The sequence below is a fragment of the Planococcus chinensis genome (assembly GCF_020071995.1).
GTDB classification, from domain to species: domain Bacteria; phylum Bacillota; class Bacilli; order Bacillales_A; family Planococcaceae; genus Planococcus; species Planococcus chinensis_A.
The window spans coordinates 1-57,671 of the sequence record NZ_JABWTK010000012.1; the positions used below are offsets into that span (position 1 = coordinate 1).

The 57,671-nt window shown below is 46.8% G+C and carries 55 protein-coding genes, 2 rRNA genes and 2 riboswitches (1 of these 59 running past the window's edge); of the genes, 47 read left to right on the top strand and 10 right to left on the bottom strand.

All coding sequences use genetic code 11. The features are described 5' to 3' along the window. Together HU147_RS16175 and rrf are read left to right on the top strand one after the other, a co-directional pair. Window positions 1-176 (top strand): 23S ribosomal RNA (locus HU147_RS16175); the annotation flags it as partial. A 59-nt stretch (window positions 177-235) separates the two neighbouring features. Next, a 5S ribosomal RNA gene (gene rrf, locus HU147_RS16180) occupies window positions 236-351 on the top strand. Between the two features lie 49 nt (window positions 352-400). On the opposite strand, the gene HU147_RS16185 is transcribed toward rrf, so the two are convergent. Beyond that, complete coding sequence (locus HU147_RS16185; RefSeq protein ID WP_224077192.1) at window positions 401-961, bottom strand: isochorismatase family protein; 561 nt, start codon at window positions 959-961, stop codon at window positions 401-403. A gap of 221 nt (window positions 962-1,182) precedes the next feature. On the opposite strand from HU147_RS16185, the gene HU147_RS16190 reads away from it, so the two are divergent. The 27 genes from HU147_RS16190 (at window position 1,183) to HU147_RS16320 (ending at window position 30,935) form a co-directional block, all read left to right on the top strand. Continuing rightward, entirely contained in the window at window positions 1,183-1,704 is a 522-nt protein-coding gene (locus tag HU147_RS16190) for a DUF2179 domain-containing protein (RefSeq protein ID WP_263427902.1), read from the top strand. Then, window positions 1,701-1,886, top strand: a complete 186-nt coding sequence (locus tag HU147_RS16195; protein WP_224077194.1) for an NETI motif-containing protein — start codon at window positions 1,701-1,703, stop codon at window positions 1,884-1,886. The genes HU147_RS16190 and HU147_RS16195 overlap by 4 nt, the downstream gene beginning before the upstream one ends. Before the next feature lie 89 nt (window positions 1,887-1,975). Then, window positions 1,976-2,075: riboswitch (purine riboswitch) on the top strand. A gap of 140 nt (window positions 2,076-2,215) precedes the next feature. Next, entirely contained in the window at window positions 2,216-2,704 is a 489-nt protein-coding gene (gene purE / locus HU147_RS16200) for a 5-(carboxyamino)imidazole ribonucleotide mutase (protein ID WP_224077195.1), read from the top strand. Continuing rightward, complete coding sequence (gene purK / locus HU147_RS16205) at window positions 2,701-3,825, top strand: 5-(carboxyamino)imidazole ribonucleotide synthase (RefSeq protein ID WP_224077196.1); 1,125 nt, start codon at window positions 2,701-2,703, stop codon at window positions 3,823-3,825. The genes purE and purK overlap by 4 nt, the downstream gene beginning before the upstream one ends. A 17-nt stretch (window positions 3,826-3,842) precedes the next feature. Continuing rightward, window positions 3,843-5,138 (top strand): adenylosuccinate lyase, encoded by a 1,296-nt coding sequence (purB, locus tag HU147_RS16210; protein WP_224077197.1) that lies wholly within the window; start codon window positions 3,843-3,845, stop codon window positions 5,136-5,138. Between the two features lie 15 nt (window positions 5,139-5,153). After that, complete coding sequence (gene purC / locus HU147_RS16215; RefSeq protein WP_224077198.1) at window positions 5,154-5,870, top strand: phosphoribosylaminoimidazolesuccinocarboxamide synthase; 717 nt, start codon at window positions 5,154-5,156, stop codon at window positions 5,868-5,870. Beyond that, window positions 5,867-6,121 carry a phosphoribosylformylglycinamidine synthase subunit PurS gene (gene purS / locus HU147_RS16220; protein ID WP_053166960.1) on the top strand — a complete coding sequence of 85 codons (255 nt, stop codon included), beginning with the start codon at window positions 5,867-5,869 and terminating at the stop codon, window positions 6,119-6,121. The genes purC and purS overlap by 4 nt, the downstream gene beginning before the upstream one ends. After that, on the top strand, window positions 6,118-6,801 hold the full coding sequence (gene purQ, locus HU147_RS16225) for a phosphoribosylformylglycinamidine synthase subunit PurQ (RefSeq protein WP_053166959.1): 684 nt from the start codon (window positions 6,118-6,120) through the stop codon (window positions 6,799-6,801). The genes purS and purQ overlap by 4 nt, the downstream gene beginning before the upstream one ends. After that, window positions 6,785-9,013 (top strand): phosphoribosylformylglycinamidine synthase subunit PurL, encoded by a 2,229-nt coding sequence (gene purL, locus HU147_RS16230; protein ID WP_224077199.1) that lies wholly within the window; start codon window positions 6,785-6,787, stop codon window positions 9,011-9,013. Before purQ ends, purL begins: the two co-directional genes overlap by 17 nt. Continuing rightward, window positions 8,989-10,410, top strand: coding sequence for an amidophosphoribosyltransferase (gene purF / locus HU147_RS16235; protein WP_224077200.1), 1,422 nt, complete (start codon window positions 8,989-8,991; stop codon window positions 10,408-10,410). The genes purL and purF overlap by 25 nt, the downstream gene beginning before the upstream one ends. Window positions 10,411-10,422: 12 nt before the next feature. Further along, window positions 10,423-11,481 carry a phosphoribosylformylglycinamidine cyclo-ligase gene (gene purM, locus HU147_RS16240; protein WP_224077201.1) on the top strand — a complete coding sequence of 353 codons (1,059 nt, stop codon included), beginning with the start codon at window positions 10,423-10,425 and terminating at the stop codon, window positions 11,479-11,481. Then, window positions 11,474-12,046 carry a phosphoribosylglycinamide formyltransferase gene (gene purN, locus HU147_RS16245; RefSeq protein ID WP_224077202.1) on the top strand — a complete coding sequence of 191 codons (573 nt, stop codon included), beginning with the start codon at window positions 11,474-11,476 and terminating at the stop codon, window positions 12,044-12,046. The genes purM and purN overlap by 8 nt, the downstream gene beginning before the upstream one ends. A gap of 34 nt (window positions 12,047-12,080) precedes the next feature. Next, a complete protein-coding gene (purH, locus tag HU147_RS16250; RefSeq protein WP_224077203.1) occupies window positions 12,081-13,616 on the top strand; it encodes a bifunctional phosphoribosylaminoimidazolecarboxamide formyltransferase/IMP cyclohydrolase in 1,536 nt (511 codons plus the stop codon). Between the two features lie 15 nt (window positions 13,617-13,631). Then, window positions 13,632-14,882, top strand: a complete 1,251-nt coding sequence (gene purD / locus HU147_RS16255) for a phosphoribosylamine--glycine ligase (protein ID WP_224077204.1) — start codon at window positions 13,632-13,634, stop codon at window positions 14,880-14,882. 211 nt (window positions 14,883-15,093) lie between these two features. After that, window positions 15,094-15,684 (top strand): GNAT family N-acetyltransferase, encoded by a 591-nt coding sequence (locus HU147_RS16260; RefSeq protein WP_224077205.1) that lies wholly within the window; start codon window positions 15,094-15,096, stop codon window positions 15,682-15,684. Window positions 15,685-15,866: 182 nt separating this feature from the next. Beyond that, window positions 15,867-17,555 carry an adenine deaminase C-terminal domain-containing protein gene (locus tag HU147_RS16265; protein ID WP_440137308.1) on the top strand — a complete coding sequence of 563 codons (1,689 nt, stop codon included), beginning with the start codon at window positions 15,867-15,869 and terminating at the stop codon, window positions 17,553-17,555. Window positions 17,556-17,735: 180 nt separating this feature from the next. Further along, window positions 17,736-18,056: a YerC/YecD family TrpR-related protein gene (locus HU147_RS16270; RefSeq protein WP_036805966.1), complete on the top strand. Its 321-nt coding sequence runs from the start codon at window positions 17,736-17,738 to the stop codon at window positions 18,054-18,056. Between the two features lie 714 nt (window positions 18,057-18,770). After that, complete coding sequence (locus tag HU147_RS16275; RefSeq protein WP_224077207.1) at window positions 18,771-19,472, top strand: heptaprenylglyceryl phosphate synthase; 702 nt, start codon at window positions 18,771-18,773, stop codon at window positions 19,470-19,472. 31 nt (window positions 19,473-19,503) lie between these two features. Then, complete coding sequence (gene pcrA / locus HU147_RS16280; protein WP_224077208.1) at window positions 19,504-21,717, top strand: DNA helicase PcrA; 2,214 nt, start codon at window positions 19,504-19,506, stop codon at window positions 21,715-21,717. Between the two features lie 15 nt (window positions 21,718-21,732). Next, window positions 21,733-23,739: an NAD-dependent DNA ligase LigA gene (gene ligA, locus HU147_RS16285; RefSeq protein WP_224077209.1), complete on the top strand. Its 2,007-nt coding sequence runs from the start codon at window positions 21,733-21,735 to the stop codon at window positions 23,737-23,739. 13 nt (window positions 23,740-23,752) lie between these two features. Continuing rightward, on the top strand, window positions 23,753-24,883 hold the full coding sequence (locus HU147_RS16290) for a CamS family sex pheromone protein (RefSeq protein WP_224077210.1): 1,131 nt from the start codon (window positions 23,753-23,755) through the stop codon (window positions 24,881-24,883). A gap of 224 nt (window positions 24,884-25,107) precedes the next feature. Beyond that, on the top strand, window positions 25,108-25,398 hold the full coding sequence (gene gatC, locus HU147_RS16295) for an Asp-tRNA(Asn)/Glu-tRNA(Gln) amidotransferase subunit GatC (protein ID WP_036805930.1): 291 nt from the start codon (window positions 25,108-25,110) through the stop codon (window positions 25,396-25,398). 19 nt (window positions 25,399-25,417) lie between these two features. Further along, on the top strand, window positions 25,418-26,887 hold the full coding sequence (gene gatA / locus HU147_RS16300; protein WP_224077211.1) for an Asp-tRNA(Asn)/Glu-tRNA(Gln) amidotransferase subunit GatA: 1,470 nt from the start codon (window positions 25,418-25,420) through the stop codon (window positions 26,885-26,887). Beyond that, window positions 26,884-28,314: an Asp-tRNA(Asn)/Glu-tRNA(Gln) amidotransferase subunit GatB gene (gene gatB, locus HU147_RS16305; RefSeq protein WP_224077212.1), complete on the top strand. Its 1,431-nt coding sequence runs from the start codon at window positions 26,884-26,886 to the stop codon at window positions 28,312-28,314. The genes gatA and gatB overlap by 4 nt, the downstream gene beginning before the upstream one ends. A gap of 228 nt (window positions 28,315-28,542) precedes the next feature. Further along, a complete protein-coding gene (locus HU147_RS16310; RefSeq protein WP_224077213.1) occupies window positions 28,543-29,103 on the top strand; it encodes a thioredoxin family protein in 561 nt (186 codons plus the stop codon). 180 nt (window positions 29,104-29,283) lie between these two features. Next, entirely contained in the window at window positions 29,284-30,195 is a 912-nt protein-coding gene (locus HU147_RS16315; protein WP_224077214.1) for a diacylglycerol kinase, read from the top strand. Between the two features lie 92 nt (window positions 30,196-30,287). Further along, on the top strand, window positions 30,288-30,935 hold the full coding sequence (locus HU147_RS16320; protein WP_224077215.1) for a metallophosphoesterase family protein: 648 nt from the start codon (window positions 30,288-30,290) through the stop codon (window positions 30,933-30,935). An 84-nt stretch (window positions 30,936-31,019) separates the two neighbouring features. Here the strand turns inward: HU147_RS16320 and HU147_RS16325 are convergent, their stop codons facing one another. Next, entirely contained in the window at window positions 31,020-31,454 is a 435-nt protein-coding gene (locus tag HU147_RS16325; protein ID WP_224077216.1) for an NUDIX hydrolase, read from the bottom strand. 216 nt (window positions 31,455-31,670) lie between these two features. Between HU147_RS16325 and HU147_RS16330 the strand changes: the two genes are divergently transcribed. The 8 genes from HU147_RS16330 to HU147_RS16360 all read left to right on the top strand — a co-directional run bounded on the left by HU147_RS16330 (window position 31,671) and on the right by HU147_RS16360 (window position 39,515). Beyond that, window positions 31,671-33,017 (top strand): cytochrome ubiquinol oxidase subunit I, encoded by a 1,347-nt coding sequence (locus tag HU147_RS16330; RefSeq protein WP_224077217.1) that lies wholly within the window; start codon window positions 31,671-31,673, stop codon window positions 33,015-33,017. Window positions 33,018-33,019: 2 nt separating this feature from the next. Next, the gene (locus tag HU147_RS16335; RefSeq protein WP_224077264.1) at window positions 33,020-34,048 is read left to right on the top strand and encodes a cytochrome d ubiquinol oxidase subunit II; all 1,029 of its coding nucleotides are present in this window, start codon (window positions 33,020-33,022) and stop codon (window positions 34,046-34,048) included. Window positions 34,049-34,061: 13 nt separating this feature from the next. After that, complete coding sequence (cydS, locus tag HU147_RS19645; protein WP_440137309.1) at window positions 34,062-34,172, top strand: cytochrome bd oxidase small subunit CydS; 111 nt, start codon at window positions 34,062-34,064, stop codon at window positions 34,170-34,172. A gap of 164 nt (window positions 34,173-34,336) precedes the next feature. Next, a complete protein-coding gene (rlmD, locus tag HU147_RS16340) occupies window positions 34,337-35,701 on the top strand; it encodes a 23S rRNA (uracil(1939)-C(5))-methyltransferase RlmD (protein ID WP_224077218.1) in 1,365 nt (454 codons plus the stop codon). 144 nt (window positions 35,702-35,845) lie between these two features. Continuing rightward, complete coding sequence (locus HU147_RS16345) at window positions 35,846-36,838, top strand: tRNA dihydrouridine synthase (protein ID WP_224077219.1); 993 nt, start codon at window positions 35,846-35,848, stop codon at window positions 36,836-36,838. Between the two features lie 153 nt (window positions 36,839-36,991). Next, window positions 36,992-37,759 carry an ion channel gene (locus HU147_RS16350; RefSeq protein WP_224077220.1) on the top strand — a complete coding sequence of 256 codons (768 nt, stop codon included), beginning with the start codon at window positions 36,992-36,994 and terminating at the stop codon, window positions 37,757-37,759. Between the two features lie 79 nt (window positions 37,760-37,838). Continuing rightward, window positions 37,839-37,988, top strand: a complete 150-nt coding sequence (locus HU147_RS16355) for a Fur-regulated basic protein FbpA (protein WP_224077221.1) — start codon at window positions 37,839-37,841, stop codon at window positions 37,986-37,988. A 75-nt stretch (window positions 37,989-38,063) separates the two neighbouring features. Continuing rightward, window positions 38,064-39,515, top strand: a complete 1,452-nt coding sequence (locus HU147_RS16360; RefSeq protein WP_224077222.1) for an amidase family protein — start codon at window positions 38,064-38,066, stop codon at window positions 39,513-39,515. 37 nt (window positions 39,516-39,552) lie between these two features. Here the strand turns inward: HU147_RS16360 and HU147_RS16365 are convergent, their stop codons facing one another. Then, window positions 39,553-40,404: a TetR/AcrR family transcriptional regulator gene (locus HU147_RS16365; protein ID WP_224077223.1), complete on the bottom strand. Its 852-nt coding sequence runs from the start codon at window positions 40,402-40,404 to the stop codon at window positions 39,553-39,555. A 162-nt stretch (window positions 40,405-40,566) separates the two neighbouring features. On the opposite strand from HU147_RS16365, the gene HU147_RS16370 reads away from it, so the two are divergent. Then, window positions 40,567-42,036 carry a DHA2 family efflux MFS transporter permease subunit gene (locus tag HU147_RS16370; RefSeq protein ID WP_224077224.1) on the top strand — a complete coding sequence of 490 codons (1,470 nt, stop codon included), beginning with the start codon at window positions 40,567-40,569 and terminating at the stop codon, window positions 42,034-42,036. A gap of 55 nt (window positions 42,037-42,091) precedes the next feature. Here the strand turns inward: HU147_RS16370 and HU147_RS16375 are convergent, their stop codons facing one another. After that, window positions 42,092-42,361, bottom strand: coding sequence for a hypothetical protein (locus HU147_RS16375; protein ID WP_224077225.1), 270 nt, complete (start codon window positions 42,359-42,361; stop codon window positions 42,092-42,094). A 167-nt stretch (window positions 42,362-42,528) separates the two neighbouring features. On the opposite strand from HU147_RS16375, the gene HU147_RS16380 reads away from it, so the two are divergent. Genes HU147_RS16380 through HU147_RS16390 form a run of 3 tightly spaced genes read left to right on the top strand, consistent with a single transcriptional unit; the run spans window position 42,529 to window position 45,836 of the window. Next, window positions 42,529-43,689: a DEAD/DEAH box helicase gene (locus HU147_RS16380; RefSeq protein WP_224077226.1), complete on the top strand. Its 1,161-nt coding sequence runs from the start codon at window positions 42,529-42,531 to the stop codon at window positions 43,687-43,689. Then, window positions 43,686-44,915, top strand: coding sequence for an aminopeptidase (locus HU147_RS16385; RefSeq protein WP_224077227.1), 1,230 nt, complete (start codon window positions 43,686-43,688; stop codon window positions 44,913-44,915). The genes HU147_RS16380 and HU147_RS16385 overlap by 4 nt, the downstream gene beginning before the upstream one ends. Before the next feature lie 3 nt (window positions 44,916-44,918). Next, window positions 44,919-45,836 carry an SGNH/GDSL hydrolase family protein gene (locus HU147_RS16390; RefSeq protein ID WP_317985522.1) on the top strand — a complete coding sequence of 306 codons (918 nt, stop codon included), beginning with the start codon at window positions 44,919-44,921 and terminating at the stop codon, window positions 45,834-45,836. Between the two features lie 35 nt (window positions 45,837-45,871). Here the strand turns inward: HU147_RS16390 and HU147_RS16395 are convergent, their stop codons facing one another. Next, complete coding sequence (locus tag HU147_RS16395; protein WP_175557148.1) at window positions 45,872-46,009, bottom strand: hypothetical protein; 138 nt, start codon at window positions 46,007-46,009, stop codon at window positions 45,872-45,874. A 69-nt stretch (window positions 46,010-46,078) separates the two neighbouring features. Next, window positions 46,079-47,179: a M20 family metallopeptidase gene (locus HU147_RS16400; protein ID WP_317985523.1), complete on the bottom strand. Its 1,101-nt coding sequence runs from the start codon at window positions 47,177-47,179 to the stop codon at window positions 46,079-46,081. A 112-nt stretch (window positions 47,180-47,291) separates the two neighbouring features. Continuing rightward, window positions 47,292-47,391, top strand: a riboswitch (TPP riboswitch). Between the two features lie 94 nt (window positions 47,392-47,485). On the opposite strand from HU147_RS16400, the gene thiT reads away from it, so the two are divergent. Both thiT and map read left to right on the top strand, forming a co-directional pair. Continuing rightward, window positions 47,486-48,061 carry an energy-coupled thiamine transporter ThiT gene (thiT, locus tag HU147_RS16405; RefSeq protein WP_224077229.1) on the top strand — a complete coding sequence of 192 codons (576 nt, stop codon included), beginning with the start codon at window positions 47,486-47,488 and terminating at the stop codon, window positions 48,059-48,061. A 539-nt stretch (window positions 48,062-48,600) separates the two neighbouring features. Beyond that, window positions 48,601-49,350: a type I methionyl aminopeptidase gene (map, locus tag HU147_RS16410; RefSeq protein WP_074511556.1), complete on the top strand. Its 750-nt coding sequence runs from the start codon at window positions 48,601-48,603 to the stop codon at window positions 49,348-49,350. A gap of 21 nt (window positions 49,351-49,371) precedes the next feature. Here map and HU147_RS16415 read toward each other — a convergent pair whose 3' ends face one another. Then, window positions 49,372-50,091, bottom strand: a complete 720-nt coding sequence (locus HU147_RS16415) for a tryptophan-rich sensory protein (RefSeq protein WP_224077230.1) — start codon at window positions 50,089-50,091, stop codon at window positions 49,372-49,374. Between the two features lie 218 nt (window positions 50,092-50,309). Between HU147_RS16415 and HU147_RS16420 the strand changes: the two genes are divergently transcribed. From HU147_RS16420 to HU147_RS16430, 3 genes are all read left to right on the top strand, one after another. Then, window positions 50,310-52,109, top strand: a complete 1,800-nt coding sequence (locus tag HU147_RS16420; RefSeq protein WP_224077231.1) for a M3 family oligoendopeptidase — start codon at window positions 50,310-50,312, stop codon at window positions 52,107-52,109. Between the two features lie 4 nt (window positions 52,110-52,113). Further along, window positions 52,114-52,662 carry a GNAT family N-acetyltransferase gene (locus tag HU147_RS16425; protein ID WP_224077232.1) on the top strand — a complete coding sequence of 183 codons (549 nt, stop codon included), beginning with the start codon at window positions 52,114-52,116 and terminating at the stop codon, window positions 52,660-52,662. A gap of 79 nt (window positions 52,663-52,741) precedes the next feature. Beyond that, on the top strand, window positions 52,742-53,215 hold the full coding sequence (locus tag HU147_RS16430; protein WP_224077233.1) for a DinB family protein: 474 nt from the start codon (window positions 52,742-52,744) through the stop codon (window positions 53,213-53,215). A gap of 92 nt (window positions 53,216-53,307) precedes the next feature. Here HU147_RS16430 and HU147_RS16435 read toward each other — a convergent pair whose 3' ends face one another. The 3 genes from HU147_RS16435 to HU147_RS16445 form a co-directional block, all read right to left on the bottom strand. Beyond that, window positions 53,308-53,874, bottom strand: coding sequence for a beta-class carbonic anhydrase (locus HU147_RS16435; protein WP_053166936.1), 567 nt, complete (start codon window positions 53,872-53,874; stop codon window positions 53,308-53,310). Window positions 53,875-53,966: 92 nt separating this feature from the next. Continuing rightward, window positions 53,967-54,974, bottom strand: a complete 1,008-nt coding sequence (mreBH, locus tag HU147_RS16440; protein ID WP_224077234.1) for a rod-share determining protein MreBH — start codon at window positions 54,972-54,974, stop codon at window positions 53,967-53,969. 464 nt (window positions 54,975-55,438) lie between these two features. Then, window positions 55,439-56,671, bottom strand: coding sequence for an aminopeptidase (locus HU147_RS16445; RefSeq protein WP_224077235.1), 1,233 nt, complete (start codon window positions 56,669-56,671; stop codon window positions 55,439-55,441). Between the two features lie 294 nt (window positions 56,672-56,965). Between HU147_RS16445 and HU147_RS16450 the strand changes: the two genes are divergently transcribed. Next, window positions 56,966-57,671 carry the 5' portion of a carbohydrate kinase family protein gene (locus HU147_RS16450; protein ID WP_224077266.1) on the top strand. The gene runs 389 nt beyond the window's last position, so only the first 706 of its 1,095 coding nucleotides appear in the window; it begins with the start codon at window positions 56,966-56,968; the stop codon falls past the right edge of the window.

The following is a 57,671-nucleotide window of genomic DNA, read 5'->3' on the forward strand; positions in this document are numbered from 1 at the left end:
TATGTGTGGCCGGGATAAGTGCTGAAAGCATCTAAGCACGAAGCCCCCCTCAAGATGAGATTTCCCATTGCGCAAGCAAGTAAGATCCCTCAAAGACGATGAGGTAGATAGGTTCGGGGTGGAAGCGTGGCGACACGTGCAGCTGACGAATACTAATCGATCGAGGACTTAACCAACACGTTGTTTTCACCTGTCGCATATCCAGTTTTGAGGGCGCAAGCACTCAAAAAAATAGTCCAGTGATGATGGCAAAGAGGCCACACCCGTTCCCATCCCGAACACGGAAGTTAAGCTCTTTTGCGCCGATGGTAGTTGGGGGTTTCCCCCTGTGAGAGTAGGACATTGCTGGGCCAAGTAAAAAAAGCCGTTGCCGGTATTTCCGGTGGCGGCTTTTTTGTGTTTATTCGCGATAGTTGTTGTGTATAAGAACAAAAATATCTTCACTGCTGTTTCGGACTAAGGAGAAATGGTCGACATTGTCATGTCCATGAAGTGTTCGGTTATGATGTGCAATAATTTCTTCTCCCTTTAGTATCAGTGAATCGGTTTTCGAATGGCCACCTTGAATTAACGTGACGTCAAATTTATTAATAGTGGCAGTTCTGACAGCTGTGTCGATGCAGAATTCTGTCTTACATCCCATAATGACTATGTGTTTAATATGCTGATTCTGTAAAAATTTCAGCAAGGGGGTTTGATAAAAAGCATTGGTCGCTTTTTTATCAAATATTGCGGCAGGGTTAGAAGAGTCAATGTCCGGATGAATTTGAAAACCTGGACCCTGGCCTTCTGCTACATCCAGGTCACGTATGAAGACAATGGGAACGGAAGTTGTTTTCGCTTTGCTGATTACATCATTTATTGCCTGAATCAACTGTTGCTTATTCACAATTTCCGGCTCGGACGGGGTTCCATCAATAAGGGCCTGCTGGGCATCAATTATGATAAGTGCCTGAGTCACCTGTAACTCCCCTTTACTAAAGAATGGATTTGCAGCTTTTATTTAAATAAATAGTTCGTATCTTTTATTAAAAATCCTTTTTATAAGAATGATTTCCTTCTATATAATGGAAATCTGACATTCTCTGTCTTGCATTCATTATTAATATCTACTAGTATGAGACATGGAACTTTAGAAGCGAGTAAGAAAGGGTGCAAAAAGTGGATTTTAATCCGTGGTTGATGATTCTTATTATTTTCTCTATTAATGTTGTATATGTTGCGTTTTTGACAATACGTATGATTTTGACGCTGAAAGGCTATCGTTATAGCGCTGCAATGGTAAGTGTGGTGGAAACGGTTATTTATATAGTGGGATTAGGACTGGTTTTGGATAATTTGGATCAAATTCAAAATTTGATTGCTTATGCGATTGGTTTTGGTACAGGCGTTATTGTAGGATCGAAGATTGAAGAGAAATTGGCACTCGGCTACATTACGGTAAACGTTATTACTAGTGATGTTAATCAATTGCTTCCGGCAAAACTGCGGGAAAAAGGATATGGAGTTACTGACTGGGTTGCCAACGGGATGGAAGGCGGGCGCCAGTCGATGCAAATTTTGACGCCGCGTAAAATGGAGCTTCAATTATATGCAACGATTCAAGAACTGGATCCGAAAGCTTTTATCATTGCCTATGAGCCAAAAACGATTCATGGCGGTTTCTGGGTGAAACAAGTACGGAAAGGGAAGTTGTTTAAATGAGTAAAAAAACTGTCTGGTTTGAGGTTGCCGAAAATGAAACCATGGATGCCTGCTTGGAAAGAATGAAACAGGCTGGTTATATGGCAGTTGGCCGGAAAGAAGAGCCTTTGTTTGAAGAGGTTGAAGGGAAGCCGGTTCCAATTCGGCAAATTGTAAAATTTAAAGGAACAAAAATGGAGTAATAATGGTTAAAACCTTATTAAAACCGAACAATGGAATATGCAAATAAGTAATCGTTCGACTTTATTGTTGACTCACTCTTTCTATCTTGTTATGATAATTGAGGATACCCCATATATGCAGAGGAATTGGCTTCTGCGTTTCTACCAAGACACCGGAATGTCTGGACTATGCGGGAAAGCAACTTAATGGATACGTGGCGAAAAATGGGCTTATTTGCGGCATCATTTACTAATTCGTCTTATTAAAAAGTCCTTAAGTAAACTGCTTTTCACGTAATGTGAACAGTTTACTTGAGGACTTTTATTTGTTTTAAAGGAGAGATTTTGAAATGAATCCACGAATCGGCGTGATAATGGGAAGTTCAAGTGATTGGGAAACAATGAAACATGCATGTGACGTATTGGATGAACTGGGAATCGCTTATGAAAAGAAAGTAATTTCCGCTCATCGGACTCCGGAATTGATGTTTTCTTATGCAGAAGAAGCGAGAGAAAGAGGATTGCATGTCATCATTGCAGGTGCAGGCGGGGCTGCTCATTTACCTGGAATGGTAGCAGCGAAAACAACCCTTCCGGTCATTGGCGTTCCTGTCCAATCAAAAGCGCTGAACGGATTAGATTCATTGTTATCCATCGTGCAGATGCCTGGCGGAGTTCCTGTCGCTACCGTAGCAATTGGCAAAGCTGGAGCCATTAATGCAGGCCTTCTTGCTGCCCAGATTCTCGGCACAACAGACACACAGGCTGCCCAGGCATTGCAGACAAGAAGAGATCGAACGCACGCTGAAGTCTTAACTAGTACAGGTGATTTAATATGACAAAAATGATTTTGCCCGGACAAACGATTGGCATCATTGGCGGAGGGCAGCTCGGGCGCATGATGGCACTGGCAGCTAAAGAAGCAGGTTTTAAAATTGCGGTTTTGGATCCGTCAATGGATTCACCGACCGGCCAAGTGGCTGATGTTCAAATCGTAGCGCCTTATAATGATATGCATGCACTTGAAGAGTTGGCTGAAGCGAGTGACGTCATCACATATGAATTTGAAAATATAGATGTGGAAGGTTTGGAAAAGCTGACTCAAATTGCTTATGTTCCGCAAGGATCCGAATTGATCCGGATTACACAGGACCGCATTTTTGAGAAGCAGGCAATTTCGGAAGCAGGCGTACCGATTGCGGATTATTTCACGGCATCGTCTTATCAAGAACTGGAAAAAAAGAGTGCTGAATTATCTTTTCCTTTCGTCGTAAAGACGGCAAGAGGCGGCTATGACGGCAAGGGACAGCAGATGGTGAAGTCGAAAGAAGAGCTGCCGCTTGCAGAACCGCTTTTCCAGAATGGCGATTGTGTTGCGGAGGCATTCGTTGAATTCACAAAAGAAATTTCCGTTATTATTCAGCGCAATGTCCACGGCGAAATGACAATCCTGCCGATCGGGGAGAATATCCATAGAGACCATATTCTACACCAAACCATCGTACCCGCACCGGTAAAGGAAGCGACGATCCAACAGGCAAAAGAAGCGGCAGAGAAAATCGCTGGCCACTTGAACATGGTTGGAACTTTGGCAGTGGAAATGTTCGTTCTGGAGAATGGGCGGATTATTGTAAACGAACTTGCACCCCGTCCCCATAATTCAGGGCATTATTCAATAGAAGGAACAAATATCTCCCAATTCCATCAGCACGTAAGAGCCATTTGCGGATGGCCGCTAAGAGCACCGAAATTATGGGCGGATACGGTCATGGTGAATATTCTCGGGGAGCATGTAGCCCCGTTGACCTCGAAAATTTCGCAATACCCGAACTGGTCGGTTCATTTATACGGCAAAGACGAAGCCAAGCATAAACGCAAAATGGGCCATGTTACAATATTAACGGAAGACCTGAAAAGGACTTTAACAGAAATCGACGAATCCGGCATCTGGCCGGAATAATTGGAGGAACTTGAATTATGATCGCACGTTACACACGACCTGAAATGGGCGCAATTTGGACAGATGAAAACCGCTACAACGCTTGGCTGGAAGTGGAAATTTTAGCATGTGAAGCATGGGCTGAAATTGGGGATATTCCAAAAGAGGATGTTGCGAAAATCCGCCAGAACGCTTCCTTTTCAGTAGACCGCATTCTGGAAATTGAAGAAGAAACCCGCCACGATGTGGTGGCGTTCACACGGGCCGTATCGGAAACGCTCGGCGAAGAACGCAAATGGGTGCATTACGGCCTGACTTCTACAGATGTGGTGGATACGGCGTTATCGTATTTGATCAAACAAGCGAATGAAATTATCCGCAAAGATCTAAACAACTTCATCGAAGTTTTGGCAAATAAAGCCAAAGAACATAAAATGACAGTGATGATGGGCCGTACACACGGCGTCCATGCAGAGCCGACAACATTCGGTTTGAAACTGGCCCTGTGGCATGAAGAAATGAAACGCAACCTGGAGCGTTTTGAAGCAGCTGCAACGACTATTGAAACAGGCAAAATGTCAGGTGCTGTCGGCACATACGCAAATATTGACCCGTTCGTTGAAGCGTATGTCTGCAAACAGCTGGGGCTTGCTGCTTCACCGATTTCGACTCAAACTTTGCAGCGCGACCGCCATGCGCAGTATATGAGCACACTGGCACTTATTGCGACATCGATCGAGAAGTTCGCGACAGAAATCCGCGGCTTGCAAAAATCGGAAACACGCGAAGTGGAAGAGTTTTTTGCAAAAGGGCAAAAAGGATCATCGGCGATGCCGCATAAGCGCAACCCGATCGGTTCTGAAAACATGACTGGCCTTGCACGCTTGATCCGCGGATACATGGTCACTTCTTATGAAAACGTCTCGCTTTGGCACGAACGCGACATATCGCATTCGTCAGCAGAGCGCGTGATTTTGCCGGATGCGACGATTGCATTGAACTATATGCTGAACCGTTTCTCGAATATCGTGAAAAACTTGACGGTCTTCCCGGAGAACATGAAGCGCAACATGGATTCGACTTTAGGGTTGATTTATTCCCAGCGTGTGCTTTTGGCTTTGATCGACAAAGGCATGGCACGTGAAGCGGCTTACGATACGGTGCAGCCTTGCGCGATGGAAGCGTGGGAAAACCAGACACATTTCCGTAAAATTGTGGAAGCGAATGACACGATCACTTCTCAATTGTCTAAAGAAGAACTGGACGATTGCTTTGACTATAACCATCACTTGCAGCAAGTGGACATGATTTTCAACCGACTTGGATTAAACTAAACGGGGGCTCTGAACATGGAAAAAGGTCAGCTATTGTACGAAGGAAAGGCAAAACGCTTATATGCAACGGACGAACAAGATATTTTATGGGTGGAATACAAAGACTCTGCAACAGCCTTCAACGGTGAGAAGAAAGCCGAAATCGCCGGCAAAGGCATGCTGAACAATAAAATTACCTCATTGATTTTCGAAAGATTGCAGGGAGCGGGCATTGCTTCCCATTTCGTTAAACAATTGTCTGACCATGAACAGCTAGTCCGGCAGGTAGCGATCATTCCGGTCGAAGTAGTGACCCGGAATATCGTGGCCGGCAGTATGGCCAAGCGCCTCGGTTTGGAAGAAGGAACGGTCCTGAAGCGTCCGATCGTTGAATTTTACTATAAAGACGATGCACTGGGAGATCCGATCATTACAGAAGATCATATTGAAATGCTTGAACTGGCAACTACAGAAGAAGTTCAGGAACTGCGTGAAAAAGCGTTGACGGTCAATGAAGTCCTAATTGGATTCTTCAAAGAAGTGGGCGTAGATCTGGTGGACTTTAAGATTGAATTTGGCCGTGACCATGAAGGGCGTATCTTGCTGGCAGACGAAATCTCGCCGGATACTTGCCGTCTATGGGATGCCAAAACGAAACAGAAACTAGATAAAGATGTATTTCGCCGGGACCTCGGCAATTTAACGGATGCGTACGAACTCATTTTAGCTAAACTGGGAGGACAACATTCATGAAAAAAGTAAAAATCTACGTCACTTTGCGCGAAAGCGTATTGGATCCGCAAGGGTCTGCAGTAATGGGATCTCTTCATAAAATGGGCTACGCGGAAGTTGAAGATGTCCGGATCGGCAAATACTTGGAACTGATGATTTCAGACGATGCACGTGATGTTGATGCACTTGTAAATGAAATGTGCCAAAAGTTATTGACGAACACGGTGATTGAAGATTACCGTTTCGAAATTGAGGAGGCTGTCTCGCAATGAAATTCGCAGTAATCGTATTTCCTGGATCCAATTGTGACTTGGATATGTACCACGCGGTCAAGGATGAACTTGGTGAAGAAGCAGAGTACGTTTGGCACGATTCAACAGATTTGAGCGGTTACGACGGAATTTTATTGCCGGGCGGATTTTCGTATGGCGATTACTTGCGCTGCGGCGCGATTGCCCAATCTTCTGCCGTAATGGATGAAGTGAAAAAAGCGGTGGAAGCAGGCAAGCCGGTTCTCGGCATCTGCAACGGTTTTCAGATTTTGACGGAAGCAGGCCTGCTTCCTGGCGTTTTGCTCCGCAACAAGAACTTGAAGTTCATGTGCAAGACAGTTGGCTTGAAAGTTGAAAATGCCAACACGCTGTTTACCAATGAATATTCAGAAGGCCAGGAAATCCAGATTCCGATCGCACACGGCGAAGGGAACTACTATTGCGATGATGCGACTTACGAACAGCTGAAACAAAACAATCAAATCGTCTTTTCTTATGCGGATGACTTTAATGGCAGCCGCAACAACATAGCAGGAATCGTCAATGAACGTGGCAATGTGCTTGGCATGATGCCGCATCCCGAACGCGCAGTGTCCGAATTGATCGGCGGAAGCGACGGCTTGGCATTATTCAAATCAATCGTGAAACAGTGGAGGGAAGCAAATGTCAGTCATGCTTGAGCCAAATACTGAGCAAATCAAAGAGCAGAAAATCTATCAGCAAATGGGATTGTCGGATGCAGAGTTTGCGATGGTGGAAAACATTTTAGGCAGAACACCAAATTACACCGAAACGGGTTTGTTCTCGGTCATGTGGTCCGAGCATTGTTCGTATAAAAACTCCAAACCGGTCCTTTCGAAATTCCCGACAAAAGCACCTCGTGTCCTTCAAGGGCCAGGCGAAGGCGCTGGGATTGTCGATATCGGAGACGGCCAGGCAGTGGTCTTTAAGATGGAATCCCATAACCACCCATCAGCGATTGAGCCTTATCAAGGCGCAGCGACAGGAGTCGGCGGTATTATCCGCGACGTTTTCTCAATGGGCGCACGCCCGATTGCGATGCTGAACTCGCTCCGCTTTGGCGAGCTGACAACACCGCGTGTGAAATACCTGTTTGAAGAAGTGGTGGCCGGGATCGCAGGATACGGCAACTGCATCGGCATTCCGACAGTCGGCGGCGAAGTGCAGTTTGACGATTCCTACGATGGCAATCCACTCGTCAATGCGATGTGCGTCGGATTGATCGACCATAAGGACATTCAAAAAGGAATCGCTTCAGGAGTCGGCAACCCGGTGATGTACGTCGGCGCAAAAACAGGGCGCGACGGCATCCACGGCGCGACATTTGCTTCGGAAGAATTGACGGAATCATCGGGAGATAACCGCCCGGCGGTGCAAGTTGGAGATCCATTCATGGAAAAACTCTTGCTTGAAGCGTGTTTGGAACTTGTGAAATCCGATGCACTTGTCGGCATCCAGGACATGGGTGCGGCAGGGCTGACTTCTTCTTCAGCTGAAATGGCTTCAAAAGCCGGTTCCGGCATTGAAATGGATCTGGACCATGTGCCGCAGCGCGAAACGGGCATGACGGCTTACGAAATGATGTTATCCGAATCTCAGGAACGCATGCTGATTGTCGTGAAAAAAGGGCGCGAACCTGAAATCGTGGAGCTATTCGAAAAGTACGGATTAGACGCCGTGACAGTCGGTACCGTAACGGACGATTCGACTCTGCGTTTATTGCATAAAGGCGAAGTGGTGGCAGAAGTGCCGGTTGATGCATTGGCAGAAGATGCACCGGTTTACCACAAACCTTCCAGTGTACCTGCTTATTTTAATGAGTATCAGCAAATGGACAACGCCGAACCGAAAGTGGAAAACTACGGCGAAACGCTGACGGCTTTATTGAAACAGCCGACCATCGCTTCGAAGGAATGGGTTTACGACCAATACGACCACCAGGTGCGCACGAGCACAGTCGTGAGTCCTGGCTCGGATGCAGCAGTCATCCGCGTGCGCGGCACGAACAAAGGCCTCGCAATGACGACAGATTGCAACTCCCGCTATATCTATCTGGATCCGGAAACCGGCGGAAAAATCGCCGTAGCGGAAGCTGCGCGCAATGTAGTAGTATCCGGTGCTAAACCATTGGCTATTACAGACTGCCTGAACTTCGGAAATCCGGAAAAGCCGGAAATCTTCTGGCAGCTGGAAAAAGCGGCAGACGGCATGTCTGAAGCCTGTACGATTCTTGATGCACCCGTAATTGGCGGCAACGTCTCTTTATATAATGAAACAAACGGCACCGCGATTTACCCGACGCCGACCATCGGTTTGGTTGGGTTAGTGGAAGACCTATCCCATGTGACAACCCAGGATGCGAAAAAAGCCGGGGATTTTGTGTACTTGATCGGCGAAAGCTTTACCGAATTCGGCGGCAGTGAACTTCAGAAAATGGTCGAAGGACGTATTTTCGGAAAAGCGCCTGCCATTGATTTAGCTGTTGAAGCGAAGCGCCAGGAGCAGATCTTGTCAGCTATCCAGAGCGGTCTAGTGGCATCTGCACATGACGTGGCAGAAGGCGGCGTTGCCGTCGCACTTGCAGAAAAAGCATTCGGAAACGGACTGGGAATCGATGTAACGCTTTCCGGTTCTGCAACTACGGCTCTTTTCAGCGAATCACAGTCACGCTTTATCATCACCGTATCTCCGGAACATGCAGCAGCGTTTGAACAAGCCGTCACGGATGCCAAACGAATTGGCACAGTCACCGACACACAAGACTTAGTGATAAGAAGTGAAGACGGTGCGGTTTGGATCAATGATTCAGTCGAAACGCTTCGCTCAGCCTGGAAAGGAGCTATCCCATGCTTGCTGAAATCAGAAGCTTAAATGAAGAATGCGGCATCTTTGGAATTTGGGGCCACGCGAATGCGACTCAGCTCACCTATTATGGATTGCACGCTTTGCAGCACAGAGGCCAGGAAGGCGCAGGGATTGTTTCGACGGATAAAAATTACTTGAAAGCGTTAAAAGGCGAGGGCATGGTCAGTGAAGTGTTTACGCCGGAGAAAATCGATGCTATTGCCGGCACCGGTGCTATCGGACATGTCCGATATGCAACAGCCGGCGGCAGCGGCATTGAAAATGTGCAGCCGCTGCTCTTCAATTCTACAACCGGGAGCCTGGCGATTTCGCATAACGGCAACTTGGTGAATGCCAATAGCTTGAAAAGCCATCTGGAACGGCAAGGGAGCATTTTCCAAACCACTTCGGATACGGAAGTGCTGGCGCACCTGATCAAGCGGAGCGGCTATGCGACATTTGAAGAACAGGCCAAAAATGCCTTATCGCTATTAAAAGGTGCATTTGCCTGTTTGATTTTGAAAGAAGAGGCGATGTATGTCGCGCTTGACCCGAACGGCCTGCGCCCCTTGTCTCTTGGGAAGCTCGGCGATGCCTGGGTCGTAGCATCCGAAACTTGTGCGTTTGACATCATCGGAGCGGAATTTGTCCGCTCGGTTGAACCGGGTGAGTTTTTGGTGATTACTGACGAGGGCCTGCGGGCTGAACGTTTCGCTTATCCGCAGGAACGCTCGATCTGCACGATGGAATATGTCTACTTTTCGCGTCCGGATTCGGATATTGACGGCATTAATGTACACGCAGCACGAAAACGCCTCGGTAAACAGCTGGCAAAAGAAATACAGATCGACGCAGATGTCGTGACAGGTGTGCCCGATTCAAGCATCTCGGCAGCAATCGGCTTCTCGGAAGAAAGCGGCATTCCTTACGAACTGGGCCTGATCAAAAACCGCTACGTTGGCCGGACTTTTATCCAGCCTTCGCAGGACCTTCGGGAGCAAGGCGTTAAAATGAAATTGTCGCCGGTGCGCCAAGTGGTAAAAGGCAAGCGCGTCATCATGGTCGATGATTCCATCGTCCGCGGGACGACTTCCCGGCGCATCGTCAATTTGCTGAAAGAAGCGGGAGCGACGGAAGTCCATGTGGTCATCAGTTCGCCGCCTATCAAGAGCCCGTGTTTTTACGGCATTGATATCTCCACTTCAGGGGAACTGATTGCAGCGAACAATACGGTAGAAGAAATGCGTGAAATCATCGGCGCCGACTCGTTGACGTTTTTGTCAGTGGACGGCATGGTGCAAAATATCGGCCGTACTGATCCAGGTTCCAACTGCGGACATTGTTTAGGCTGTTTTACCGGCGAATATCCGACCCATATTTATCCGGATACGGTATTGCCGCATGAAAAAGAGAAAGTGAAATAAGGGGGAACCGGTGTGTCAAAAGCATATGAAAAGGCAGGAGTGAATATCGAAGCAGGCTACGAAGCGGTAAACCGCATGAAATCACATGTGGAACGGACAGCACGCAAAGGCATGTTGGGTGCATTCGGCGGCTTCGGCGGCATGTTTGATTTATCCGAGCTGAACTTGAAAGAACCGGTTCTTGTTTCCGGAACGGACGGAGTCGGAACGAAATTGAAATTGGCTTTTATGGCAGACCGCCACGACACCATCGGCATTGACTGTGTGGCGATGTGCGTCAACGATATCGTAGCGCAAGGTGCAGAGCCCCTGTTTTTCCTTGACTATATTGCAGTCGGCAAAGCGGTTCCGGAGAAAATCGAGGGGATTGTCAAAGGCGTTGCGGACGGCTGCGTACAGGCCGGAGCAGCATTAATCGGCGGCGAAACAGCCGAAATGCCGGGGCTGTATGAAGTGGAAGAATACGATATTGCCGGATTTGCCGTAGGCGCAGCGGAGAAATCCCGCATTGTCACCGGCGAAAAAATCCGGCAAGGCGATGTTTTGATCGGCCTTGCTTCAAGCGGCATTCATTCGAATGGCTATTCGCTTGTCCGCAATATTGTTTTTGACCAGAACCATTTCCAGCTTGACGAGATCATTGAAGGCTTTGAAGACCTCGGTCCGCTCGGCAACGAATTGCTGACGCCGACGAAAATCTATGCGAAAACCGTAGCAGCAATCTCCAAGGAGACAGGAGTCCATGGCATGGCTCATGTCACAGGCGGCGGCTTTATCGAAAACTTGCCGCGCATGATGCCTGAAGGCTTGGGGGCTGAAATTGAGCTCGGCGCTTGGCCCGTTTTGCGCATTTTTGAAATGCTGAAAGAAAAAGGTTCATTGACAGACCGCGACATGTTTTCGGTATTCAATACCGGAATCGGCTTTGTGCTGGCAGTGGCTCCGGAAGATGTTAAGCAAGTATTGGCATCGGCTGAAGCAAGCGGTGAACAAGCTTATGTGATTGGCAAAGTTTCTGCCAAAGCCGGTGTGCAATTCAAAGGTGAACAGGATGGAACTCTCGATGAATAATAAACCCAAAATTGCCGTTTTCGCTTCTGGAAACGGCTCTAATTTTCAAGCGATTGCGGATGCAGTTCAAGCAGGGCAGCTGGAAGCGGAATTGGCACTTGTTGTAACGGACCGGCCGTCTGCTTTTGTCGTGGAACGGGCAAAGGACGCAGGCATCGCTTCTTTTGCTTTTGTCCCGAAAGAATACGATTCGAAGCAATTATATGAAGAGATGCTGAAAGAAAAACTGCAACAATTAGGTGTAGAATGGATTGTGCTGGCCGGCTATATGCGGCTGATTGGATCTGTGCTCCTGGAAGCGTATGAAAACCGGATCATCAACATTCATCCTTCCGTTTTGCCTGCTTTTCCGGGGAAAGATGCCATTGGGCAAACGATGGCTTCAGGAGCAGAAACAGCGGGCGTCACCGTGCATTACGTCGATGCCGGCATGGATACAGGACAGATCATCGCCCAGCAATCCTTTGCCGTAAACGGACGGGACCGGGAAGCTGTCGAACAAGAAATCCATGCGATTGAACATCAGTTGTATCCTGCAACTTTGCAGCGATTATTAAACCAGTAGTACACATCTGCAGTATTTTATAGGAGGACTTAACGTGAGAAAAAGAGCTTTGCTAAGTGTATCGGATAAATCAGGCATTTTGGAGTTTGCGCAAGAACTGGAAAAAATGGACTATGAAATCTTGTCGACAGGCGGCACAAAACGCTTTTTGGAAGAAAACGGCGTTTCGATTACTGCCGTTGATGAAATCACGAAATTCCCCGAAATCCTGGGCGGACGTGTTAAAACCCTGCATCCTTTAGTCCACGGCGGCCTTTTGGCAAAACATGATGATGCCCAGCATCAAAGTGAAATGGCTGAAAACGGCATATCCCCGATTGATATTGTTTGCGTCAACTTGTATCCGTTCCGCGAAACCATTTCAAAACCTGATGTCTCGGTTGAAGATGCCATCGAAAACATTGATATCGGCGGTCCAACCATGCTTCGTTCTGCAGCCAAAAACCATGCGTACGTCACGGTTATTGTTGATTCTGAAGACTACGCAATTGTCACCAGTGAATTGCGTGATCAAAACGCTACAACTCCTGAAACAAGACGCCGTTTAGCAGCAAAAGTTTTCCGCCATACTGCAGCTTACGACTCTTACATCTCCAATTACTTAACCGATTTGACCGGTGAAGAATACCCGGATCAATTGACTCTTACATATGAATTGCAGCAGCCGCTGCGCTACGGCGAAAACCCGCATCAAAAAGCGGCATTTTACCGCAGCCCGCTTGGCTCAGACTTTTCAATTGCGAGTGCTGAGCAATTGCATGGCAAGGAATTGTCGTACAACAATATCCAGGATGCAAATGCAGCACTTCAAATCATCAAGGAATTCAAGATGCCCGCAGCAGTTGCGGTCAAGCATATGAATCCTTGCGGCGTCGGAACGGGAGAAACGATCTCCGCTGCTTTCGCGAAAGCTTACGAAGCAGATGCCACTTCGATTTTCGGCGGCATTGTGGCATTGAACAAGGAAGTCGATGCGGAAACTGCAGAACAATTGGCTGGTATTTTCCTTGAAATCGTTATTGCACCCGCATTTTCAAAAGAAGCGCTGGAAAAATTGACGCAGAAGAAAAATATCCGCTTGTTGACGATTCCGTTTGACGGCACTAAAAAAGACAAATGGAATACAGTGACTGTTGAAGGCGGATTGCTTGTACAAGAGCCCGACACTTATGGCTATGAGGATGCAGAAATCCAAGTGGCGACAGATCGTCAGCCGACTGACGCAGAGCTCGAAGCGTTGAAACTTGGCTGGAGTGTAGTCAAACATGTTAAATCCAACGCCATTGTCGTTTCTAATTCAGATATGACCTTAGGGATTGGCGCAGGCCAGATGAACCGCGTCGGTTCGGCAAAAATTGCGCTGGAGCAAGCCGGAGAACGTGCGGCAGGCGCCATCATGGCGTCAGATGCCTTTTTCCCGATGTCCGATACGGTCGAAGCTGCTGCCAAAGCCGGCATCAAAGCGATTATTCAGCCGGGTGGGTCGAAAAAAGACCAGGAATCAATCGATATGGCCAATGCACACGGCATTGCAATGGTCTTCACAGGCGTTCGCCATTTCAAACACTAAGCGAGGTGCAGTTGGATGAAAGTAATGGTTATTGGAAGAGGCGGAAGAGAACACGCCATCGCACGCCAATTTTCACAGTCGGCTTCGGTTGAACAAGTTTATGCAGCTCCGGGCAACGATGGAATGGCAGAGGATGCAACGGTCACAGCAATCGATGAAATGGATTTTTCGGCATTAGCCGATTTTGCGGAGCAGCAAAACATTGATTTCACCTTTGTTGGACCTGAACAGCCACTGGCTGGTGGCATCGTCGATTTTTTTGAAGAACGCGGATTGCGAATTTTTGGGCCATCGAAAGCGGCAGCCCAGATTGAAGGCAGCAAAGCGTTTGCTAAGGAATTGATGAAAAAATACGACATTCCGACAGCAGCCTACGAAACATTTACCGAAACCGAACCAGCTATTGAATTTATCCGCAAGCACGGTGCGCCGATTGTCATTAAAGCGGATGGACTGGCTGCAGGCAAAGGGGTTGTGGTGGCGGCATCCGAAGGAGAAGCGATTTCTGCAGTCAAAGACATGCTCGATGGCCAGAAATTCGGCGACTCCGGGTCGCGTGTGGTTATAGAAGAATTTCTGGACGGAGAAGAATTTTCATTCATGTCTTTTGTCCAGGACGGCCAGATTTACCCGATGGTGATTTCACAAGACCATAAACGGGCATATGACGGGGACCGTGGTCCGAATACCGGCGGCATGGGCGCCTATTCGCCAGTGCCCCAAATCTCTGAAACTGTGGTGAAAGAGACATATGCCAAAATTGTGGTGCCGGCCGTCGAAGCGATGGCAGCTGAAGGAACGCCGTTCAACGGCATCTTGTATGCCGGCATCATTTTAACGGACAAAGGCCCGAAAGTGATTGAATTTAATGCACGTTTCGGCGACCCCGAAACCCAAGTAGTCCTGCCGCGCATGCAATCGGATTTCGGAATATTTATGGATAGCTTGCTGAAAGGGAAGCCATTTGAACTTGAATGGAATGACCAGGCGGTATTAGGTGTTGTCATAGCAGCGGAAGGCTATCCGGAAAACGTCGAAAAAGGCTTGCTGCTGCCAGATCTTCGGCGGCTGGATGGCGTTGAAATAACGCATGCCGGAACGAAACGGATTGATTCCGGCTACGCTGGAAACGGCGGGCGGGTCTTGTTGGTTGCTGCAGCAGGCACAAGCATCGCACAAGCACAGGACAAAGTATATGAACAGCTGAATAAGCTCCGGTGGACTGGGTTTTTTTACCGGTCGGACATCGGATGGCGTGCAAAGTAATTTTTTGTGTGTTATAATAAGTTTTATCAAATGGCGTAGATTTCGAAAGAAAATACGCCATTTTTTGTTTTATCCTTTGAAAAAAAGGGTATAAGAAAAAAGTTGAGGCTTGAAACATCCGCTATTACCTCCCTGTACACTCCAGAACGATTTAGCTATCCCAAGCTAAGAAAACTAAAATGATTTTCCAAAATTGAAAGGGGCAAAATGAATGAATTGGTACGAAAAATTAAATCAGTATTTCCCGGTAGAAGAAATGAAATCAAAAGAGCATATGGAGACTTTGCTGAAAGAAAAGAGCGATGTTTACCATAAAGATGAAGGGCCGTACCATGTCTTAATGTATGCAGAATTCGACAACTTTTCTTTTGTGGATTATCTATTTGTTTCAAAAGAATCGCGCGGCATGGGGCTTGGCAAAAAGACTTTGCAAATGCTGAAAGATAAAAAGAAACCGATCATCCTTGAAGTGGAGCCGGTAAACTACGAAGACACGGATACTGAAAAACGCCTCCGTTTCTACGCACGTGAAGGCTTTGAACATGCATCTTCAATCGGCTATTGCCGCCGCTCTCTTGCAACCGGTGAGGAAAACTCAATGGAGATCCTCTATTGGGCTCCGAACGGCGAAAGCGAAGAAGAGATCTTCGAAGCAATGAAGAAAATGTATGAAGACATCCACACCTACAAAGATACTCATTTTTATGGAGAATCGTACGATGGCGTCAATAAAGTCCTCACTTTCGAAGAAGGAAGCAAAGAAGACGTATTGGAACCATTCTCAAATCCAGTTTCAAACTAAAGCAAATCCACGCGCAAGCGTGGATTTTTTGTGTCTGCTTCATAAAAACCACTTCTTATATTTGACAGTCTTATCTGTATTTTCAACCTATATTATGCTACGATATTATCTATAAGAGAAGAGAGAGAAGGTGCCGGCAATTGGTAAACCCGTTATGGAGAAACAACGAAATAAGACAGCAAATGAAGGTAATTACGAAAGAAGCATCGCCGGATCTTGTTCTGACGAATGCAACCTATTTACATGGCATATTCAAAAAATGGATGACCGGAAACATCTGGATCAAGGATGACCGCATTGTTTACGCTGGACAAGAAATGCCGAAAATCGGCGAAGATACGGAAGTTGCAGACATGACCGGCAAATTTATTGTGCCCGGATACATAGAACCTCATGTTCACCCTTACCAGTTGTACAATCCGCAGACATTTGCTGATTACGCAGCGCAAGGCGGAACCACGACGTTCCTGTCGGACAACCTGACTTTGTTTTTAGCATTGGAAAACGAGAAAGCGTTTTCATTGCTGGATGAACTGCGAAAGCTGCCTTTCAATTTTTATTGGTGGACCCGCTTTGATTCGCAGACGGAAATGAATAACGAAGACCATTTATTCACATCCAAGTCAGTCGGAGAATGGCTGGACCGTCCGGACGTCCTGTTAGGCGGCGAATTGACAGGCTGGCCAAAGTTGATGGCAGGCGATGATCAAATGCTGTACTGGATCCAAAAAGCGAAATTGGGCCTGAAAAAAATCGAAGGCCATTTCCCAGGGGCTTCTGAAAAGACTTTGGCTCGCATGCGGCTCCTTGGAGCAGACGGAGACCACGAAGCGATGACGGTTGAAGAAGTGGAAATGCGCTTGCTGCACGGCTACGGCGTGACGCTTCGCCACTCTTCCATCCGCCCGGATTTGCCGAGCTTGCTCAAAGGCATTGTCGAACGTGAGTTGAATGTATTCGATAAGCTGATGATGACTACGGATGGCTCCACTCCTGGTTTCCATCAGGACGGAGTCATGGATTTGTGCATCCAAATTGCACTGGATGCAGGAGTGCCGCCGATTGATGCTTATATGATGGCGTCTTATAATGTGGCCCGTTACTACAATGTAACGAACCTGCATGGTTTGATTGCCACAGGACGCATGGCAAACTTGAATATCCTGGATGATATTGAAAATCCAGTGCCGTCCGGCGTTATTTCAAAAGGCGTCTGGCTGAAGAAAAACGGTGAAAAAGTATATACGCTTCCAACAATCGACTGGTCGGTTATGCCGGAGCTCGATATGAAATTTGACTTGACGGAAGACGATTTCCAGTTCTCCATGCCTTTCGGAATCGAAATGGTCAACGACGTGATTACAAAACCTTATTCAGTCAATGTCGATACCCACGACGGCAATTTATCCAAGTCCCATGACGAAAGCTTTATGATGCTGGTCGACCGGAACGGGAAATGGCGCGTCAATACATTGATCAAAGGCTTTGCCGCAGGAGTCAGCGGATTTGCTTCTTCGTATACCAATACAGGGGACATCATCTTAATCGGCAAAAGCCGGCGGGATATGTGGGCCGCTTTTGAAGAACTGAAACGCATCAAAGGGGGCATCGTCTTAATCGAAGACGGAGAAAATGTCTGCACGCTGCCGCTGCCAATAGGCGGGGGGATGTCCGATCTGCCGATGGAGCAATTGATCCCGCAGGAGGCGGCTTTGAAAGATGCGCTGAAAGAGCGCGGCTATAAGCATGGCGACGCCGTGTATACGCTGTTGTTCCTGCAGGCCACCCATCTGCCATATGTCCGGATTACGCAAAAAGGGATTTATGATGTCATGAACAAAAAGATTCTGTTCCCGGCATTTATGCGCTGAGAAATGGCTGCAGCTTTAGAATAGCCATATTATTTTTCTCTGCTCGACTAAAGTGCTAAACTAGTGAAACAGGCTTCTAAATTAAATGTCTTATACTGGGCATGGAGAAGCGAGCTTCTTCATGCCTTTGACATGGGATGAGCCAGCTCAGGAAGAGAAAGGAAAGGACGGTGAAGCTGCATGCAGGTGGATAAAATCCGAGGGCCGCAAACAGACCAATTGATTGAAGCAATTTTGGCGCTGAAAGACAAAGAAGAAGCTTATCGTTTTTTCGATGATCTTTGCACGATCAGTGAAATCCAATCATTGTCGCAGCGTTTGGAAGTGGCGCATATGCTGAGAATGAAAAAAACATATGAAAAAATAAAAAATGAAACCGGTGCGAGTACAGCCACGATTTCGCGCGTGCGCCGCTGCCTGAATTATGGCAACGACGGCTACGATGAAATGCTGGGACGTCTGTATCCAGACGAAAAACCGTTTCAACTGCCAAAAGACTGAACAAAAGAGTTGCCGCACATATTTAAGGCTGTCGAGAAACCTTGACAGCCTTACTTATTCCGCTTCAGGCGGACGCTTTTCGCGGGCTCGCGCCGGCTTCGCTTTCCCGCAGAAAAGGCATTGGCCGAAGCCTGCGAGGGCAAGCCTTTGCGACGAAGCTAGCGGAGCGATGCAGGAGCAGTGGTTTTTCGCCGCCTTCCGCTTTATTCCATTTTCTTTCTTCTTTACAAGGTTCCGCTTGAAAAGAGAGAATAAAGTGAAGCACCCTGCGGTTTCTTGCTTTGTCTAGATATGGAGCAAAACAGCGGAGACTCCCGCGGGACAGCGCAGTGCCGAAATCCACTCGGCTGCCAGGCCGAGTTAGTTCGGCGCAAGCCCGCAGGAAAGACATTGGGCGAAGCCTGCGAGCCCAAGTCTTTGCGACGAAGCTAGCGCAGCGATGCAGGAGCATATGTTTTCAGCGGAGCTGTTTTGCGGAATATCGAGGATATTCTAAGGAGAATTTTTGCTATAACTTTCTTAACAAGCTGAAAAGAGTTGCTGCAAATTTACTGCGGCAACTCTTTTCCGATGAATCCAGCAAAGCATTTTAGAGCAGGGTTCTGTATGAAAAAGAGGGGCTAGCCGACAAGTTGCGTAGTAGACTTATCGGTTGGCCCCGTTTTTTTGTTATAATGAAGTGATGAAAAAAGAACCAAGGTTAGGTGGATGATTGTGGACTTTCAAACATGGCGTCATGTCTTTAAATTAGATCCGGCGAAAGCCATTTCGGATGAACAGTTGGAACGAATTTGCGAATCTGGGACCGATGCCATCTTGATTGGCGGAAGCGATAATGTCACACTCGACAATGTCCTTGATTTAATGGCGCGGGTACGCCGCTACACGGTGCCTGTTGTGCTGGAAGTATCGACGATTGAAGCGGTAACGCCGGGTTTTGATTTTTATTTCATTCCGACCGTTTTAAACAGTGACAATCCCTTATGGGTCAAAGGCCTTCACCATGAAGCCATCCGGGAATACGGAGATATTATGGACTGGGAAGAATTGATTCCGGAAGGGTATTGCATTTTGAACCCCGATTGCAAAGCGGCAGAACTGACGCAGGCCAAAACGCATATCACAATAGATGATGTGGTGGCATATGCGAGAATGGCGGAACATTTTTTCCGGCTGCCGATTTTTTATATGGAATACAGCGGTACATACGGAGATGCCGGCTGGGTCCGGGATGTCCATGAAGTGCTGGACAATACCCGTTTGTTTTATGGAGGCGGCATCGATTCGCCGGAAAAGGCGAAAGAAATGGCCGCCATTGCTGATACAATCGTCGTCGGCAACTTGATTTATGAAAATATCGAAAATGCGATGGCAACCGTACAGGCGGTTGCGGAAACGGATAACAAATCGCTATAATAAAAAGAACAGATGTTCGAGGTGGTGCACAATGGAAATCATTACAAAGAATTTATTAAAAGGGATGAACCCTGAACAAGAACAGGCAGTGAAAGCGACAGATGGCCCGTTGCTGATCATGGCAGGTGCCGGATCAGGGAAAACACGTGTGCTGACGCATCGCATCGCTTATTTGGTGTTGGAGAAAGAAGTTTACCCTTCCAATATTTTGGCAATTACATTTACGAACAAAGCCGCACGCGAAATGCGCAGCCGGATTGATGGACTGCTTGGGCACGGGACAGGCGAACGCATGTGGGTGTCGACATTCCACTCGATGTGCGTCCGCATTTTGCGCCGGGATATCGACCGGCTCGGGTTCTCCAAGAACTTCTCGATTTTGGATACGACTGATCAGTTGACTGTCATCAAGAATGTCCTGAAACAGCTCGACCTGGATCCGAAAAAATACGAACCGCGTACAATGCTGAACGCTATTTCTTCATCGAAAAACGAATGCATCAGCGCGACGGAATTTGCAGCGAATATGAATCCGCATAACCCGTATGAAAAAACGGTGGCGGATGTCTATGCCGCTTACGAAAAGCGCTTGAAAAAGAACCAGTCGCTCGATTTTGACGATTTGATCATGACGACGCTGACTTTGTTCAACACGGTGCCGGAAGTATTGGAGTTTTACCAGAACAAATTCCATTATATCCACGTGGATGAATACCAGGATACGAACAATGCCCAATACCAGCTCGTCCAAAAATTAGCGAGCAAATTCAAGAACATCTGCGTTGTCGGGGATTCCGATCAGTCGATCTACCGCTGGCGCGGAGCGGATATCACGAATATCCTGTCGTTTGAAAAAGATTACCCGAATGCCAAAGTCATCATGCTGGAGCAGAACTACCGCTCGACCAAACGGATTCTGCAGGCAGCCAACGATGTCATCAAGAAAAATAAGAGCCGTTATCCGAAAGAACTGCGCACTGATAATGCAGACGGCCCGGCAATCACCCTTCATAAAGCGGGAGATGAACGCCAGGAGGCGCAGTATGTGGTTCAGACCATCCAGAAGCTGATGCAAGAAGAGGGCTACAAAACCTCGGACTTTGCGATTCTTTACCGCACCAATGCCCAATCGCGGGTACTTGAGGAAATGTTCGTCAAATCGAATATGTCGTATACGATTGTCGGCGGGACGAAATTCTATGACCGCAAAGAGATCAAGGACTTGCTGGCTTATTTGCGCTTGATCGCCAACAACGACGACGACTTGTCGTTGGCACGAGTCATCAATGAACCGAAACGCGGCATCGGCGCCACTTCGTTTGAACGTATGGCCCGTTTTGCCATCGAGCAGGACCGCACCATCATGGACGCCCTGCAGGAAGTGGACTTTATGGGGCTGACGCCGAAAACGGCGCAGACGGCCCTCGAATTCCGCAATATGATCAATGGCTTTACGCAAATGCAGGAATATTTGTCGGTGACCGAATTGGTTGAGGAAGTCTTGAAGAAATCAGGCTACAAGCATATGCTGCAAATCGACAAAACGATCGAAGGCGAAAGCCGCCTGGAAAACTTGAACGAGTTCCTATCGGTCACCCAGGCGTTTGAAAAGCAAAGCGACGACAAATCATTGGTCGCTTTCTTGACGGATTTGGCGTTAATTTCGGATATCGACTCTGTCGATGACGAAGAAGATGCGGACGGACCGATCATTTTGATGACGATGCACGCCGCAAAAGGGCTTGAATTCCCTGTCGTCTTCATCATCGGGCTCGAGGAAAACGTCTTCCCGCATTCCCGTTCAAACAACGATGACGATGAATTGGAGGAAGAACGCCGATTGGCATACGTCGGCATCACGCGGGCCGAACAGCGCCTCTATTTGACGCATGCTTCGTCCCGGACCTTGTTCGGCAAGAGCAACTACAATATGCCTTCCCGTTTCATCAACGAAATATCGGAAGAGCTGATTGAACAATCAACACCGGTTTACCGTGCTGGGGCAGCGACCAGCTACAGACAGGCGCCAAGACGGGCAGCTGTCAGCCGTCCAGCTTATGAGCCGTCAGGCGGCGACAAACTTGGATGGCGCTCAGGCGACCGGGCAAAACATAAAAAATGGGGCACGGGAACAGTGGTCAGCGTCAAAGGCGAAGGCGAACAAACTGAACTCGACATTGCTTTTCCAAGCCCTGTTGGCATCAAACGGCTATTGGCGAAATTTGCGCCGATCGAAAAAGAATAATCGGGAGGAAACCAAATGGACCGCATACAAGCAGAGCAACGCGTTACTGAGTTAAACGAACAACTTCGAGGATATGGCCACGCCTATTACGTGCTCGACAAACCGGCTGTTCCCGACTCTGTTTACGATCAATTGATGAATGAATTAATCGAACTCGAGACTTTGTATCCCGATTTGATTTTCCCCGACTCACCGACACAGCGGGTTGGCGGCACACCGATTTCCAACTTTGACAAAGTGACGCATGCTTTGCCGATGCTCAGTTTATCGAACGTTTTCAACGAAGAAGATATACGCGATTTTGACCGCCGGGTGCGAAGCGGCGCCGGTGACAGTATTGAATATGTTTGCGAACTGAAAATCGACGGGCTTGCGGTATCCCTGATTTATGAAAACGGCCAGTTTGTCCGGGGAGCGACCCGGGGAGATGGCCGTGTAGGGGAAGACATTACCGTTAACCTTCGCACAGTGCGCACCATTCCTTTGAAACTCCGAAAGGCTGAATCTTTGGAAGTACGCGGGGAAGTATTCATGCCGAAAAAATCGTTCCATGCATTAAATGCAGAACGCGGGGAGCGCGGCGAAGAGTTGTTTGCCAATCCAAGAAACGCGGCTGCCGGATCGTTGCGCCAGCTGGATCCCAAAATTGCAGCGAGCCGGAACTTGGATGTCTTTATATATGGCATCGGCGGAGACGCCGAATCGCATGGATTGAGCGAACACGAAGAAACGCTGCAGTTTATCGAAGCTCTCGGATTTAAGACGAACAACGAACGCCAAGTATGCCGGAGCGTTGAGGAAGTGTTGGCTTATATAGAGAAATGGACAGAGCAGCGTGCAGACTTATCTTATGAAATTGATGGCATCGTCATCAAAGTAAACCGCTATTTGCAGCAGCAGGAACTCGGTTTTACAGCGAAAAGCCCGAAATGGGCAACTGCTTATAAATTCCCGGCAGAAGAAGTGATGACCACTGTCCGCGACATTGAACTCAGCGTCGGCCGCACAGGCGTCGTGACACCGACTGCCATCCTTGATCCGGTATCGGTAGCGGGCACAACCGTTCAACGTGCTTCACTTCACAATGAAGACTTGATCCGCGAAAAAGACATCCGCATCGGCGACAAAGTCATCATCCGGAAAGCCGGAGATATTATTCCGGAAGTCGTATCTGCGCTGATTGAACAGCGCTCAGGTGATGAATTGCCATTTGAAATGCCGGAGAATTGCCCGGCCTGCGGAAGTGAATTGATCCGGATCGAAGGGGAAGTGGCGCTTCGCTGCGTCAATCCGCAATGCCCGGCCCAAATTACCGAAGGGTTGATCCATTTTGTATCGCGCAATGCGATGAATATCGAAGGGCTCGGAGAAAAAGTGATCGAGCAGCTATACCGGGAAGGCTTGATTGCCGATATTTCGGATATCTACAAGCTGACAAAAGAGCAATTGCTGAATCTGGACCGGATGGGCGAAAAATCCGCATCCAATTTGATTGCCGCAATTGACGCTTCGCGCAGCAATTCGATGGAGCGCTTATTGTTCGGCCTTGGCATCCGCCATGTTGGCGAACGGGGCGCCCGGATTTTATCCGAGCATTTCGGCAGCATAGAAAAATTGATGGCTGCCACTTTTGATGAACTCATCAATATCCATGAAATCGGCGGGAAAATGGCCGATTCGATTGTGGCGTATTTTGAAACAGAAGAAGTTCAGCAATTGATGCAACGTTTAGCGGAAGCAAACGTCAATTTAACTTATACAGGGACACGCGTTCGAGTTGAAGAAGGCGCAAATGCCTTTGCCGGCAAGAAAATCGTTTTGACCGGAAAACTTGAAAAACTGACGCGCGGCGAAGCACAGTCACAGATTGAAGCGCTGGGCGGAAAAGTATCCGGCAGTGTCAGCAAGAAAACGGATCTGGTCATCGCAGGCGAAGAAGCCGGTTCAAAACTGGCGAAGGCGTTGGAACTGAAAGTGGACGTTTGGAACGAAGAACGTCTCATTGAAGAATTGAGTAAATGAGGAGATTTGGAACATGAAACGCTTATGGTGGATTCCGGTCAGTTTATTGCTGCTTTCGGGATGTGTACCTTCTGATTCGGATGAAACGGAAGTGCTCAAGACAGAAGAAGAAGCAGCAGAAACGGCGATCATTCCGAGCATGCAGCTGGATGACCGGTATTACCGGACTTTGCTGCCGTATAAACAAAGTGCCACGAGAGGCAAAATCGTTAACCGGCTGAATTCCCGCTACGATATCAAAGAAGCGGAAACCGGACTATTGAGATTGTCGCAAAACCAATTTTCACCGGATGATTATTATTTTCAGGAAGGCCAGAAGCTAACGGATGAAGATGCGAATGCATGGCTTTCACGTGCAAGCAAAGACAATCCCTTAGGCTTGAATCCGGCTGATCCGCGTTCGGAAGAGCAGAAAAAAGCAGGGGAACGGCCGCCGGCTGAAATCCTGGCCCATATTGTCGAACAGAATTATTTGGTGAAAACGAATGAGGAAACGATCCGCTTAGGCGGTGTTTCAATTGGCTTAGCCTTGAACTCAACTTATTATAATTCGGTCAATGAAATTGCCTACGAAGAAGCCATTCCCCAGGCACAGATCGAAAAAGAAGGGGTCCGCCTTGCCAACGAAATCGTGAAACGCCTACGTGAAAAAGAAGGAATGGCGAAAGTGCCGATCACCGTCGGGCTGTATAAGCAAAATAGCCGCGGCGCCATTACGCCGGGAACTTATTTCTCTTACGGCGTGGCGCCGGGAGGCCAGGGGAAAGTTGCCAACTGGACTCCAGTCAACGAAGAATATGTCGTATTTCCAACTTCAGGTGCTGAGGAAAAATACCGGGAAGTGGATACGACCTTCCGCAACTTCAAGATGGATGTCGAAGAATATTTCTCCAACTTCACAAGCGTCATTGGAACAGGCTTCTATCAGGAAAACCAATTACGCAAAATGCAAGTGGATATTCCCATCCAGTTTTATGGCTCGGCTGAATTGATCGGATTCAGCCAATATTTGACCGGCCTTGTGCTGGAACATTTCCCTGAAAACATGGAAATAGAAATCAGTGTCACTTCCACGAATGGTCCGGAAGCGCTGATTTTACGGAAAGCCGATCAAAAAGAACCAGTTGTTCACATTTATGAATAATTTGCACGGGAATAGGGAGAGCCATGCCGGCTGTCCCTATTCATTTTTTCTGTCCAGGCTCCAGCGCCCAGATTCTCGGGGTCATAAGTCAACCCGGCTGTGTGGCAAAGAGCGCCGCTTCGCCGGTTTGTCTTATGCCCGTCGAATCTACCCGGGCGCTTCCGCTTTTCTAAGAAAAATGTTATGATAAAACGTATGTTTACTGAATCCGGAGGTGTAGAGAAATGGCGAAAATGACAAAAGAAGAAGTAATTGAAGTGGCCCATTTGGCGCGCTTAGCAATCACTGATGAAGAAGCTGTACATTTTGCAGACCAGCTGGAAGCAATCACGAACGCAATGGAATTGCTGAATGAGCTGGACACTGAAAATGTGGAACCGACAACGCATGTACTTCCAATGGTTAATGTACTGCGTGAAGATAAATCGATTCCTGGACTGGATCGTGAATTGGTACTGAAAAACGTAAAAGAACATGAAGCGGGACAAATTAAAGTTCCGACGATTCTTGACTGATAAGGAGGAGAGCAAAAAGATGGCATTAGCAGATAAAACGGCAGCTGAGCTGCAAGAGTTGATACATACAAAGAAAATGACCATTTCTGAAATGGCAGAGAAGGCGTTTGACCGCATTGAAGAGCTTGATTCGAAAGTTGATGCTTTCTTGGCTATTGATAAAGAAGGCGCTTTGAAGCAAGCAGCTCAATTGGAAGAAACGCCTCTTGATGAGCGCGGGCCGCTATTTGGCTTGCCGATCGGCGTTAAAGACAATATCGTCACCGAAGGCATTGAAACTACGGCTTCAAGCCGGATTCTTGAAGGCTTTAATCCAATTTACGATGCAACTGTAGTGGAAAAGCTGAAGAAGGACGGAATGGTCATTGTCGGCAAATTAAACATGGATGAATTTGCGATGGGGTCTTCCAACGAAAACTCGTATTACAAAAACACCAAAAACCCTTGGAACCTTGAAACTGTGCCGGGCGGATCTTCAGGTGGATCTGCAGCGGCTGTAGCTGCTGGAGAAGTACCGTTTACGCTTGGATCAGATACCGGAGGATCTATTCGCCAGCCAGCTGCATTTTGTGGTGTGGTGGGCATGAAGCCGACATACGGACGTGTTTCCCGTTTTGGATTGATTGCTTATGCTTCGTCTTTGGACCAAATTGGGCCAATCACTCGTACGGTTAAAGACAATGCCTTGCTATTGAATACAATTGCTGGACACGACGAGAAAGATTCAACTTCTGCAAACGTCGAAGTGCCGGATTTCGCTGCTGCACTGACTGGCGACATCAAAGGGCTTCGTATCGGTGTTCCAAAAGAATACTTCGCAGAAGGCGTTGGCGAAGCTGCAAAACAGGCAGTCCGCGACGCATTGAAAGTGCTTGAAGAAAAAGGCGCAACATGGGAAGAGATTTCCCTGCCACATTCGAAATATGCATTATCGACGTATTACTTGATCGCTTCTTCTGAAGCTTCATCCAACTTGTCGCGTTTTGACGGAATCCGCTACGGATACCGCACCCAAAAAGCGGGCAATTTACTGGAATTCTATATGAATACACGTTCTGAAGGATTCGGTGATGAAGTGAAACGCCGCATTATGCTTGGAACTTATGCACTTAGCTCAGGCTACTACGATGCATACTACAAGAAAGCACAAAAAGTGCGCACTTTGATCAAACAGGATTTCGATAAAGCGTTTGAACAATACGATGTCATCATCGGGCCAACAACGCCGACGCCGGCATTTAAAATCGGCGAAAAAATCGACGATCCACTGACGATGTATGCGAATGATATTTTGACGATTCCTGTCAACTTGGCAGGGGTTCCGGCGATTTCGGTTCCTTGCGGTTTTGAAAATGGCTTACCGCTTGGCTTGCAAATCATCGGGAAATATTTTGATGAAGAAACGGTTTACCGCGTTGCTGACGTTTTCGAGCAGGCAACCGATTTCCATAAAAAAACTCCTCAAGTTTGGGAGGGAGCTGCAAAATGAATTTTGAAACAATCATCGGCCTTGAAGTACACGTCGAGCTAAAAACAGAATCGAAAATGTTCTCTCCAGCACCGGCTCATTTCGGCGCAGAACCGAACACCAATACAAACGTGATCGACCTTGGCTACCCAGGTGTTTTGCCGGTAGTCAACAAAACTGCAGTGGATTGGGCGATGAAAGCGGCGCTCGCATTAAATTGCCAAATCAACCGCCACACAAAATTCGACCGCAAAAACTATTTCTATCCGGACAACCCGAAAGCTTACCAGATTTCGCAATTTGATGAGCCGATCGGCGAACATGGCTGGATCGAAATTGAAGTAAAAGGCGAGAAAAAACGCATCGGCATTACGCGCCTTCATATGGAAGAAGATGCCGGGAAACTTACGCATACCGGCAATGGCCATTCACTTGTAGACCTTAACCGCCAAGGCACGCCGTTGATTGAGATCGTGTCAGAACCGGACATCCGCACACCGGAGGAAGCTTATGCTTACTTGGAAAAAATCAAAGCGATCATCCAGTACACAGGTGTTTCCGATGTACGCATGGAAGAAGGCTCGCTTCGCTGCGACGCCAACATTTCACTTCGTCCATATGGGCAAGAGGAATTTGGGACAAAGACGGAATTGAAGAACTTGAATTCATTCAACTTTGTACGCAAAGGAATTGAGCACGAACAAGTCCGGCAGGAGCAAGTGTTGCTTTCAGGCGGCATCATCGAACAAGAAACCCGCCGTTACGATGAATCTACAGGAAAAACCCTTTTGATGCGTGTGAAAGAAGGATCGGACGATTACCGTTACTTCCCGGAGCCGGATCTTGTAGATATCATCATTGACGACGCTTGGATGGAACGCGTTCGTTCGGAAATTCCGGAACTTCCGGATGCCCGCAAAGCGCGCTATGTTTCTGAACTTGGCTTGTCATCATATGATGCAATGGTCCTGACGCTGGCGAAACCGATTTCGGATTTCTTCGAAGCGACCGTTGCGGCCGGCGCTGATGCAAAACTTGCATCTAACTGGCTGATGGGTGAAGTTTCTGCTTACTTGAACGCCGAGCAAAAAGAATTGAGCGAAACGAAATTGGCACCTGAAGGATTGGCGGGCATGATCAAGCTGATTTCAGATGGTACGATTTCTTCGAAAATTGCTAAAAAAGTCTTTAAAGAATTGATTGAAAAAGGCGGAGACGCGAACGACATCGTCAAAGCAAAAGGGCTTGTCCAAATTTCGGACGAAGGCACATTGCGTGAATTTGTTACAGCTGCTTTGGATAACAACCCGCAATCGATCGAAGACTTCAAAAACGGCAAAGACCGTGCAATCGGCTTCTTGGTAGGCCAAATTATGAAGCAGACAAAAGGGCAGGCAAACCCGCCATTGCTCAATAAAATCTTGCTTGAAGAAATCGCAAAACGATAGCATGAAGAGATGGCCCGTTCACGGGCCATCTTTTTAATGTCTTCATAATTAACGGGAGAAAGGCTAAAATAGGTTGAAGCTTCTACTTAGTACAAGTAAACTAAGGATAAAGAGAAACTTCACTTGAAATACTGAACCGTGTGAAGTTGAGTCATTTGAGTTTTTGCTGCCTGGAAGAAGGGTAATCTACTGGGTATGAAAGCAGGCTAAAGGAGAAGTGATCTTATTATGTCAACGGAGCAGCAGTATTTTGAAAATGCGATTACTTTAGAGAGCTATATGGCTCAAATGGAGTCGAACCAGGAAAAATCTTATTCCATCTTCGAGAAATTCGAACTTCCGGAAGATCCGGAATTCATCAATTTGTTAAAAGAAAAGCAACCACATGTTTTGGTCATTACAGAAGACTGGTGCGGCGATGCGATGATGAACAATGCGATTCTGCGTAAAATTGCAGAGGCGGCGGATGTGAAAGTGCGTTGTGTATACCGCGACCAGAATTTGGAATTGATGGACCAGTATTTGACGAACGGCGGCCGTTCCATCCCGAAATACATCATCCTTTCAAAAGAAGGCGAAGTATTGGGCGACTGGGGCCCGCGCGCACCGAAAGTCCAGGAGTTCGTGACAGAAAAAAGATCGGTTCTTCCTGAAAAAGACGACCCTCAGTTTGATTTGCATTTAAAAACAGTCATTGGCGAAATATCGGATGGCTTTACTTGGAACAGTGATTTTTGGCAAGCGGTCTATGAAGACCTGCGCAAGACTTTTTTTGACGTATTGAAGTAAGGATGAGGAAAGCCGGCTCGATGCCGGCTTTTTCTTAGCGAGAAGAAACGCAAGATTTGAAGGGGGAAGCATGAAAAGACTGCCTCATTCTGTGTCCAACCCACCGCGTTTTTCAACGGCAACTTCCTGCTGACTAAAGGAGTCTTATTCTATAGAACGTTTAGAAAGGCTGAATAGGGTATGAAACGAGCACGAATCATTTACAATCCAACTTCCGGACGCGAATTATTCCGCAAACACCTTCCGGAAGTGCTTGAAAAAATGGAAAAGGCGGGATACGAAACATCCTGCCACGCCACCACTGGAGAAGGCGATGCCACGGTAGCTGCATCCATTGCGGTAAATAGAAACTATGACCTGATTGTTGCGGTTGGCGGAGACGGAACGTTGAACGAAGTGGTTGCAGGGGTATCCCAATTTGAAAACCGGCCGAAAATCGGTTTGATTCCCATGGGGACGACAAATGATTTTGCACGTGCCGTCCACATTCCCCGGGATATTAATAAAGCTGTTGATATCATTATTCAGGGCAAATCAATCCCGGTCGATGTCGGCATGATGAATGAACGTTATTTCATCAATATTGCCGGAGGCGGCAGATTGACCGAACTCACGTACGAAGTGCCAAGCAAACTAAAGACGGTGCTTGGGCAATTGGCCTATTATTTAAAAGGCATCGAAATGCTGCCGTCCATCCGTGCTTCCAATGTCCGTATTGAATACGATGGCCAGGTTTTTGATGACAAGGCCATGTTGTTTTTAATCGGGCTGACGAATTCTGTCGGCGGATTTGAGAAGTTGGCGCCTGATGCCAGTATCAATGACGGGAAATTCACCTTGCTGATTTTGAAGGAATTGAACATGGCAGAATTTATTCGGGTGGCGTCTTTGGCGCTGCGCGGAGAACATTTATCGGATCCCCATGTCATCTATGCAAAAGCCAGCAAAATTTCCGTTTCTTCCAATGAACGGGTTCTCTTGAATCTGGATGGGGAATATGGAGGATTGCTTCCCGCCACATTTGTAAACCATGCGCGCCATATCGAAGTGATGGTTCCGATTTCGTCAATTGATGACCATGACCGGGAATAAAAGTGGAACTTCCATAAGCAAAAGGCCAGATCGAGACCGATTTGGCCTTTTCTCATCTTTATCTTTTTCTAGTACAGAGGAGGCTCAGAGAGATGAATTATTTTGTGATCGGCGATGTACACGGTTGTTATCATACATTCAGCCAGTTGATTGACCGTGAATGGGACAAAGAACATGAAGTGCTGGTCCAGGTAGGTGATTTGATAGACCGAGGAAACCATGCGCCTCAAGTGGTTGGCTTGGCAAGACAGCTGAATGCGGATTGGCCGGAGCAAGCTATTTTCTTGAAAGGCAACCACGAGCTCGAAATGGAAGAGCATGTATTCCATGGGCCGAACCCGAATTGGCTAAGACAGGGCGGAGCAGAAACACTCGCACAATATGAACAGGCTGAACGCGAGTTTGAGTCGGATATGGAGTGGCTGAGAAGCCGGCCTTTATTCTTTGAAACAAACGGACTGTTTATCAGCCATGCGGGGATTTCTATGCAGGCAGAAAATCCTTTGATCGAAAGGGATATGTACGGCATTCTGTGGAATCGAAGCCCGTTAAAGAATATCGGCAAGCTTCAGATTATCGGCCATACGCCGCGCAAAGAACCGCTATACGATGAGCAAAGCCATGCGTGGAATATTGACACAGGTGCTGTGTACAACGGGTATTTAACGGGAGTGAAAGTGAAGCCGAATGGGGACATCATCGGATTTGTGAATGAAAAAACAGATCCTCGGGATATTTGAGTGAAGACCTCTCTACTATAAGTAAAGACAAAAAAACCATGGATAAAAATCCATGGTTTTTTAGCATACTTCCATATGAATCGCTTATTCCATCAATTCAAGCGCAGCATCCTGGTCTGCGGCCAGTTTCGGGCAATGGGCTACCGGTTCCCAGTGGAACATGAACGTCCGACCGTTGTCCTGGCCATCGCTGACAATCGTGTGCTCCCAGTAATCCACACGCTCTCCGGTATATTCAAAATGGAAAATGTTGCGTTCGTATACTTTATCTTCTTGATGTTCCGGGTAATAGTTGTATTTATGGACCTTGCCGACAAATTCCAGGACCGCTTGCGGCAAGCCGGTTTCTTCCTGCACTTCCCGGTAAAGCGCATCAATCAGCATTTCGCCTTCTTCGATGGTGCCTCCCGGGACTTGAAGTCCAGCTTCCGGTTCTCCTTGGTGTTCGAATACCAATAATTCTTTCTCGTCTTCTGGCCCTCTAGTGATATAAGCAAATACTTTTCGTCTTGTTCTCATGCTGCATCATCCTTTTTTATTGTTCTTAATAGAATACTAAATATTTAGAAAAATTTCAATTGCTTGTTCTTTTTTGTTGTCACAAGTTATTCAAAGCTCTTTTAATTATTGCCTTTTTACAGGGTTTATAAACCAAGAAAGAAGGAGAGATAAGGTACAATAGGGTTGTAGAGTTGAGTACAGGAAATAATGTGATTTTGAAAGGAGAATAAGTTGATGGGATTTGAAGATACAGCGCTATTGAGTCGAATATTGACTTTAATGACGCTTTCATTCCATATTCTTTATGCAACGGTAGGTGTAGGGGTACCGTTGATGATCATGATTGCCCAGTGGGTAGGGATCAAGAAAAATGATGACCACTATATCCTTTTAGCAAGACGGTGGGCTCGAGGTTTCGTTATTACGGTCGCTGTTGGGGTAGTAACGGGAACAGCCATCGGGCTGCAATTATCTCTGTTGTGGCCGAATTTCATGCAATTGGCGGGTAACGTCATTGCTTTGCCGTTGTTTATGGAAGTTTTCGCCTTTTTCTTTGAAGCGATTTTCCTCGGAATTTATTTATACACTTGGGACCGATTTGAAGACCAGCGCAAGCATTTATTGCTGCTGATTCCGGTAGCGCTTGGTGCAGCCGCATCTTCGTTGTTTATCACAGTGGTCAATGCATTCATGAATTCACCGCAAGGTTTTGAAGTATTGAATGGCGAACTGGTCAATGTCAGCCCGCTTCTTGCGATGCTGAGCCCGGCGATGCCGACGAAAGTGGCGCATGTTATGGCGACGGCGTTTATGACATCCGCATTCTTGCTGGCATCGATTGCCGCATTCCGGATGATCCGCGGTTCCAACCATGTCTATCATAAAAAAGCGTTGTTTTTAACGATGAAATTAGGTTTGGTGTTCTCAATTGCAACGGCATTGATCGGAGATTTCTCCGGTAAATACCTGGCAGAATACCAGCCGGAAAAATTGGCAGCTGCCGAATGGCATTTTGAAACAGAAGAAGGGGCAGAGCTGATTTTGTTCGGTGTACTGGATGGCGAAGAAGCGAAATACGCCATCAAAGTTCCTTATGCCTTAAGTATTCTGGCACATGGGCTACCAGACTCTGAAGTCACAGGGCTGAACGAATTTCCAAAAGACGAAATTCCACCGCTCTGGATTCATTACCTGTTTGATACGATGGTGACTATCGGCATGTGGCTGGCGTTCTTCTCCTTTGTTTACGTCGTCGCTGCATGGCGCGGCTGGTCATTCATTAAAGCGAAATGGTTCCGCTGGCTGATTGTGGCAGGTGGCCCGTTGGCGCTCATCGCCATCGAAGCCGGCTGGTGGTTTACGGAAGTCGGGCGGCAGCCATGGATTCTGCGCGGCTACATGAAGACTTCTGAAGCAGCCACAACAAGCGGGCAAGTCGACTTAATGATTATTTTGTTCGCAGGCCTTTACTTTATTCTCGGGGTCGGAACGATTGTTGTCTTATCGCGGATGTACAAACGCAATCCGGTTGAAAAAGAATTGGCAGACCGTGAAGCTCAAAAAGGCGGTGAACAAGAATGACTTTGACACTTGAAATAATCGGGATCTCCGTTTTGTGGCTATTCCTATTCTTGTACGTCATCGTGGCGTCAATTGACTTTGGCGCCGGATTCTTTAACGCCTATAGTGCATTTACAAATAAACAGCATATCTTAACGAATATCATCCAGCGTTATTTATCGCCGGTATGGGAAGTAACGAACGTCTTTTTCGTTTTCTTCTTTGTCGGCATCATCGGCTTTTTCCCGTTGACAGCTTATTATTACGGGACCGCGCTCCTGGTGCCGGCGAGCATCGCGCTTGTCCTGCTGGCGATCCGCGGATCGTATTATGCCTTTGCGACTTACGGGGCGAAAATCAATCATAGAGGATATATTTATATGTACGGCTTGTCGGGACTATTGCTTCCCGCTGCCTTGTCTCCTGTGCTTGCCATGTCCGAAGGCGGATTCATCAAAATGGCGGATGACAAACCGTATCTCGATTACTGGGCATTGTTTACGAGCCCTTTATCCTGGAGCATCGTGGTCTTGAGTTTGACAGCAGTCCTTTACATTTCCGCTGTCTTCCTGACTTGGTATGCAGATAAAGCCGGGGACGTTAAGGCCACAGATTTGATGCGTAAATATGCACTGATCTGGGCAGGTCCAGCCATCATTACAGCTACGGGCATCATTTTTGAACTTCGCGCCCATAATGCGGAACATTATACACGCCTTCTTGATTTATGGTGGGTGTTCGGGATTTCGTTCCTGTTGTTCGTCGGTACCGTCTACTTGATCTGGAAACGCCGCAATTACGGCTGGGCATTCATTTTGCTTGTCGGCCAGTTCTTTACTGCGTTTTTCGCATACGGCTTCTCGCATTATCCCTATTTGCTGTATCCGTATTTGACGATTTATGACAGCTTCACGAATGAATCGATGGCGATTGCCTTGATTATTGCATTTATTGCAGGGCTCGGCCTGCTGCTGCCGTCACTGTATCTGTTGTTCCGTCTGTTCTTGTTTGATAAAGACTACGTCAAAGGGAAATCGGATTACCACGCGTAAGGAGGAAACAGAAATGCAAGATTTCTTAATATTTTATGCACCGTTTTTAGTGTTGATCGGATCCATTGTGTTTGGTTTCTGGATTTCCCTGAAAGACGGAGTTGCATCAAAAGAAGACAAATAATCAGCGTGGGCAGGGGAAATCCTGCCCGCGTTTTTTGATGCTGTAATTGTCAGTGGAAAATGCCTTTGACTGCATTTGATCCATCATTTGCGTATCGAATCTAAACGGTCACTTTCGCTTTTCTTTTGTGGTACAATGGTGAAATGTGAAATGGAGTGAACGAATTGAAACCAGTACAAAAAAATGACCGATTGCTTGTTCATGTGGAAGATTTGACGCATGACGGAGCGGGCGTTGCCAAAGTCGACGGCTATCCGCTTTTTATCCAGGGTGCTTTGCCAGGGGAAGATGTCCAGGTCCATGTGTTGAAAACCTTAAAGTCCTATGGCTTTGCAAAATTGATCCAAATCGAGCAGGCTTCGCCGTTCCGCGTAACGGCGCCTTGTCCGGTATTTGATACATGCGGCGGCTGCCAGGTGCAGCATTTGTCTTATGAAGGGCAGATGACGTTCAAACGAAAATTGGTCCGCGATGCCATTACGCGCATCGGCAAATTGCCGGACGTGCCGGTGCATCCGGTCAAAGGCATGGAAAACCCATGGCGCTACCGCAATAAATCCCAGATTCCTTTTGGTACAGAAAATGGACGTGTCGTGGCAGGCTTTTACCAAACACGCTCCCATAATATAGCGGACACCGATATCTGCATTATCCAGACGCCGGAAGCGGACACCATTATGACCGGCCTGAAAAAGAATCTTCATGAAATGGGCATTGAACCTTATGAGGAAGAAAAGCACCGCGGCATGCTTCGCCACGTCGTTGTCCGCAAAGGGCGTGCGACCGGAGAAATCATGGTGGTGTTAGTCACCAAAAAGAAAAAATTCCCTCAAGCAGAACGCGCTGTGGAATTGATTCGCTCGCTCGTTCCGGAAGTGGCTTCCATTGTCCAGAACGTCAATGGCGAAAAAACCAATGTGATTTTCGGCAATGAAACGCTGACACTTTGGGGCAAAGATGTCATTGAAGACCGCATCGGCGATGTGCGTTTTGAAATTTCTGCCCGCTCGTTCTATCAAGTCAATCCCGAACAGACGGAAGTGCTCTACGGACAGGCATTGGAATACGCGCAATTGACTGGCAATGAAACCGTAATTGACGCATATTGCGGCATCGGGACCATCTCGTTGTTTTTAGCCGAGCGCGCTAAATTCGTCATGGGTGTTGAAATCGTGCCCCAGGCAATTGAAGATGCTAAACGCAATGCCGCTCTGAACGGTTTTTCGAATACTTTATTCGAAGCGGGTCCTGCAGAGCAAGTGATTCCGCGCTGGTATAAAGAAGGCAAAACGGCCGATGTATTGATGGTCGATCCGCCGCGCAAAGGCTGTGATGAACAGCTGCTGCAGACGATTTTAAAACAGCGTCCAAAACGGGTCGTTTACGTTTCCTGCAATCCGGCGACACTGGCACGCGATTTGCGCATCTTGGAAGACGGCGGCTACCGCACACAGGAAGTGCAGCCGGTCGATATGTTTCCGCAGTCCACACATTGCGAAGCGGTGGCATGGCTGGAATTAGCTGAATAACAATTAGAGAAACGCCAGTGATAGATGAATTATAAATGACAATGAATTTAATACGGATTGATTCGAAAGTAGACTGTTTAAAAGTGCCGGCTTGTACTTTTAAACCATCTGCTTTTGTTTTCAAACGAAAGGATTTGTAGTGGAATGAAAGAAAATTTCTGGAAAGACTTGCCGAAGCCGTTTTTCGTGCTGGCTCCCATGGAAGATGTGACAGATGTGGTATTTCGCCATGTCGTCAGCGCTGCGGGACGGCCAGATGTGTTCTTCACGGAGTTTACAAATACAGAAAGCTATTGCCATCCGGAAGGGCAGAAAAGTGTACGCGGCCGTTTAATGTTTACAGAAGACGAACAGCCAATGGTTGCCCACATTTGGGGAGACAAGCCCGAGAATTTCCGCCAAATGAGCATTGGCATGGCAGAACTGGGCTTTAAAGGAATCGACCTGAATATGGGCTGCCCGGTGCCGAATGTTGCGACCAGAGGGAAAGGCAGCGGCCTGATCCTGCGTCCGGACGTGGCTGCAGAAATTATCCAGGCAGCAAAAGCAGGCGGCCTTCCTGTCAGTGTAAAAACAAGACTGGGTTATTCCGAAATAGACGAGTGGCGAGACTGGCTGACGCATATTTTGAAACAGGATATTGCCAACCTGTCGATTCATTTGCGCACCCGAAAAGAAATGAGCCAGGCCGATGCGCATTGGGAGCTGATTCCGGAAATCAAGGAGTTGCGTGACCGCATCGCACCGGATACGCTGCTCACGATTAATGGAGATATCCTGGACCGTGAAATGGGGCTGAAACTCGTGGAACAATACGGAGTGGACGGTGTCATGATCGGACGCGGGATTTTCAAAAACCCGTTTGCTTTTGAAAAAGAGCCGCAAGAACACAGCAGCAAGGAATATCTCGATCTTCTGCGGCTGCATCTGGATCTGCATGATCAATACATCGAAGAAGTGCCCCGTTCCGTAACGGCGCTTCATCGATTCTTTAAAATATATGTCAAAGGCTTCCGGGGAGCAGGCGAATTGAGAAATCAATTAATGAACACGAAATCTACCCAAGAAGTGCGTGCATTGCTCGACAATTTCGAGTTAAATGATGTACAGCAAAATGATATTGCCGTGAAAAATTAAAGAGTGCTATGCTGAGCCTGACATCCCTTGAGGAAGTCAGGCTCTTTTTTTCAGAGAGCCGTTTTTTCTGAATAATGGCAAACGCCAACAGCAGAAAGTGTATACTAAAGGAAAAATGAATTTTCTGTCAAAAAAGAAAGGGACGGGAAACAGATGATTATTTTAAAAAAACTGTACTTTAAAGCGACGACCCTTTCTTGGGTAATCTTGACATCGTGCACTGCGGTATTGATCTTGCTGAGTACAGTGCTGCTGCCATTCATTGAGCCGCAAACCTTTGGCGGGTACTTTGACGCGCTCTGGTTTACGATGACCACGATGCTGACAGTGGGTTACGGCGATTTATTTCCAGTGACGGCGCTTGGCAGAATCTATACAATCGTTTTTCTCTACATTGTCGGCATCGGGTTGTTTGCGGCATTTATCGGCAAAGCGATTGACAGCATTACGCTTTACAGAAGACAAAAAGAAAGCGGTGGTTTGGTGTACGAGGGGAAAAACCATATTGTCATCATTGATTGGTCGCATAAAGCGGAAAACGCCATCAAGGAAATTTTAGCAAGAGACCCGAAAGTCGAGATTGTGGTCATCGATACCATCGACAAAGCGAAGGAAGTCCATGAGCGCATTCATTATATTAAAGGAAGAGCCACAGACGGGGATGTATTGAACAAAGCCAATGTGAAACAGGCAGACGCCTTGCTCATTTTTTCAGATGATAAAATCGAAGACCAGGTTCTGGCGGATGGCAAGTCATTGATGATTGCTTGTGCAGTGGAGCGCATCTCGCCTGAAGTGCATACAACAGTTGAGGTGGAGCGGGAAGAGCATATCCCGAATTTCTCCCATGTGAAAGTTGATCATTTTATTCTTTCAAATGCGACGATTGCGAAATTAGCTGTGGATTCGATTTTAAAGTAATTTGATGGGTTTTTAGGTTTCATGAAAACGCATTAGTGGTAAAGAAAAGGGAGACTTCAACAAGGAGAGAACGAACCCAATGGAACAAATACCAGAATCCAAATTCGAAGATAAACGATCAAACATCATTGAGCAGTTGGTTGAGCAGAATGTCTTTAAAATCGACGGCAGACAGCTATATGAATTGTCTTTGTATGAATTGATGAAAACATATACAGAAGAAGCGTAAGCCGGAGCCCTCCGGCTTTTTTCAATACAAAAAATTGGGCAGGCGCTGATCCAAAGATGAATTGGAGGAGACAACATGCATCATAAAAAACTGGAGGAATTCCGCCAGGACCGTTTAGATGAAATGTCCATTTCCGAGCTGCAGCAGGAAATGCGGAACGGAACATTGACATCAGAGGAACTGGTCCTGATGTACAAAGAGAATATTTCACGGCGCGACAAAAATACCGCGGCCATACTTGAAATCAATCCGGATGCGCTGCAGATTGCGCAGGCACTCGATTTTGAACGTGCGTCCAAAGGCGAACGGTCGCCGCTTCACGGCATTCCGGTGTTGGTGAAGGATAATATGAATACAGCAGACAAGATGCATACAAGTGCAGGATCACTTGCCTTAAAAGACCATTATGCCTTGCAAGATGCGCATATCGTTGCGAAATTGCGGGAAGCCGGAGCCGTCATCCTCGGCAAGACGAATATGACGGAATGGGCAAATTTCATGTCGGATAAAATGACCAACGGCTATAGCTCACGCGGCGGACAAGTTAAAAATCCGTACGGGCCATTCGACGTCGGCGGCTCCAGTTCCGGCTCCGCAGCAGCAGTCGCATCCAACTTGGCAGCTGCTGCAATCGGAACGGAGACCTCAGGTTCCATCATCAATCCTGCGGCCCAAAACAGTTTGGTCGGCATCAAACCGACGGTCGGCTTGGTTAGCCGCAGCGGCATCATTCCGTTGTCCCATACGCAGGACATTCCAGGGCCGCTTGCGCGCACCGTGGAGGATGCAGTCAGTGTTTTCGCTGCATTGATCGGCCACGATCCGGAAGACGCCATCTCTGCCATGGCTGAGCAATTTGAAGGCTACGATTGGAAGCGCCATTTTAATAAAGACGGCTTAAAAGGCGTAACATTCGGCGTGCCGAGAAATCTGTTCGATGAAGACATCCCGAAAGAACAGCTGGAGCAATTTGAACGAGCATTGGACTCACTGCGCGGCTGTGGAGCGGAGATTATCGACAATGTCGACCTTGGAGCCGATCAGGACGATTTGGGATTTGCTGTTCTGCTGCACGAATTTAAAGCGGACCTCAACGCGTATTTGGCAAAGTCCAATCCGCAAAACCCGATTCGTTCGATGGACGATGTGATGGCCTTTAATGAGGAACACGCGGAAACCATGCTGAAGTTCGGCCAGAATCTGATGGAACAGGCCAACAGCATGAGCGGCAAGCTGAATGAGCGGGAATACGTAGAAGCATTGGAGTGGAACCGCTATTTAGCAGCCGAACAGGGGATCGGTGCGACGCTGAAAGAGTTGGGGGCCGATGCGCTCGTGCTGCCGCAGGATTTCGGCTGCAATATCGGAGCGGCAGCCGGGTTTCCTTCCATTACGGTTCCTTACAGTTTCACCCCCAATCATGAGCCGTTCGGCATCACATTTACCGGACATGCGTTCAGCGAACCGGCATTGATTGAATATGCCTATGCTTTTGAACAAGCAGTAAAAGGACGGAAAAAACCATGAAAAAAGGCAGCGCCAATTGCGGCGCTGCCTTTTTGTATTACATATGCTGAAGTTCTTTCCATACTTTCTCGAGCGCAACGACCAGTTCATTTTCATAAGAGTAATTATTGGCCAAAGTGGATAAGACGCTTTCAATTAACGGTTTCCGTGGGTTTTCCAAAACCAGCTCATCAGCTAAAAAGGAAACCAGCTGTTTAATGTCTTCTTCTTCTTCAAGAAGCAAGGTTTTTAATCTATTGCTAAGGTCTTCGAGCGACATGGTTTCGTCCATCGTGTTGATAAGGATTTTTGATTTGGTGATGAATTGGTCTTTTGTTTCCATCTGATTTAAAATGGCTTGTTTTAACCGTCTAATGACAAACGCCGATAATTGTTCCGTCGGCAATTCTTCAGAAGCAGTCAGCTTCCAAATATTCGTCAATTGCTGAATGGAGCCGTGGACGACTGCTGCATTTTCCAAAGCATATGGACGAGATTCTTCCCCAAAGACATCCACAATCCGTGTTGCAATCCATTCAATTTCAGACGAATACGTTTCCCGTGCGAATTTTTTCAATTCCTCATCTTGTGAATAAAAAATGCTTTCATATAAGGAAAACAAATTCTTTTCGCGGTTCATTTGAATCCGGATGCATAATTGTTCCGCCAAGACATCACTATTGTCCAGCGGTTTTCCGACGGCTGCTGCCATCCGCTTTTGACGGATCTCGCTGCCAATCGATTCCATAATGGCAATCAGGCATTCCGCCTTTGAAGCGAAATAATTGTAGAAAGTTCCTTTGGAAACTCCTGCTTCGTCCAGGATGTCCTGGATGGAAGAGGCAATGTATCCCTTATTGATGAACAAGGTGTAAGCTGCATTGATAATTTGCTGTTTTTTTAGATTCATGTTTTCACCTTTATACTGTTAGTCTACTGCCATCATATCCTGTAAAGACTTACAAATCAATCATTTTAGACTATCGGTATATTTTGCTTGATAATAATAGACAGGCAGTATAGAATGATGAAATGAAGAAAAAACGCAAGAAATATACGGAGGAATAAAAGAATGAAAGAACAGAAAAAACCGCCTTATGGCATAATCATCATACTCTTTACCGGAGCCTTTGTGGCAATCTTCAACCAGACCTTGTTGAACATTGCATTGCCGTCCATCATGATTGATTTTGGCATCGAGGCTTCTACAGCACAATGGCTTGTCACTGCTTATATGCTTGTCAATGGTATTTTAATTCCCGCCAGTGCTTATTTAATCCAACGCTATTCCAACCGCTCGATATTTATCGTGGCGATGTCGTTATTTGCACTTGGAACTTTGCTTGCGGCTATAGCACCTGTATTTAGTGTGCTTCTGGTCGGGCGTATGATTCAGGCGTCCGGTGCTGCTTTGATGATGCCGCTATTAATGAACGTAATGCTTGCTGCTTTCCCGATTGAAAAACGTGGAGCTGCCATGGGGGTTTTCGGGCTTGTCATGGTCGTAGCCCCGGCAATCGGGCCGACGCTTTCTGGATTTATTGTTGAACACTATTCGTGGCGCGTCCTGTTTTGGATTGTCTTGCCGGTTGCTTTGATCCCGCTTGCCTTAGGGATTTTTAAATTGAAAAATTTAACGTTCCAGGACCGGAACATCTCTTTGGACACCGGATCATTAATTCTTTCAACATTAGGATTTGGCGGAATTTTATATGGATTCAGTTCAGCCGGAACGATGGGGTGGACCGATCCGACAGTCATGGCAACCATTGCCATCGGGATTATCTCATTGGTGATATTCGTTTTCCGCCAGCTTAAACTGGACGAACCTTTGCTTCAAATCCGAATTTACAAATATCCGATGTTTGCTTTGTCTTCTGCCATCTCTGTTGTCGTTTCGATGTCAATGTTCTCAGCGATGATTTTGATGCCGATTTACATTCAGACCATCAAAGGGATTTCCCCAATCGACTCAGGTCTTTTAATGTTGCCAGGTGCACTTGTCATGGGAGCGATGTCGCCGATTACCGGCCGATTGTTTGACCGTTTCGGGGCAAGAGTGCTGGCAATTCCAGGGCTCATCATTGTCGTTTTAACAACGTACATGTTCAGCCAATTGAACTTGGATACAAGTTTTACCAGCATTATGCTGATTTACACATTGCGGATGTTCGGTATTTCCATGGTCATGATGCCAGTTATGACAAATGGCTTGAATACCTTGCCGATGAAATCCTATCCGCATGGTACCGCCATCAATAATACGCTGCAGCAAGTAGCAGGTGCTGTCGGTTCGGCATTTTTGATTTCCATCATGAATGCGCGTACGGAATCAGCAGCAAAAGACCTGGCTGCCAACGGAACCAATCCAGCTGACATCTTGAATTTGGCGATGCTTGACGGCATCAATTTCTCATTCTTTGTTTCCACATTCATTGCACTTGTCGCACTGGCTTTGGCGCTCTTCATCAAAAAGCCGGTCCGACCTGCCACAGAAGCAGAAAAAGAAATTGTCTACAAACAAAAAGAAGTTACAGAATAAGTTGAAGAAGGCGGGTCCAGGTTACTGGACTCGCCTTTCAGACTGTAGACAAAGTCTAGATGAAATGTATAGCAATGCATAATACCAACCGGTCCGGCCACTTCGCTTTCCGTGGGCTCAGCTTCAGTCTCCTCGTCGCTTCGAAAACCCGCTGCTCCTGTTTCTGTCCCTGCATCGCTACGCTAGCTTCGGGACATGAAAAACCGTTGCATCGCTGCGCTAGCTTCGTCGCAAAGGCTTGCCCTTGCAGGCTTCGGCCAATGCCTTGCCCGCGGAACGCGTCCGGCTGAAACAGAGGATCCGGGATGTCCTGTTGTCTGTTCATTCATTTCTCATACGTTAAGTTCTTTTGTCTACAAGCTTATGCGGGTCCAGTTACTGGATCCGCATTTTTTATATTCAATTCGAACAAGGCTTGCGGTACCTGCGCTTATCGCGATGAAGCATCAAATATGGTACACTATTAGCATCGAAAAAAAGGTGGAATACGACATGAAATTTATCGAACAACTAAATCCGATTTGGCAAGAAAAATGGGAAAAAGCAGGATTTGAAGCCTCTATGCCGATCCAGGAACAAATGATTCCGGAAATGCTGGCCGGCAATGACATCGTTGCTGAATCCCCGACTGGATCCGGTAAAACTTTGGCATATGTATTGCCGATTCTTGAACGCGTCAATCCTGCTAAAAAGTCCATTCAAGCAATGATCGTCGCACCGTCCCAAGAGCTGTCGATGCAAATTGTTAATGTGCTGCGCGAATGGACGGAAGGTACGGACGTGACAGTGGCCCAACTGATTGGCGGAGCGAACGTACAACGCCAGCTGGAAAAACTGAAGAAGAAGCCGACGATTGTGGTCGGGACACCTGGCCGCTTAAACGAACTGGTCAAAAGCAAAAAGCTGAAAATGCACGAAATCCGTATACTTGTATTGGATGAAGGGGACCAGTTGATGGCCCGGGAACATCGTGGCGTCATGAAAGATTTGATCGAAAAAACGCAGAATGAACGCCAGCTTGTTTTGGTGTCAGCAACGATTACCGAGGAAGTGGAATTAGTGGCCGAGCGCTTGATGCAGCATCCGACGCGCATTCAGGTAACGGCAGAAGACTTGCCGATGCTCGGGAAAGTGACGCATTCATTTATTAAAGTGGAAGAGCGGGACAAAACCGATTTGCTTCGGAGAATTTCACATATTGAGGGAATGAAGGCATTGGCTTTCGTCAATAACCTGGATCAGCTGTTGATGAAAGAGGAAAAACTGAAATTCCGCGACGCGAAGATTGTCGCGCTGCATTCTGAGATGAAAAAAGAAGAGCGTAAAAAAGCGCTGGATTCTTTCCGCAAAGGGGAAGTATCGGTGCTGATTGCGACGGAAGTGGCAGCACGCGGACTTGATATCGATGCGGTCACTCACGTCATCCATGTTGATGTGCCGCAGACTGTGGAACAGTATTTGCACCGCTCGGGCCGTACCGGCAGAGCAGGAGCGGACGGAGAAGTTTTAACGCTTCTGGCCTACCAAGATGAGCGCCATTATAAAAAATTTACCAAAGAGCTGCCTTCAAAGCCGGTCCAGAAAATTTTGCACGGCGGCCAGTTGATTGAAGGAAACAGCAAAACCATTGCTGAAAAGGGGAACAGACGATGACTTTCCAGGAAAAGTTGGAGCAATATGCAGATTTGACCGTATACGTCGGATTGAATGTCCAAAAAGGCCAAACCATCATGATCAATACCACGGTCGATACGATTGAATTTACCCGTTTGGTCGTTAGAAAAGCATACGAAGCAGGCGCGAAACGCGTTTATGTCAACTACACGGATCCTGTGCAGACACGTACGCATTTTGAAATGGCGCCGGACGAAGCTTTCCAGGAATATCCGCAGTGGTCTGTTGTCCAGCGCGATGAAATTATCGATACAGGCGGTTCTTTCTTATGGATTGATGCGGAAGACCCGGATTTATTGACCGGCATTCCGGCGAAAAGGTTATCCGATTCCCAAAAAGCTTCAGGGAAAGCTTTGGAACGTTACCGCCAGGCAGTAGGGTCAGATAAAGTCGCTTGGTCGATTGTAGCTATTCCGTCTGAAAAATGGGCACAGAAGGTATTTCCGGACTTGGAAAGCAACCAGCAGATGGATGCGTTATGGGAAGCGATTTTCAAAACCGTACGCATCGGTGAAGGAAATGCGGTGGAAAAGTGGCAGGAGCATATTGCCGCTCTGGAAAAGCGTGCCGGCTTACTGAACGACAGACGTTTTGACAAGCTGCACTATACAGCTCCGGGAACGGATTTGACGATTGCGTTGCCTGAAAAGCACATCTGGATGTCCGGCGCTGCGAAAACGCCGCAGGGCAACCCATTCATCGCCAATATGCCGACCGAGGAAGTTTATACGGTTCCATTGAAATACGGCGTAGAAGGTATAGTGCGCAATACGAAACCACTGGTTTATCAAGGGAATATTATTGACGAATTCACATTGACGTTTGAAAAAGGAAAAATTGTCAAAGCGCAGGCAGCAGTCGGACAAGAGCTGCTCGATGAAATGATCCAAACGGATGAAGGCGCTGCTTATTTGGGAGAAGTTGCGTTGGTGCCGCACCAGTCGCCGATTTCCGATTCGAATATTTTGTTTTTCAATACACTTTTTGATGAAAATGCATCCAACCATTTGGCAATCGGCGATTCCTATCCGACTTGCTGCGAAGGCGCACGTGATTTGGAACGGGCTCAACTGGAGTCGATTGGCCTGAATACTTCCATCGTCCACGAAGATTTCATGATTGGCAGCGCCGACATGAACATTGACGGCATCCGGAGCGATGGCACAAAAGAGCCGATTTTCCGTAAAGGAAACTGGGCATTCTAAGAGGTGAGCAATTTGAAGAAGTATTGGGTCGCGATATTGGCATTCGTCGTGTTGTTCGGCGGCACGATGTCGGTTCAGGCGGAAGTGAAAGCTCCGGCGGTTTACATCGCGGTAGGGGATTCGCTCGCTGTCGGCCAGACGCCGAATTCTCAAATTGATACAGGCTATTCGGATTTGATCGCACAGGAATTAGCAAGCCATCAGCCGGTAGCATTCTATTCAAAAAATCTGGCTTTTCCCGGATTTACGACTGAAGACGTATTAGAAAGAGTTCAGTCCCCGGAGGCAAAGGAAGTTTTAAGTGCTGCAAATATTATTACCTTGTCTGCCGGAGCAAATGATCTGCTGCGGCTGGTCCAGTCGGATCCGACAAAAGGGACATTGGTATTTCAGCAAATCCAGGCCGACTTTGCCTTGAATAAAGCACGCCTAAATATGGAAACAATCTTAGCAGAATTGAAAAAAACGGCACCGCAGGCAGACATTTATATAATGGGTTATTATTTCGCCTATCCCCACGTACGGGATTCACAAAAAGAAGGCACTGCGATGCAGCTTGATCGCCTGAACACGATTTTAGAACAAAGTGCTGAAAAAGCAGGGGCAACATTTGTAGCAGTCGATGAAGCATTTGGAGACAACGGCACGGATAAAGTGCCGAATCCGGCGGATGTGCACCCGAATGTAAAAGGGTATCAGGCAATGGCCAATGCTTTCCTGGATATGTATCAGCAAGGCTGGAACGTGGAAGACCAGGAATTGCCGGCAGCTGACCCAAAAACTTTTGAAGAAATCATCCAAGAGCAGGAGCAAAATGGAGATGAGGAAGCAGACGGCCAGAACGACGTTTCTTCAGCAACTCCCCACAGCCAGCTGGACGATCATTATTTGGCATTGCGTGAAGCCATACCCTATGTATAATAAAAACCGCTTCGGGCAGAACCCGGAGCGGTTTTTTATCTTTTACGTTTTGTTGGAGTTGTTTTGTACTTGCTCGTATCGCCAGCTTTTTTGCTTTGCATGACTTTGCGGATAATCGGATAAGCAACTGGTGCAATTTTAATAGCAGTTTTTACAATTCGACCTATTCCCATAGTTATCTCTCCTATCATAAGTGAGGTATAAACTAATTTCCCTCATCGTTTCTTTTCTAAACATGCACTTTATGAAAGCGCCAGCGAAACAAGGATTTTTCGGTATTCGTGGACGCTGGAAAGCAATACGTATTCAGCATTTCCGTGCCAATCATCCCCCGAAGGCCCAAATTCAATGGCTCCTTCACCGCCATTCACCGTTGCATAATAACGCGTATCAGCGGCGCCGTGTTGGCCGAACAGCACGGCCTCTTGGCCCGTTGTCTGTTGGATGGACTTCTTCAGCGTTTGGATGTACGGGTTTTCTTCTGAAGTAGTCAGGGCCGGTGTAGAGCCGCTTGCTTTGTATTCCATATCGAGATTCAAAGTTTCTGCGAGTTCCGTCATTTGCCGGACGATTTCGTCTTTGTCCTGTCCCGGCATGAACCGGATATCATAGGACATATGGCAAATTTCCGGAACGACATTATAGCGGTCGCCGGCATTGATGATCGGCAAGTTGACAGATGTTTGTTCATAATACTCGGTAGATTCTTTTTGGAACGGCAATTCGGCAATCGCCATATGATATTTCATCGCTGACTCAATTGCATTGATGCCTTCCCATGGCCGGCTGCCGTGAGCGGGTTTGCCTTTGAACGTCAAATCCATGCGCAATATGCCTTTTGACTGCAAGCCGACCTTTAAACCGGTCGGTTCGCCACAGATGACAAAATCGCCGTGATAGCCCTGTTCGACAAGCCATTTGGATGTATTGCGGCCGCCGATTTCTTCATCGGTGACAATATGTAATTGCACAACGCGCGGCAGTTTTTCAGCCTCCAGGTCGACAAAAGCCTGCATCATGGCAGCAACGCCCGCTTTCATATCTGCAGCCCCGCGGCCATATAGACGTCCGTTTTCTTCCATCGGCACGAATTGTTCGCTGTGTCCTGGAACGACGTCGACATGCCCGTTCCAAACGATGGTTTCTGTTCCTTGCCCTTTAATGGCCGTCAGCATCAAATACCCTTCGTTGTCATGGACCTTTACTTCCGTCCCTTGGCGTTTAAGCCAATCGGCGCAAAAAAGAAGCGCTTTGTTCGCCCCTTCTTTTGTATCACTTTCAATTTTAATCAAATCCTTGAGCAGTTCGATCATTGTAGATGGCAGCAAAAACTTGGCTGCCAACACCACCTTTCTGTTTTTCTATTACTAAAAGTCTACCCTAAACAGCCGGTTTGAAACGGAATTGCTTTCGGACAAGGAGTTGTGTACAATACAGGTGTAAACGAATAATTGTATACACCACAAGGGGAGCTATTTGCTGAGAGTGAACATATTGTTCTTACCCTTTGAACCTGTAAGTTAATGCTTGCGCAGGGATGTGGATAGAAACCGGTCCTTAACGCGGCGCCAGGCTCTGTCCTAGCGCCGCTTTTATATGGTTTTTTTCTGCGGCCCTTCTGGTGATGTGCACAACACAAGGAGGAAGTCATGAGAAATTTACGAGTTTTACTGATGGTGGAAATTGCTATATTCGGAGCCTTGGGATACGTCCTGGATTTTGTGGCATTTAGAATGCCGCAGGGCGGATCAGTCAGTCTGGTGATGATTCCGATTGTCTTAATGGCCTTTCGAAGAGGCGTGTTGGCAGGTGTATTGACCGGCCTGCTGGTGGGGCTGCTGCAAATCGTTACCGGCGTCATTTCGGTTACACCGCTGTCGTTTGGTTTTGTCGTGTTGCAGGTGTTATTGGATTATCTCGTGGCGTACGGCGTAGTTGGCTTTTCCGGGCTCATGCGCGGAAGATATCTGCAGGCTTCCCGCGAACATCGAACCGGGAATATGATTTTGGCAGTAGTAATCGGACTGTTTATCGGTTCTGCATTGCGCTATCTTACTCATGTCATTACCGGCATTCTGTTTTTCGGCATGTTTGCTGAAGGCAATGTATTGATTTATTCGGCCGTTTACAATGCCACTTATATGATTCCGGTGTTTTTGGTCGCCGCGGTTGTGTGTTCCGCACTTTTTGCAGCGGCGCCCAAATTGGTGGATACAAAAGCGTAACTTAAAGAGGATTATCTACCGGATAATCCTCTTTAAGTTTGTAGGCAAAAGAATTATAAGCATCATAAATGAATTAACATACAATAGGATATTCCGCATCCTCCGTTTCAGCCGGACGCGTTCCGCGGGCTTCCACCTCGGATCCTTAGCGTAGCGGCTACCCAGAGGTGCCGCTTTTCTTCTACAATCAGATGGTTGAGCGTCAATCGGATGATTGCTCACTTTCATATGAAAGTGACACGCCCAACCGGTCCGGCCACGGAGACTCCTGTGGGACAGCGAAAGCTGAAGGCCCCGCAGGAACGTTAGCGACGAGGAGACTGAAGCTGAGCCCACGGAAAGCGAAGTGGCCGGCCCGGTTGTTTTATGTATCACTTTTCATTATTTCTACACTTTGTTCTGCAGTCTGAAAGAGGAGTATCTACCGGATAATCCTCTTTTTCTTATGCTTAGATTCAAGCAAATGACGGTGCTTTACGGGCATCTGCGCTTTCCTTATGATATAATTTTGAGTAGACAAGTTGAAAGAAGGGTACTAAATGATTGCCACTACAGAAAAAGATATTGAAATGCTAAAAAAAGCCGGCCGCATGGTCGCTGAAATCCGTGACGCCATGAAAGCTGCTACGAAGCCCGGCGTTACGACAAAAGAACTTGATGAGATTGGCGGACGCATGTTCAAGGAAATGGGCGGCGTGTCCGGACCAAAATCAGAATACGATTTCCCAGGGTACACATGCATCAGCGTAAACGAAGAAGTAGCCCATGGCATGCCAGGGAAACGGATAATCAATGAAGGCGATATGGTCAACATTGATGTTTCCGGCTCGTACGAAGGATATTTTGCAGATACGGGCATTTCGTTTGTTGTCGGTGACGGCTATCCGGAAAAAGAAAAACTTTGTGAAGTTGCGGCTTCTTCATTTGAGCGCGCGATGACCAAAGTGAAGGCCGGCGCAAAGTTAAACCAAATCGGCAAAGCGGTTGAGCGTGAAGCGAAACAGCAAGGATTGTTCGTTATCAAAAACTTGACGGGCCACGGCATTGGGAAATCACTCCACGAAGCACCTCAACATATTTTGAATTATTACGATGCTTGGGAAACGACGATTTTGAAAGAAGGAATGGTTCTGGCAGTTGAGCCGTTTATTTCCCAGAAATCCGAACATATCGTGGAATCAGGAGACGGCTGGACATTCATCACACCGGACCAGTCACTGGTTGCGCAAATTGAACACACGGTACTTGTCACAAAAGGCGAACCGGTATTATTGACGAAAATAGATTAAGGTGCACAAAAAAGACCCTTCTCAGGGTCTTTTTTTGATGAGCAATATTCCGGTTAATATAACGCCTGATAAAAACAGGGACGCTGTCGTCACAAGCAATTCATCCATTTGATGCTTAACGGCAATTCCGATAAATGCCCAAATAAAGACGAGTGCATAAGGGATGTCGGAATGATGGAAGCGAATGTGAAGTGCAAGTGCTGTTGCGACCGTCAGCATGATGACGGTCCAAAGCTGATCGCTCAGCCCCCAGCCGCTCCAGTTATAGTAAGTAAGGACAAAACTGATATTGACAATGGTGGCGACGCTGATCCATCCCATATTGACAGCTACAGGGAAACGCTCAAGAAGACCGCGTTCTTCATTGCCATATTGAAGATAAAGCCCGATCAAAGCCAGCAAATATCCGATCATTGCTAAGATTGACCAGCCGAAAAATTCATAATGCCAAAGAAGCAGCCAACTAATATTAAAGAGTGCACTTAATACAAAAAATGAAGTTATCTTTATTGAAGGGACTTGTCCTTTTTTCAGACGAACCCAAAAACCGATAATCCATATAGCCAGCAAAATGTAAATGACTGACCAGATTGAGAATGCATAACCAGCGGGCGTAAACAGGACAGGGAGCCGATTGGAAATTTCTCCAGTTGTCTGTCCGTTAATTGGCAGGATATTAGCCATAGCGTTTACAACAATGATGGCTATAAAAGCAATAGTCATCAACAGTATCCTAAACATAAAGAGATCCCTCCTCTTTTTTAAGTATAACTGTCCTTGTATGGTTCAACAAACTGCAATTCCAAAAAAAATTGAAATAAAAGGGAGTTTGTGAAGAAGCCGACACTTTTCAGAAAAATATTGGAGAAGAAGGACCGGCTCAATTGTTCCGCCTTCCGAATAATAATGCTATACTAATAAGTGTTTTTAGAAAATTTAGTTTACCAGGGGGTAACACAATGACGGTTAAATTTCCGGAAGTATGGGATTTGGAAGTTCTTTTTCCAGGGGGAAGCAATTCAAAAGAATTGCGTTTACATATTGAAAAAACAAGTTCTGATTTAGCAGAACTTGAGGTGCTGGCTGAAAACTTCAAAGTACCGGCATCTGAAAAAGACGAAGCCTCTATTGTAGAGATGCTGGAGAAAGTCAAAGTGATCATGCAGCAATTGAACCAGGCAGGCTCATTCATTGGATGCCTTCAAGCTCAAAATACGGAAGATAAAAAAGCGACGATTCTGCAAAGCGAAGACGCTGTTCTAAACGCCCGTTTCCAGACGGCTCTGCAGGCAATCCAGCAGCAGCTAGCCAAGACGGAAGAAAATGTATGGCTGGCGCTTTTAGAATCGGAGCCATTGAAGGAGTTCGGCTTTGTGCTGAACGAATGGCGTGAAGAAGCAAATATGCTGCTTTCCGAAAAAGAAGAAAACATCATTACTTCACTCAGCACAGATGGCTATCATGGATGGAGCCAATTGTATGACATGCTGGTGGGGGATATCAAAATCAACATGAATATCGGCGGCGAAGAAAAAGTTCTTTCTGTCGGCCAGGCCAACAATTTAAGCTCAGATCCGGATGCGGCTATCCGCCAGCAGTCATATGAAAAAATGGAAGCGGCATGGACAGACAAAGAAGAGTTTTTTGCCAAGACTTTAAATTCAATTGCGGGCTTCCGATTGGAAGTCTATAAAAAACGCGGCTGGGACAGCGTTCTTCAAGAACCGCTTCATATTAACCGCATGAAACAGGAAACCTTGGATGCGATGTGGGGAGCCATCAGCAAAAACAAACAGCCTTTTGTCGATTACTTGAATAAAAAAGGCGAGATGCTCGGGAAAGACGGCTTGGACTGGTTTGACGTCGATGCACCGGTAACGGAAAGTACGCAGCAGTATGCGTACCAGGAAGGGGCGGAATTTATCCTTGAGCATTTTGGAAAGTTTGGTCCGGAACTTCAAAAGTTCGCAGTCCAAGCATTTGAAAAAGGTTGGATTGAAGCGGAAGACCGGCCGAACAAGCGCCCAGGAGGGTTCTGCACCAGTTTGCCAATGACAGAAGAGTCCCGGATTTTCATGACCTACAGCGGCTCGATGTCTAACGTTGCCACCTTGGCGCATGAACTGGGACATGCTTTTCATAGCCATGCCATGCAGCCGGTCCATCCATTAAACCGCTCGTATGCGATGAATGTTGCAGAAACAGCTTCAACTTTTGCTGAAATGATCGTTGCCGATGCAGCTGTTAAAAATGCGCAGTCAAAAGAAGAGAAGTTGGCGCTTCTTGAAGATAAATTGCAGCGCAGCGTCGCTTTCTTTATGAACATCCATTCCCGCTTCCTTTTTGAAACGCGTTTTTATGAAGAACGCAAAAACGGAGTGGTGTCGGCTGAACGCTTGAACGAATTGATGGAAGAAGCGCAGCATGAAGGCTTTGCAGGTGGCTTGAAGTCTACTCATCCGCATTTCTGGGCATCCAAATTGCATTTTTATATTACGGATGTTCCGTTTTATAATTTCCCTTATACGTTCGGTTATTTATTCTCGTTGAGCATTTATGCGAAGGCTTTGGAAGAAGGCAGCCAATTTGAAGAAAAATATATGGCCCTTCTGCGCGATACGGCCATTATGACAGCTGAAGACCTGGCGATGAAGCATTTGGGGGAAGATATCACACAACAAGCGTTCTGGGAAAAAGGCATTGCGCTATGTGTGAAAGATGCTGAAGATTTTAACGCGCTAGTTTCCTCAGTGGGATGATGCCATGAATTTACTATTCGAAGGGCGTACATGTTATATCCGGAATTTAACAGTGGACGATGCGGAAGAAATGGTTCAATTGCTGTCGCGCAATCGGGATTATTGGGCGATTTATGAGCCTCGCCATCAAGACAGTTATTTTACAGCTATGGTTCAGCGTGAAAAGATAAGGGAATCGATTTATCAGGCGAGAGAAAACCGCGAGTACAGCTTTGGGATTTTCGAGCACGAATCCAATAATATGATCGGCCATATCTCGATCTACGGCATTAAACGCCTTCCTTTTCTAAGTGCGCTGGTTGGGTATTCCATTGATGAAGCCAGCATCGGAAAAGGGATTGCCACAGAAGCGGTGGGGCTTGTGACAGCCTTTGGCTTTGAGCAGCTCCGGCTGCACCGGATTGAGGCGTATGTATCCCCGAGAAACACGGGTTCGATCCGTGTGCTTGAGAAGTCGAAATATCAAAAAGAGGGTCTATTGCGCGAGTTCCTGTATATTAACGGAATATGGGAAGATCATTTTCAATATGCCATCCTGGAAAGTGAATTTTGAAAGGGCAAGGCCGCCTATAAGAAATGGTGGAACTCACTTGCCAGATGGTTTTCAGAATAAAGGCTGAGGAGGATGCGAGATGGATAGAAACCGATTGTTTTCCTATCACCAATGGGCCACTTTGGAATGCCTTCGGCACGTCCAAATGCTAGGCGAAGACCTTTACCGAAGAGAAGGGCAAAATTCTTTCGCTTCCATCGAAAAAACGATGGAACATGTCATTGGCGTCGAAAAACTATGGCTGATGCGAATGGCTGCAACTGAGGATCCGACATTCGAATATTTTGATGTCGAAACAACAGAAAAAGCCATCGAAGCGTTTATGTTGCTGCATGCAGAAATGGAATTATACATGTCTGCGCTGACGGAAGAGCAATGGCAGGAGAAGTTGAAGTTTAAAAATATGCGCGGAGATGAATTCGAGAACTCGCGCGAAGAAATGCTTTTCACGGTCATCAATCATGGCACTTACCACAGAGGGCAAGTTACCTCGTTCCTGCGCCAATTTGGCAAAGAGGGAATTGCACTTGATTATCTATATTTTAAAAAATAGTGGGGAAGAACCGGAGCGAGGCATAGATCGCTGCAAGCAGGATCATGGTGAATCGAACTGAATTACGCAATAAAAAAACCGCTGAGAATCTCTCAGCGGTTTTCGTTTCCGTTAATAACAATATCAAGTTTACCTGTAGTAGGGTCGATGACCAGCCCGTGAACCGGTACAGTGCGGTCCATTAATGGATGGTTTTTCACCATATTTACACTGTGGCGTACGCTTTCGTTGACATCATCAAAGCCGCGCAGCCAGTCCTCGATGTTTACGCCGGAATATTTCAATTGCTCGATGGTTTTTTCGTCAATTCCACGCGCCTTCATTTTTTCCAGAACGGAAGTCGGATCAATGGCAGACATGCCGCAGTCATGATGGCCGATTATGTAAATTTCTTCTGCTTTTAATTCATAGACGGCAACAAATAAGCTGCGCATGATTCCGCCGAATGGGTGATTAATGACAGCACCGGCGCTTTTTACGATTTTAACATCGCCATTTTTCAGGTTCATGGCTTTTGGCAGCATTTCAAATAGCCGGGTATCCATACAAGTAAGGATGACGATTTTCTTGTCGGGGAATTTAGTGGTTATGTATTGCTCATACTCTTTGTTCTCTACAAATTGTTCGTTGTACTCCAAAATATCTTCCAACATTGACATATTCGGTTCCTCCTTTAGAAAGCCTATTTTTATTTTAATCCTTTTTGCAGAAAAAAACAGCCCGCAAGCACAATGCTTCCGGACCAATAGTTTTATCGTGCGATTTTGTCCAACTTGTTAAGCATGACCAGCGACTTTCCAGTGCCGATTGCGACAGACTCAAGAGGCTGCGGGGCAATATGAACCGGTACGGAAATTTCTTCGGACAGCCATTGCTGCAACCCTTTCAGCAAAGCGCCGCCTCCGGAAATGATCACCCCTTGGTCTACAATATCGCCGGACAGTTCAGCCGGACAGTTTTCCAGCGTTGCACGGATGCATTCGAGAATGGCAAGAAGCGATTCTTTTAAAGCTTCCTGGATTTCCGTTGAAGTCAAGTTGACGACTTTCGGCAATCCCGTCATGATATCGCGGCCGCGGACTTCCATGGTTTCCTCTTCGTGCGGAACCAAGGCATAGCCGATTTGTTTTTTGATGTTTTCAGCGGTAGGTTCCCCAATCAATACATTGTATTTTTTGCGGACATATTGGATGATGTCTTCATCCATGCGGTCTCCCGCAACTCTTACCGTATTGGCGGATACAACGCCTCCAAAGGATATGATGCCGACTTCAGTCGTGCCGCCGCCAATGTCTACGATGACGCTGGCAATCGGTTCGCTGACTGGAAGATCTGCACCAATTGCAGCTGCCACCGGCTCTTCGATCAAGTGTACGCTTTTTGCGCCGCTGTGTTTCACTGCGTCCACGATGGCACGCCGTTCAACAGAAGTGGCACCGCAAGGCGTGCAAATCATGACATTTGGTTTGCGGAAAGAACCGCCAATTTGTTTGGCTGCTTTTTGCATGACCAGTTTCAACAATTCAATGGTCACATCAAAGTCTGCAATCACGCCTTCTTTCAAAGGACGGACCACTCGAATTGAGTCAGGGGTTTTGCCAATCATAGCTTTGGCATCTTCGCCGAACGCAATCACTTTATTTGATTTTGTATCCAATGCGACCACTGAAGGTTCGTTTAAAATAATGCCTTTTGATTTTGTATAAACTAAAATATTTGCAGTTCCTAAATCAATTCCAATATCCGTTGAAGAAAACATGCCTAAACTCCTCCTAATTATAAACAACTACCATTTTATATTTTACCATGAAAAATTAATGTAAAAAGAAGGGAAGCAGAAAATGATTCATTTGAAAGACGTAATGTATTAAAAAGCTTGGAATTGAGGGTATATAGTCGTGAGTTGTTCCCCTTAAAAGAAAACAGATTCTCTTCGGCAGAAGCAAGCGCCGAATTCAGCCATGAAAAAACCGCTCTCAATAAGAGAACGGTTTTTTTTCAATATCTTTTTTTCGGCATTGGATCCACATGCTCCGCGTCGTGTGCGTGAAGCTCTTTACCCAGGAAATGCAATAGTGTAAAGAAGAACAAGAAAATAACTACCATGAAACCAAGAACTATAGTTACGCCTTCTAACATAATGATAACTCCTCTCGTATCTGTAATTATCACTTTAAGTATACATGATAGCCGACGATAAATTAAGTGTCAAAATAATGATACTTAAAAAGCCCAGTTGCCGGCTCTGAAAATCGGCTCGCGTGTGCCGTCTTCCAGGATTCCGTCAATATCCATTTCGCCTGAACCGACCATGAAATCGACGTGCGTAATGCTTTGGTTTAGGCCATTTTCAGCCAACTCTTCTTTCGACATTGTTTTGCCGCCTTCGATGCAGAATGCATAGGCACTGCCAATCGCGAAATGGTTCGAAGCATTTTCGTCGAAAAGCGTATTGTAGAATAAAATATTCGAAGCCGAAATTGGCGATTCATGCGGCACAAGCGCCACTTCCCCTAGGTAGTGGGACCCTTCATCGGTAGCTACAAGCTCTTTTAATACTTCTTCGCCCTCAGCTGCAGTAACATCAACAATTTTGCCGTTTTCAAACGTGATTTTAAAATCGTCGATGATATTGCCGCCATAACTCAACGGTTTCGTACTGGATACATAGCCATTGACGCCTGTTTTGTCCGGAACAGTGAATACTTCTTCCGTCGGCATGTTTGCCATGAATGTATGGCCTTTCTCGTTTACAGATCCTGCACCGCACCACAAGTGGCCTTTTGGCAATGCGACTTCCAAGTCTGTTTTAGGAGAAGTGTAATGCAGCTTAGCGTATTTTTTGTTGTTCAAGTAATCCACTTTCGTATGCAAAGTTTTGTCATGATCCAGCCATTCCTGTACCGGATTGTCCAAATCGGCGCGTACCGCTTTAAAGATGGCGTCCCATAACGCATCCATTTGCTGATCTTCCGGAAGTTCCGGGAAGACTTTGGCTGCCCATTCCTTGGAAGGGGAGGCAAGAACGGTCCAGCTGATTTTGTCTGATTGCACATATTGGCGGTATTTGCTGAGTGCCGTACCGGTTGCTTTTTGTGAAGCGGCAATCCGTTTTGAATCGATGCCTTTTAAAAGATCCGGGCTTTGGGACATGATGCTGATAAACGCAGCTCCTTGGTCGGCCAACATTTCACGCTCCTGCACTTTCCAGGCAGGGAAATCCGCAAATGAATCTTCTGGAGCCAGTTCAAAGCGGGTGCGCGTAATTTCATCGTCGCTCCAGTCCACATAGACTTGTTTGGCACCGGCTTCATAAGCTTTTTTTGTAATCAGACGTACAAAAGGCGCAGCATTTAATGTCGCATTGATATAAAGCGGCTGTCCAGGTTGAATATTAACACCCACGTTTACAGCAAGTTCTGCATAACGGGCTAGTTTTTCATCAAAAGTTGTCAAATAAATCTCTCCTCTCATCCTTTCTATTTTAGCAATTTTCAGTCAGTCGTGGCAATGTTTAGCCCTAAAAGCATAAAGAGAAATTTTTTCTGCAGGACCTTCACTTCAATTGATCAAGAGAAAAACGGGAAAGTCCTTCTCCAAATCTGTTCCTGAACTGCTCGTAGGTGCAACAAAAGAGAACTGAGATTTGAAGCCGCACTCCATCTTTTAAATTCAATTCATATTTACTCTTGCATTTTTTATTATAAAAGTTTATGATTTAAACAAATGTTTGAAAAGGGAGGTGACGAGTTGAACAAAAAGGAACAGGAAGTCATTGAACTGATCCGGAAAAATCCTTATTTGTCTCAACAAGAGATGGCGGATTCGTTGCAAATGTCCCGTCCTTCTTTAGCTAACTTAATCTCCGGGTTGATTCGGCAAGGGAAAATTGCGGGCCGGGCATACATTCTTCCGGAAGAAGGCACAGTCGTCTGCATCGGCGGGGCGAACGTCGACCGCAAGTTTTGGCTGGAAAAAAAGGCTCAAATGGGCACATCTAATCCGGCGGCAGTTTCCGGCAGCGTTGGCGGAGTCGCCCGGAACGTAGCGGAAAACCTGGGAAGGATGGGCCACCAGGTAAAACTAATGTCCATCGCCGGAAATGATCCGGAGTGGAAGTTGATAGAAGAAACCTCTTCGCCTTTTATGGATACGGAATTAACGAAAACCCATAATGATCTTTCTACTGGCACCTATACAGCTGTACTGGAGCCGGATGGGGAAATGATTTTGGCGATGGCGGATATGGCCATCTACGATTCATTGACAGTGGACTATGTCAAACGCCACGAAACGGCATTGATGGCAGCCGCTTTTCTTGTCATTGATTTAAATTGTCCGAAAGAAACGGTCCGGTACGTGCAGGAATTGGCAAAATCACGCCATATCCCGCTCGCGGTCATTCCTGTATCCACTCCAAAAATTGACCGGCTGGGGGAAGATTTGACCGGTATTA

Bases quoted from the DNA above. Each gene is read 5' to 3' on its own strand.
- purN (WP_224077202.1), top strand. From the start codon at position 11,474: ATGAATAATAAACCCAAAATTGCCGTTTTCGCTTCTGGAAACGGCTCT.
- HU147_RS16375 (WP_224077225.1), bottom strand. From the start codon at position 42,361: ATGAACAGACAACAGGACATCCCGGATCCTCTGTTTCAGCCGGACGCG.
- map (WP_074511556.1), top strand. From the start codon at position 48,601: ATGATTGCCACTACAGAAAAAGATATTGAAATGCTAAAAAAAGCCGGC.
- HU147_RS16190 (WP_263427902.1), top strand. From the start codon at position 1,183: ATGATTCTTATTATTTTCTCTATTAATGTTGTATATGTTGCGTTTTTG.
- purF (WP_224077200.1), top strand. From the start codon at position 8,989: ATGCTTGCTGAAATCAGAAGCTTAAATGAAGAATGCGGCATCTTTGGA.
- HU147_RS16265 (WP_440137308.1), top strand. From the start codon at position 15,867: ATGAAGGTAATTACGAAAGAAGCATCGCCGGATCTTGTTCTGACGAAT.
- gatC (WP_036805930.1), top strand. From the start codon at position 25,108: ATGGCGAAAATGACAAAAGAAGAAGTAATTGAAGTGGCCCATTTGGCG.
- HU147_RS16355 (WP_224077221.1), top strand. From the start codon at position 37,839: ATGGAACAAATACCAGAATCCAAATTCGAAGATAAACGATCAAACATC.
- HU147_RS16270 (WP_036805966.1), top strand. From the start codon at position 17,736: ATGCAGGTGGATAAAATCCGAGGGCCGCAAACAGACCAATTGATTGAA.
- HU147_RS16370 (WP_224077224.1), top strand. From the start codon at position 40,567: ATGAAAGAACAGAAAAAACCGCCTTATGGCATAATCATCATACTCTTT.
- pcrA (WP_224077208.1), top strand. From the start codon at position 19,504: ATGGAAATCATTACAAAGAATTTATTAAAAGGGATGAACCCTGAACAA.
- purK (WP_224077196.1), top strand. From the start codon at position 2,701: ATGACAAAAATGATTTTGCCCGGACAAACGATTGGCATCATTGGCGGA.
- gatA (WP_224077211.1), top strand. From the start codon at position 25,418: ATGGCATTAGCAGATAAAACGGCAGCTGAGCTGCAAGAGTTGATACAT.
- purQ (WP_053166959.1), top strand. From the start codon at position 6,118: ATGAAATTCGCAGTAATCGTATTTCCTGGATCCAATTGTGACTTGGAT.
- purS (WP_053166960.1), top strand. From the start codon at position 5,867: ATGAAAAAAGTAAAAATCTACGTCACTTTGCGCGAAAGCGTATTGGAT.
- HU147_RS16425 (WP_224077232.1), top strand. From the start codon at position 52,114: ATGAATTTACTATTCGAAGGGCGTACATGTTATATCCGGAATTTAACA.
- HU147_RS16365 (WP_224077223.1), bottom strand. From the start codon at position 40,404: ATGAATCTAAAAAAACAGCAAATTATCAATGCAGCTTACACCTTGTTC.
- HU147_RS16290 (WP_224077210.1), top strand. From the start codon at position 23,753: ATGAAACGCTTATGGTGGATTCCGGTCAGTTTATTGCTGCTTTCGGGA.
- HU147_RS16435 (WP_053166936.1), bottom strand. From the start codon at position 53,874: ATGTCAATGTTGGAAGATATTTTGGAGTACAACGAACAATTTGTAGAG.
- HU147_RS16330 (WP_224077217.1), top strand. From the start codon at position 31,671: ATGGGATTTGAAGATACAGCGCTATTGAGTCGAATATTGACTTTAATG.
- mreBH (WP_224077234.1), bottom strand. From the start codon at position 54,974: ATGTTTTCTTCAACGGATATTGGAATTGATTTAGGAACTGCAAATATT.
- HU147_RS16315 (WP_224077214.1), top strand. From the start codon at position 29,284: ATGAAACGAGCACGAATCATTTACAATCCAACTTCCGGACGCGAATTA.
- HU147_RS16345 (WP_224077219.1), top strand. From the start codon at position 35,846: ATGAAAGAAAATTTCTGGAAAGACTTGCCGAAGCCGTTTTTCGTGCTG.
- HU147_RS16430 (WP_224077233.1), top strand. From the start codon at position 52,742: ATGGATAGAAACCGATTGTTTTCCTATCACCAATGGGCCACTTTGGAA.
- HU147_RS16195 (WP_224077194.1), top strand. From the start codon at position 1,701: ATGAGTAAAAAAACTGTCTGGTTTGAGGTTGCCGAAAATGAAACCATG.
- HU147_RS16350 (WP_224077220.1), top strand. From the start codon at position 36,992: ATGATTATTTTAAAAAAACTGTACTTTAAAGCGACGACCCTTTCTTGG.
- HU147_RS16260 (WP_224077205.1), top strand. From the start codon at position 15,094: ATGAATTGGTACGAAAAATTAAATCAGTATTTCCCGGTAGAAGAAATG.
- HU147_RS16385 (WP_224077227.1), top strand. From the start codon at position 43,686: ATGACTTTCCAGGAAAAGTTGGAGCAATATGCAGATTTGACCGTATAC.
- HU147_RS16420 (WP_224077231.1), top strand. From the start codon at position 50,310: ATGACGGTTAAATTTCCGGAAGTATGGGATTTGGAAGTTCTTTTTCCA.
- cydS (WP_440137309.1), top strand. From the start codon at position 34,062: ATGCAAGATTTCTTAATATTTTATGCACCGTTTTTAGTGTTGATCGGA.
- purE (WP_224077195.1), top strand. From the start codon at position 2,216: ATGAATCCACGAATCGGCGTGATAATGGGAAGTTCAAGTGATTGGGAA.
- purC (WP_224077198.1), top strand. From the start codon at position 5,154: ATGGAAAAAGGTCAGCTATTGTACGAAGGAAAGGCAAAACGCTTATAT.
- ligA (WP_224077209.1), top strand. From the start codon at position 21,733: ATGGACCGCATACAAGCAGAGCAACGCGTTACTGAGTTAAACGAACAA.
- HU147_RS16360 (WP_224077222.1), top strand. From the start codon at position 38,064: ATGCATCATAAAAAACTGGAGGAATTCCGCCAGGACCGTTTAGATGAA.
- HU147_RS16395 (WP_175557148.1), bottom strand. From the start codon at position 46,009: ATGGGAATAGGTCGAATTGTAAAAACTGCTATTAAAATTGCACCAGTT.
- HU147_RS16320 (WP_224077215.1), top strand. From the start codon at position 30,288: ATGAATTATTTTGTGATCGGCGATGTACACGGTTGTTATCATACATTC.
- purL (WP_224077199.1), top strand. From the start codon at position 6,785: ATGTCAGTCATGCTTGAGCCAAATACTGAGCAAATCAAAGAGCAGAAA.
- thiT (WP_224077229.1), top strand. From the start codon at position 47,486: ATGAGAAATTTACGAGTTTTACTGATGGTGGAAATTGCTATATTCGGA.
- purD (WP_224077204.1), top strand. From the start codon at position 13,632: ATGAAAGTAATGGTTATTGGAAGAGGCGGAAGAGAACACGCCATCGCA.
- HU147_RS16325 (WP_224077216.1), bottom strand. From the start codon at position 31,454: ATGAGAACAAGACGAAAAGTATTTGCTTATATCACTAGAGGGCCAGAA.
- HU147_RS16415 (WP_224077230.1), bottom strand. From the start codon at position 50,091: ATGTTTAGGATACTGTTGATGACTATTGCTTTTATAGCCATCATTGTT.
- HU147_RS16310 (WP_224077213.1), top strand. From the start codon at position 28,543: ATGTCAACGGAGCAGCAGTATTTTGAAAATGCGATTACTTTAGAGAGC.
- purB (WP_224077197.1), top strand. From the start codon at position 3,843: ATGATCGCACGTTACACACGACCTGAAATGGGCGCAATTTGGACAGAT.
- HU147_RS16380 (WP_224077226.1), top strand. From the start codon at position 42,529: ATGAAATTTATCGAACAACTAAATCCGATTTGGCAAGAAAAATGGGAA.
- gatB (WP_224077212.1), top strand. From the start codon at position 26,884: ATGAATTTTGAAACAATCATCGGCCTTGAAGTACACGTCGAGCTAAAA.